The organism is Bradyrhizobium sp. DOA1, from assembly GCF_001593325.1.
Classification (GTDB): domain Bacteria; phylum Pseudomonadota; class Alphaproteobacteria; order Rhizobiales; family Xanthobacteraceae; genus Bradyrhizobium.
Genome location: NZ_JXJM01000001.1, coordinates 3,868,114 through 3,921,258 on the forward strand (window position 1 = coordinate 3,868,114; position 53,145 = coordinate 3,921,258).

The 53,145-nt window shown below is 63.0% G+C and carries 52 protein-coding genes and 2 pseudogenes; 22 read left to right on the forward strand and 32 right to left on the reverse strand.

Annotated elements, in window-relative coordinates; genetic code table 11:
* Together SE91_RS18465 and SE91_RS18470 are read right to left on the reverse strand one after the other, a co-directional pair.
* Positions 1–198, reverse strand: a pseudogene (locus SE91_RS18465) (phosphatidylserine decarboxylase); the annotation flags it as partial.
* A gap of 82 nt (positions 199–280) precedes the next feature.
* The gene (locus SE91_RS18470; RefSeq protein WP_061848596.1) at positions 281–2,239 is read right to left on the reverse strand and encodes an ABCB family ABC transporter ATP-binding protein/permease; all 1,959 of its coding nucleotides are present in this window, start codon (positions 2,237–2,239) and stop codon (positions 281–283) included.
* A gap of 202 nt (positions 2,240–2,441) precedes the next feature.
* Between SE91_RS18470 and SE91_RS18475 the strand changes: the two genes are divergently transcribed.
* Positions 2,442–3,047 (forward strand): LOG family protein, encoded by a 606-nt coding sequence (locus tag SE91_RS18475; RefSeq protein WP_060735747.1) that lies wholly within the window; start codon positions 2,442–2,444, stop codon positions 3,045–3,047.
* Between the two features lie 3 nt (positions 3,048–3,050).
* Here the strand turns inward: SE91_RS18475 and SE91_RS18480 are convergent, their stop codons facing one another.
* The 4 genes from SE91_RS18480 to cysS form a co-directional block, all read right to left on the reverse strand.
* Positions 3,051–3,428 carry a VOC family protein gene (locus tag SE91_RS18480; protein WP_061848597.1) on the reverse strand — a complete coding sequence of 126 codons (378 nt, stop codon included), beginning with the start codon at positions 3,426–3,428 and terminating at the stop codon, positions 3,051–3,053.
* Positions 3,429–3,566: 138 nt separating this feature from the next.
* Positions 3,567–5,165: a citramalate synthase gene (gene cimA, locus SE91_RS18485; RefSeq protein WP_061848598.1), complete on the reverse strand. Its 1,599-nt coding sequence runs from the start codon at positions 5,163–5,165 to the stop codon at positions 3,567–3,569.
* The gene (locus SE91_RS18490; protein ID WP_061851188.1) at positions 5,162–5,653 is read right to left on the reverse strand and encodes a GNAT family N-acetyltransferase; all 492 of its coding nucleotides are present in this window, start codon (positions 5,651–5,653) and stop codon (positions 5,162–5,164) included. Before SE91_RS18490 ends, cimA begins: the two co-directional genes overlap by 4 nt.
* Positions 5,654–5,768: 115 nt before the next feature.
* Positions 5,769–7,151 (reverse strand): cysteine--tRNA ligase, encoded by a 1,383-nt coding sequence (cysS, locus tag SE91_RS18495; protein WP_061848599.1) that lies wholly within the window; start codon positions 7,149–7,151, stop codon positions 5,769–5,771.
* Between the two features lie 287 nt (positions 7,152–7,438).
* On the opposite strand from cysS, the gene SE91_RS18500 reads away from it, so the two are divergent.
* Both SE91_RS18500 and SE91_RS18505 read left to right on the forward strand, forming a co-directional pair.
* Entirely contained in the window at positions 7,439–7,744 is a 306-nt protein-coding gene (locus SE91_RS18500) for a hypothetical protein (protein ID WP_060735744.1), read from the forward strand.
* A 130-nt stretch (positions 7,745–7,874) separates the two neighbouring features.
* Entirely contained in the window at positions 7,875–9,056 is a 1,182-nt protein-coding gene (locus tag SE91_RS18505) for a DUF2865 domain-containing protein (protein WP_061848600.1), read from the forward strand.
* A gap of 57 nt (positions 9,057–9,113) precedes the next feature.
* On the opposite strand, the gene SE91_RS18510 is transcribed toward SE91_RS18505, so the two are convergent.
* Complete coding sequence (locus SE91_RS18510; RefSeq protein ID WP_061848601.1) at positions 9,114–10,022, reverse strand: DUF2189 domain-containing protein; 909 nt, start codon at positions 10,020–10,022, stop codon at positions 9,114–9,116.
* Between the two features lie 550 nt (positions 10,023–10,572).
* On the opposite strand from SE91_RS18510, the gene SE91_RS18515 reads away from it, so the two are divergent.
* From SE91_RS18515 to SE91_RS18535, 5 genes are all read left to right on the forward strand, one after another.
* Positions 10,573–11,406: a cytochrome c oxidase subunit II gene (locus SE91_RS18515; RefSeq protein ID WP_061848602.1), complete on the forward strand. Its 834-nt coding sequence runs from the start codon at positions 10,573–10,575 to the stop codon at positions 11,404–11,406.
* A gap of 77 nt (positions 11,407–11,483) precedes the next feature.
* A complete protein-coding gene (locus tag SE91_RS18520; RefSeq protein WP_061848603.1) occupies positions 11,484–13,262 on the forward strand; it encodes a cbb3-type cytochrome c oxidase subunit I in 1,779 nt (592 codons plus the stop codon).
* The gene (locus SE91_RS18525; protein ID WP_061848604.1) at positions 13,259–13,963 is read left to right on the forward strand and encodes a cytochrome c oxidase subunit 3; all 705 of its coding nucleotides are present in this window, start codon (positions 13,259–13,261) and stop codon (positions 13,961–13,963) included. Before SE91_RS18520 ends, SE91_RS18525 begins: the two co-directional genes overlap by 4 nt.
* A 14-nt stretch (positions 13,964–13,977) precedes the next feature.
* Positions 13,978–14,700 (forward strand): heme-copper oxidase subunit III family protein, encoded by a 723-nt coding sequence (locus SE91_RS18530; protein ID WP_061848605.1) that lies wholly within the window; start codon positions 13,978–13,980, stop codon positions 14,698–14,700.
* Between the two features lie 9 nt (positions 14,701–14,709).
* Positions 14,710–15,102, forward strand: coding sequence for a cytochrome C oxidase subunit IV family protein (locus SE91_RS18535; protein ID WP_008552831.1), 393 nt, complete (start codon positions 14,710–14,712; stop codon positions 15,100–15,102).
* A 25-nt stretch (positions 15,103–15,127) separates the two neighbouring features.
* Here SE91_RS18535 and SE91_RS18540 read toward each other — a convergent pair whose 3' ends face one another.
* Genes SE91_RS18540 through SE91_RS18550 form a run of 3 tightly spaced genes read right to left on the reverse strand, consistent with a single transcriptional unit; the run spans position 15,128 to position 18,652 of the window.
* Positions 15,128–16,885 carry an NAD+ synthase gene (locus SE91_RS18540; RefSeq protein WP_061848606.1) on the reverse strand — a complete coding sequence of 586 codons (1,758 nt, stop codon included), beginning with the start codon at positions 16,883–16,885 and terminating at the stop codon, positions 15,128–15,130.
* 20 nt (positions 16,886–16,905) lie between these two features.
* The gene (locus SE91_RS18545; RefSeq protein WP_061848607.1) at positions 16,906–17,259 is read right to left on the reverse strand and encodes a diacylglycerol kinase; all 354 of its coding nucleotides are present in this window, start codon (positions 17,257–17,259) and stop codon (positions 16,906–16,908) included.
* Positions 17,260–17,263: 4 nt separating this feature from the next.
* On the reverse strand, positions 17,264–18,652 hold the full coding sequence (locus SE91_RS18550; RefSeq protein WP_061848608.1) for a class II 3-deoxy-7-phosphoheptulonate synthase: 1,389 nt from the start codon (positions 18,650–18,652) through the stop codon (positions 17,264–17,266).
* Positions 18,653–18,832: 180 nt separating this feature from the next.
* Between SE91_RS18550 and SE91_RS18555 the strand changes: the two genes are divergently transcribed.
* Positions 18,833–19,729, forward strand: coding sequence for an alpha/beta hydrolase family protein (locus SE91_RS18555; protein WP_061848609.1), 897 nt, complete (start codon positions 18,833–18,835; stop codon positions 19,727–19,729).
* 7 nt (positions 19,730–19,736) lie between these two features.
* On the opposite strand, the gene SE91_RS18560 is transcribed toward SE91_RS18555, so the two are convergent.
* On the reverse strand, positions 19,737–20,000 hold the full coding sequence (locus SE91_RS18560; RefSeq protein WP_061851189.1) for a hypothetical protein: 264 nt from the start codon (positions 19,998–20,000) through the stop codon (positions 19,737–19,739).
* A gap of 186 nt (positions 20,001–20,186) precedes the next feature.
* The gene (locus SE91_RS18565) at positions 20,187–21,671 is read right to left on the reverse strand and encodes an aldehyde dehydrogenase family protein (RefSeq protein WP_061851190.1); all 1,485 of its coding nucleotides are present in this window, start codon (positions 21,669–21,671) and stop codon (positions 20,187–20,189) included.
* Positions 21,672–21,785: 114 nt separating this feature from the next.
* On the opposite strand from SE91_RS18565, the gene SE91_RS18570 reads away from it, so the two are divergent.
* Entirely contained in the window at positions 21,786–22,868 is a 1,083-nt protein-coding gene (locus tag SE91_RS18570; RefSeq protein WP_061848610.1) for a substrate-binding domain-containing protein, read from the forward strand.
* A gap of 60 nt (positions 22,869–22,928) precedes the next feature.
* On the opposite strand, the gene SE91_RS18575 is transcribed toward SE91_RS18570, so the two are convergent.
* Genes SE91_RS18575 through SE91_RS18590 form a run of 4 tightly spaced genes read right to left on the reverse strand, consistent with a single transcriptional unit; the run spans position 22,929 to position 25,017 of the window.
* Complete coding sequence (locus tag SE91_RS18575; RefSeq protein ID WP_008552864.1) at positions 22,929–23,519, reverse strand: TIGR00645 family protein; 591 nt, start codon at positions 23,517–23,519, stop codon at positions 22,929–22,931.
* A 27-nt stretch (positions 23,520–23,546) separates the two neighbouring features.
* Positions 23,547–24,188 carry a TerC family protein gene (locus SE91_RS18580; protein ID WP_061848611.1) on the reverse strand — a complete coding sequence of 214 codons (642 nt, stop codon included), beginning with the start codon at positions 24,186–24,188 and terminating at the stop codon, positions 23,547–23,549.
* Positions 24,185–24,547 (reverse strand): hypothetical protein, encoded by a 363-nt coding sequence (locus SE91_RS18585; RefSeq protein WP_060735737.1) that lies wholly within the window; start codon positions 24,545–24,547, stop codon positions 24,185–24,187. The genes SE91_RS18580 and SE91_RS18585 overlap by 4 nt, the downstream gene beginning before the upstream one ends.
* 2 nt (positions 24,548–24,549) lie before the next feature.
* A complete protein-coding gene (locus SE91_RS18590; protein WP_061848612.1) occupies positions 24,550–25,017 on the reverse strand; it encodes a TerB family tellurite resistance protein in 468 nt (155 codons plus the stop codon).
* A 475-nt stretch (positions 25,018–25,492) separates the two neighbouring features.
* Between SE91_RS18590 and SE91_RS18595 the strand changes: the two genes are divergently transcribed.
* From SE91_RS18595 to SE91_RS18605, 3 genes are read left to right on the forward strand one after another with little or no spacing between them, the layout of a single operon-like run.
* A complete protein-coding gene (locus SE91_RS18595) occupies positions 25,493–26,320 on the forward strand; it encodes a class II glutamine amidotransferase (RefSeq protein WP_061848613.1) in 828 nt (275 codons plus the stop codon).
* A gap of 19 nt (positions 26,321–26,339) precedes the next feature.
* Positions 26,340–27,566, forward strand: coding sequence for a carboxylate-amine ligase (locus tag SE91_RS18600; RefSeq protein ID WP_061848614.1), 1,227 nt, complete (start codon positions 26,340–26,342; stop codon positions 27,564–27,566).
* Between the two features lie 60 nt (positions 27,567–27,626).
* The gene (locus SE91_RS18605) at positions 27,627–27,812 is read left to right on the forward strand and encodes a hypothetical protein (RefSeq protein ID WP_061848615.1); all 186 of its coding nucleotides are present in this window, start codon (positions 27,627–27,629) and stop codon (positions 27,810–27,812) included.
* 19 nt (positions 27,813–27,831) lie between these two features.
* Here SE91_RS18605 and SE91_RS18610 read toward each other — a convergent pair whose 3' ends face one another.
* Positions 27,832–28,140, reverse strand: coding sequence for a hypothetical protein (locus SE91_RS18610; RefSeq protein WP_061851191.1), 309 nt, complete (start codon positions 28,138–28,140; stop codon positions 27,832–27,834).
* Between the two features lie 375 nt (positions 28,141–28,515).
* Between SE91_RS18610 and SE91_RS18615 the strand changes: the two genes are divergently transcribed.
* Positions 28,516–29,655 (forward strand): hypothetical protein, encoded by a 1,140-nt coding sequence (locus SE91_RS18615; RefSeq protein WP_061848616.1) that lies wholly within the window; start codon positions 28,516–28,518, stop codon positions 29,653–29,655.
* Between the two features lie 9 nt (positions 29,656–29,664).
* Here SE91_RS18615 and gor read toward each other — a convergent pair whose 3' ends face one another.
* From gor to rpiA, 3 genes are read right to left on the reverse strand one after another with little or no spacing between them, the layout of a single operon-like run.
* A complete protein-coding gene (gene gor / locus SE91_RS18620) occupies positions 29,665–31,053 on the reverse strand; it encodes a glutathione-disulfide reductase (RefSeq protein ID WP_008552898.1) in 1,389 nt (462 codons plus the stop codon).
* A 46-nt stretch (positions 31,054–31,099) separates the two neighbouring features.
* Positions 31,100–31,642: a DUF2059 domain-containing protein gene (locus SE91_RS18625; protein WP_008552900.1), complete on the reverse strand. Its 543-nt coding sequence runs from the start codon at positions 31,640–31,642 to the stop codon at positions 31,100–31,102.
* Positions 31,639–32,370, reverse strand: coding sequence for a ribose-5-phosphate isomerase RpiA (gene rpiA / locus SE91_RS18630; protein ID WP_061848617.1), 732 nt, complete (start codon positions 32,368–32,370; stop codon positions 31,639–31,641). The genes SE91_RS18625 and rpiA overlap by 4 nt, the downstream gene beginning before the upstream one ends.
* A gap of 170 nt (positions 32,371–32,540) precedes the next feature.
* On the opposite strand from rpiA, the gene SE91_RS18635 reads away from it, so the two are divergent.
* The 6 genes from SE91_RS18635 (at position 32,541) to SE91_RS18660 (ending at position 39,422) form a co-directional block, all read left to right on the forward strand.
* Positions 32,541–33,233, forward strand: coding sequence for an HAD-IA family hydrolase (locus SE91_RS18635; protein ID WP_061848618.1), 693 nt, complete (start codon positions 32,541–32,543; stop codon positions 33,231–33,233).
* Positions 33,234–33,635: 402 nt separating this feature from the next.
* Entirely contained in the window at positions 33,636–34,670 is a 1,035-nt protein-coding gene (gene moaA / locus SE91_RS18640) for a GTP 3',8-cyclase MoaA (RefSeq protein ID WP_060735733.1), read from the forward strand.
* Between the two features lie 182 nt (positions 34,671–34,852).
* Complete coding sequence (locus SE91_RS18645; RefSeq protein ID WP_060735732.1) at positions 34,853–35,434, forward strand: TRAP transporter small permease subunit; 582 nt, start codon at positions 34,853–34,855, stop codon at positions 35,432–35,434.
* A gap of 27 nt (positions 35,435–35,461) precedes the next feature.
* Positions 35,462–37,117, forward strand: coding sequence for a TRAP transporter large permease (locus SE91_RS18650; RefSeq protein ID WP_060735731.1), 1,656 nt, complete (start codon positions 35,462–35,464; stop codon positions 37,115–37,117).
* Between the two features lie 167 nt (positions 37,118–37,284).
* Positions 37,285–37,824, forward strand: coding sequence for a TRAP transporter small permease subunit (locus tag SE91_RS18655; RefSeq protein WP_060735730.1), 540 nt, complete (start codon positions 37,285–37,287; stop codon positions 37,822–37,824).
* On the forward strand, positions 37,821–39,422 hold the full coding sequence (locus SE91_RS18660) for a TRAP transporter large permease (protein ID WP_061848619.1): 1,602 nt from the start codon (positions 37,821–37,823) through the stop codon (positions 39,420–39,422). Before SE91_RS18655 ends, SE91_RS18660 begins: the two co-directional genes overlap by 4 nt.
* Before the next feature lie 256 nt (positions 39,423–39,678).
* Here SE91_RS18660 and SE91_RS18665 read toward each other — a convergent pair whose 3' ends face one another.
* Positions 39,679–41,025 carry a sensor histidine kinase gene (locus SE91_RS18665; protein WP_061848620.1) on the reverse strand — a complete coding sequence of 449 codons (1,347 nt, stop codon included), beginning with the start codon at positions 41,023–41,025 and terminating at the stop codon, positions 39,679–39,681.
* A 1-nt stretch (position 41,026) separates the two neighbouring features.
* Entirely contained in the window at positions 41,027–41,701 is a 675-nt protein-coding gene (locus SE91_RS18670) for a response regulator transcription factor (RefSeq protein WP_061848621.1), read from the reverse strand.
* Positions 41,702–42,052: 351 nt separating this feature from the next.
* Here SE91_RS18670 and SE91_RS18675 point away from each other — a divergent pair, with 351 nt between their 5' ends.
* Entirely contained in the window at positions 42,053–42,289 is a 237-nt protein-coding gene (locus SE91_RS18675) for a hypothetical protein (protein WP_060735727.1), read from the forward strand.
* A 55-nt stretch (positions 42,290–42,344) separates the two neighbouring features.
* Here the strand turns inward: SE91_RS18675 and SE91_RS18680 are convergent, their stop codons facing one another.
* The 6 genes from SE91_RS18680 to SE91_RS38160 all read right to left on the reverse strand — a co-directional run bounded on the left by SE91_RS18680 (position 42,345) and on the right by SE91_RS38160 (position 47,996).
* Positions 42,345–42,779, reverse strand: coding sequence for a DUF2721 domain-containing protein (locus tag SE91_RS18680; protein ID WP_061848622.1), 435 nt, complete (start codon positions 42,777–42,779; stop codon positions 42,345–42,347).
* Positions 42,780–42,806: 27 nt separating this feature from the next.
* A complete protein-coding gene (locus SE91_RS18685) occupies positions 42,807–43,805 on the reverse strand; it encodes a SphA family protein (RefSeq protein WP_061851192.1) in 999 nt (332 codons plus the stop codon).
* A gap of 162 nt (positions 43,806–43,967) precedes the next feature.
* Positions 43,968–45,077 (reverse strand): HlyD family secretion protein, encoded by a 1,110-nt coding sequence (locus tag SE91_RS18690; protein WP_061848623.1) that lies wholly within the window; start codon positions 45,075–45,077, stop codon positions 43,968–43,970.
* Between the two features lie 80 nt (positions 45,078–45,157).
* Entirely contained in the window at positions 45,158–46,588 is a 1,431-nt protein-coding gene (locus tag SE91_RS18695) for a DUF1254 domain-containing protein (protein ID WP_061848624.1), read from the reverse strand.
* 114 nt (positions 46,589–46,702) lie between these two features.
* Complete coding sequence (locus tag SE91_RS18700) at positions 46,703–47,371, reverse strand: hypothetical protein (protein WP_245318476.1); 669 nt, start codon at positions 47,369–47,371, stop codon at positions 46,703–46,705.
* 238 nt (positions 47,372–47,609) lie between these two features.
* Positions 47,610–47,996, reverse strand: a complete 387-nt coding sequence (locus tag SE91_RS38160) for a helix-turn-helix transcriptional regulator (protein WP_082813750.1) — start codon at positions 47,994–47,996, stop codon at positions 47,610–47,612.
* Between the two features lie 269 nt (positions 47,997–48,265).
* Here SE91_RS38160 and SE91_RS18710 point away from each other — a divergent pair, with 269 nt between their 5' ends.
* Positions 48,266–49,267 (forward strand): helix-turn-helix transcriptional regulator, encoded by a 1,002-nt coding sequence (locus SE91_RS18710; protein WP_082813751.1) that lies wholly within the window; start codon positions 48,266–48,268, stop codon positions 49,265–49,267.
* 72 nt (positions 49,268–49,339) lie between these two features.
* Here the strand turns inward: SE91_RS18710 and SE91_RS35405 are convergent.
* The 4 genes and pseudogenes from SE91_RS35405 to SE91_RS18725 all read right to left on the reverse strand — a co-directional run.
* Positions 49,340–49,557 (reverse strand): annotated as a pseudogene (locus SE91_RS35405) (YunG family protein); the annotation flags it as partial.
* 254 nt (positions 49,558–49,811) lie between these two features.
* The gene (locus SE91_RS18715; protein ID WP_060735723.1) at positions 49,812–50,900 is read right to left on the reverse strand and encodes a TRAP transporter substrate-binding protein; all 1,089 of its coding nucleotides are present in this window, start codon (positions 50,898–50,900) and stop codon (positions 49,812–49,814) included.
* A 164-nt stretch (positions 50,901–51,064) separates the two neighbouring features.
* A complete protein-coding gene (locus SE91_RS18720) occupies positions 51,065–52,153 on the reverse strand; it encodes a TRAP transporter substrate-binding protein (protein WP_061848626.1) in 1,089 nt (362 codons plus the stop codon).
* A gap of 206 nt (positions 52,154–52,359) precedes the next feature.
* A partial coding sequence (locus tag SE91_RS18725; RefSeq protein ID WP_061848627.1) for an Mrp/NBP35 family ATP-binding protein occupies positions 52,360–53,145 on the reverse strand: 786 nt, incomplete at its 5' end.

Sequence of the window (53,145 nt, forward strand, 5' to 3'; positions counted from 1 at the left end):
CCCCTCGCGCACCGGCGTCACCCGGACGGGATCGCGGAAGAACAGCGCGCACCATACGGTCAGGATCGTGCCGATCCACCCCAGCGGCGACCACAGCCAGAACAGGACCAGGCTTGCCAGCGCAAAGCCGCCGATGAAGGGATAGCCCTCCTTGTGGATCGGCGGGATCTGACGCTGGATCGAATCGAGAATGGACATCGTTATCTGCCGGTCTGGGTTAATGGCACGCACGGGTCGTCGCGCGGGCTTGTTTAGGCCAGAGTTGGGACCGGAGACAAGGTCACTCCGCCGCCGCAGGTGTCGTCAGGGCGTCGCTGACCGGTGGCGGCTCCCGATTGGGGGCGTCGCCAGAGTCGGCCATCTTGGCCAGTTTCTCCCGGGCCGCCTCGGCCTCGCGCTGCCTGTTCCACATGCTGGCATAGAGGCCGCCTTGCGCGAGCAGTTTTGCGTGGGTGCCGCGCTCGGCGATGCGGCCCTGGTCCAGCACGATGATCTCGTCGGCACCGACGATGGTCGAGAGCCGGTGCGCGATCACCAGCGAGGTGCGGTTTTTCGCCACGCGATCGAGCGCGCCCTGGATCTCGTGCTCGGTGTGGGTGTCGAGCGCCGAGGTCGCCTCGTCCAGCACCAGGATCGGCGGCGCCTTCAGAACGGTGCGCGCGATCGCGACGCGCTGCTTCTCGCCGCCCGAGAGCTTCAGGCCGCGCTCGCCGACCTGGGTCTCGTAGCCCATCGGCGCCATGCGGATGAAATGGTCGATCTGCGCGAGCCGCGCCGCCTCTTCGACCTCGGCATCGCTGGCGTCCCAGCGGCCGTAGCGGATGTTGTAGCGGATGGTGTCGTTGAACAGCACGGTATCCTGCGGCACCATGCCGATGGATGCGCGCAGTGAATCCTGCGTGACCGCGCGAATGTCCTGACCGTCGATCATGATCTTCCCGCCGGAGACGTCGTAGAGGCGGAACAGCAGACGCGACATCGTCGACTTGCCGGCGCCGGACGGGCCGACGATCGCGACTGTCTTGCCGGCCGGCACCTCGAAGCTGATGCCTTTCAGGATCGGGCGCGTCGGCTCATAGGCAAAGCGCACGTCCTCGAAGCGCACGGTGCCGGCAGAAATGACCAGCGGCTGCGCATCGGGCGCGTCCTTGATCTCGGCCTCGCGACCCAGCACGTTGAACATCTTCTCGATGTCGATGATCGCCTGCTTGATCTCGCGATAGACCATGCCCATGAAATTCAGCGGCTGGTAGAGCTGGATCATCATGGCGTTGACCAGCACGAAATCACCGACCGTGTTGGTGCCGTTGCGCACGCCGATCGCGCACATCAGCATGGTCGCGGTCAGCCCGAGCGTGAAGATCACGGCCTGCCCGGTGTTGAGCACCGCGAGCGAGGTATAGGTGCGGACGCTCGCCTCTTCGTAACGCTCGACCGATTTGTCGTAGCGCTGCGCCTCGCGCGCCTCGGCGCCGAAATACTTCACCGTTTCGTAGTTGAGCAGCGAGTCGATCGCCTTGGTGTTCGCCTCGGTGTCGGAATCGTTCATCTTGCGGCGGATGCCGATCCGCCACTCGGTCGCGATGTAGGTGTAGTACATGTAGAGCGTGACCGTGATCAGGGTCGCGACCACGTAGCGCCAGTCGAACTGCCAGAGCAGCACGGCCATCAGCAGCGTGACCTCGACGATGGTCGGGATCAGCTGCAGGATCACCATGCGCACGATCACCTCGATGCCCTCGCGGCCGCGCTCGAGCACGCGCGTCAGGCCACCGGTCTTGCGTTCGAGATGAAAGCGCAGCGACAGCTCGTGCATGTGGATGAAAGTGAGGGTCGCCAGCTTGCGCACCGCGTGCATGGCGACGCGGGCAAAGATGCCGTCGCGCCATTGCGTCAGCACCGCCATCAGGATGCGCATCACGCCATAGCTCGCCGTCAGCAGCAGCGGCGAGGCGATCACCCAGAGGTGCCAATTGTCGGCCGCGAGCGGCGCGGTATTGGCACCGGTCAGCGCGTCGGTCGCCCATTTGAAGCTGAACGGCACGGTGAGCGTGATCAGCTTGGCCGCGAGCAGCAGCACCAGCGACCAGACCACCCGCATCTTCAGATCGAAGCGGTCGCCCGGCCAGATATAGGGCCACAGATGCGCCAGCGTGCCCATCAGCGTGGCCCGCTCCAGTGGTCCTTGTACGGGAGGATCAGGAACGTCGGCGCCGTCGAACGATTGAGGTTGGTCCATCAAGAAGCCTGAAAGCCCGCCGGATGCAGGCGAAACTGCAATTTACGATTTTCAGCCCGTCATATAGAGCCTTGCCGATGCCAGCGCACCCCGCCAAATGGCGAATCTTCGATTGTTTGTCGCCATTTACCGGTAGATTTCCGGGAGTATCGAATCACCTGAAGGGCTTGACGCCTCTTCGCTGCAATGCATCATGGCGCCAATGAGCACGATCAAAACCGTCTGTGTCTATTGCGGCTCCGGCCCTGGAACCAATCCCCGCTTCGTTGAAGGTGCCGAGGCATTCGGCAAGGCCCTCGCCGAGAACAACATCCGTCTGGTCTATGGCGGCGGCTCGCTCGGCCTGATGGGCGCGGTCGCCACCTCCGTGCTCGATCACGGCGGTACCGTCACCGGCATCATCCCCGACTTCCTGAGGGCGCGCGAGAACGCGCTGACGCGCGTGCAGGAAATGATCGTCACTCCCGACATGCACGAGCGCAAGCGGCTGATGTTCGAGCGCTCCGACGCCTTCGTGGCGCTGCCGGGCGGCGTCGGCACCCTGGAAGAGCTGGTCGAGCAGATGACCTGGAAGCAGCTCGGCCGCCACGCCAAGCCGGTGCTGCTCGCCAATATCGACAATTTCTGGGAGCCGCTGTTCTCGCTGCTGTCGCATATGCGACAAACGGAGTTCATCCGCGCCGGCCTTTCAATCGACATCCTCAAGGCCGATCGCGTCGAGGACATTCTGCCGAAGCTGAAGGCGGCCGCGGCGCAGGTCGCCGAGGCGGAAAAGCAGATGGCCCCGGACGTCGCGCGCAAGCTCTGACGGCTATTCGCTCGGAAACGTCACCGCCTCGATCCGGTTGCCGTCGGGATCGGTGACGAAGGCCGCGTAATAGCGCACGCGATCGTGCGGACGGATGCCGGGCGCGCCGTCCGAGGCACCACCGGCGGACAGCGCCGCGGCGTGAAACGCATCAATCTCATCGGCCGTCTTCGCGCGCAGGCAGATGTGCACGCCGCTTTCCGGCGGGACGCAGGGCATGCCCTCGCGCAGATTGATCCAGAATTCCGGATAGGCCTTGCCGAAGCCGACCGTCCGCGGCCGCGTCACGAGGCGCGTCAGGCCGAGCGCGGCAAGCGTCGCCTCGTAGAATTTCGCGGCGCGATCGAGATCGCTGACGCCGACCGAGATGTGGTCGATCATGGCCCGCCCTCTCCTCACCCCAACTGTCATCGCCCGGCTTGACCGGGCGATCCAGTACTCCAAGACATCGCGGCGTTACGGAAAGGCCGCAGCGTACTGGATACCCCGCTTTCGCGGGGTATGACAGTGGTCGTGGGCCTACGCCGGCGCGCCCGACTTCACGAGCTTGTAGATCACCGAATCCATCAGCGCCTGGAACGAAGCGTCGATGATGTTCGGGGACACGCCCACCGTGGTCCAGCGGTCGCCGTTCTCGTCCTCGCTCTCGATCAGCACGCGCGTCACCGCGCCGGTGCCGCCGTTGAGGATACGCACCCGGTAGTCGATTAGCCTCAAGCCCTCGATGTATTTCTGGTACTTGCCGAGATCCTTGCGCAAGGCGACGTCGAGCGCGTTGACGGGACCGTTGCCTTCGGCCGCCGAGATCAGGCGCTCGCCGGCGACATCGACCTTGACCACTGCCAGCGCTACGGTGACGCGCTCGCCGTGCGAATTGTACCGCTGCTCGACATTGACGTCGAACTGCTCGACCTCGAAATAATGCGGCACCTTGCCGAGGGTGCGGCGCGCCAGAAGCTCGAACGAGGCGTTGGCGGATTCATAGGCGTAGCCTTGCGCCTCGCGATCCTTCAGTTCCTCGACGAGGCGCGTCAGCTTCGGATCACTCTTCTCATAAGGGATGCCGGCGCGGTCGAGCTCGGCGATCACGTTTGAACGCCCGGCCTGGTCGGACACCAGCACCTTGCGGTGGTTGCCGACCAGCTCCGGCAACACATGCTCATAGGTCTGCGGGTCCTTGAGCACGGCGGAGGCATGAATGCCGGTCTTGGTGACGAAGGCACTTTCGCCGACATAGGCCGCATGCCGGTTTGGCACCCGGTTGAGCATGTCGTCGAGCGTGCGCGAGACTTTGACGAGCGTCGCCAGCTTGTCCGTGGTGACGCCGATCTCGAAGGCGTCGGCAAAACCCTTCTTCAATTTCAGCGTTGGGATCAGCGAGCACAGATTGGCGTTGCCGCAGCGCTCGCCGAGGCCATTCAAAGTGCCCTGGATCTGCCGTGCGCCGGCGCGCACAGCCGCGAGCGAGTTGGCGACCGCCTGCTCGGTGTCGTTATGGGCGTGGATGCCGACATGATCGCCGGGGATGTGCTTGGTCACCTCTCTGACGATGGCCTCGACCTCGTCAGGCATGGTGCCGCCATTGGTGTCGCACAGCACCACCCAGCGCGCGCCCGCCTCATAAGCGGCCTTGGCGCAGGCCAGCGCAAAACCCGCATCCTCCTTGTAGCCGTCGAAGAAATGCTCGCAATCCAGCATGACCTCGCGGCCGGCGGCCTTTGCCGCCGCGACGCTGTCGCGGATCGAGGCGAGGTTCTCCTCCTTCGTCGTCTCCAGCGCAACGCGCACCTGATAGGCCGAGGATTTTGCGACGAAGCAGATCGCATCCGCCTTCGCCTCCAGCAGCCCGGCTACACCGGGGTCGTTGGAGACCGAGCGCCCCGCCCGCCGCGTCATGCCGAAGGCGGTGAAGCGCGCATGAGCGAGCTTGGGCTTGGCCGCGAACAACTCGCTGTCGAGCGGATTGGCGCCGGGATAGCCGCCCTCGACATAGTCGATGCCGAGATCATCGAGCATCGCCGCGATGACCTGCTTGTCGGTCAGGGTGAAATCGACGCCATTGGTCTGCGCGCCGTCGCGCAGGGTGGTGTCGAACAGGTAAAGACGCTCCTTGCTCATTGCGCCGCTCCGAGCGTCTTCTTCATGGTGGTGTTGGCGAGCCACTCGTCATTCATGGTGACGCTGTTGCGCTGCTGGGCGGTGTAGCCGCGCTTGGCGAAGAAGCCCTGGGCGGTGTCGCTGGCGTCCACCGAAAGGCTGGCGGCGCCGCGGCCGCCGGCGAGCTTCTCCAGCGCGTCGACCAGCATGGTCGCGATCCCCTGCCCGGCGACCGCCGGATGCACATAGAGCATGCGGATGTGATCGTTGCCGCGCAGTGAGGCGAAGCCCACGGGTGAGCCCTCCAGCGTCGCGATCAGCGTCAGGTCGGCGGCGAGCCGCTTGCCGAACTCCTCGTCCTCGGCGGTGGCCATCCAGGCTTCCTGCTGCGCCTCGCTATAATCGTCGCCGGTCAGTTCCTCGATGCTGGCCGCGAAGATCGCCGCGAGGACCGGCACGTCCGCCGGCAGGAAGGGCCGCAAGCCGGGCTTCGGGTGAGCTTGTGCCATCGTCTTCACCACATCCCATAAAGCTTCGTCACGATCGCCACGGCCGCGCCGAGCAGCAGGATCTTCAGCGCGATGTAATAGAGCCAGTGCCGCGGAAAAGGCGTGTCGGGCCGCTTCATCGGGCGATCTCCCAGGTCGTGCCTTCCTTGGAGTCCTTGATGGCAACGCCCATCGCGGCGAGCAGATCGCGGATGCGGTCGGATTCCCCAAAATCCTTGCGGCTGCGGGCAGCCGTTCGCTCTGCGATCAGACGCTCGACCTCCTTCGCATCGACGCCGCTCGCCTGCTGCTTGCGACCCTCCCATTGCGCAGCGCTCTCCGAGAGGAAGCCGAGCAGCCGCAACGATCCCGCCAGGGCATTCACGTCGCTGCTGCGCAAGCCGTGCAGCGCCGCGATCGCCAGCGACGTGTTGAGATCGTCGAGCAGCGGCTCGACCACGGACGCGGCCGGCTTGCCGGGCTCGACGTCGGCCGCAACGCGATACCAATCGTCGAGCGTCTTGGCGCTCTCCTCCAGCGACTTCATGGTCCAGTCGATCGGCGAGCGGTAATGCGTCTTCAGCATGTTCAAACGCAGCACCTCGCCCGGCCAATCCTTCAAGAGTTCGTGGATCGTGATGAAGTTGCCGAGGCTCTTCGACATCTTCTCGCTCTCGACCTGCAGGAAGCCGTTGTGCATCCAATAATTCGCCATGCGCTGCTGGTGGAAGGCGCAGCAGGTCTGCGCGACCTCGTTCTCGTGGTGCGGAAACACGAGATCGATGCCGCCGCCGTGGATGTCGAAATGCTCGCCGAGATGCTTCCAGGCCATGGCCGAGCACTCGATGTGCCAGCCCGGACGTCCATCGGCCTTGATGCCGGCCGGAGAGGGCCATGACGGCTCGCCGGGCTTCGACGGCTTCCACAGCACGAAGTCGGTTGGATCCTTCTTGTAGGGCGCGACATCGACACGGGCGCCGGCAATCATCTCGTCCAGCGAACGCTTGGACAGCGCACCATAGCGCGGCAGCGCGGAATTAGCCGCGTTCATCGCCTGCGGCGAGAACAGCACATGGTCCTCGGCGACATAGGCAAAGCCGCCGGCGATGAGCTTCTCGATGATCTCGCGCATTTCGCCGATATGCTCGGTCGCGCGCGGCTCGACGCTCGGCCGAAGCGCGCCAAGCGCGTCGACGTCGGCGTGAAACTGCCTGCCCGTCTGCTCCGTGACCTTGCGAATGGCCTCGTTCAGCGGCAGGCCGGGGAAATCCCGCGCGGCGCGATCGTTGATCTTGTCGTCGACGTCGGTGATGTTGCGAACATATTTGACATGCGCCTCGCCATAGAGATGGCGCAGCAGCCGAAACAGCACGTCGAACACGATCACCGGCCGCGCATTGCCGATATGGGCGAAGTCATAGACGGTCGGTCCGCAGACATACATGCGGACGTTTTTCGCATCGAGCGGCGCGAAGGGGCGCTTTTCCCGGCTCAGCGTATCGTAGAGGCGCAATTCCATGACAACCCATCCCTTGCGGCCGGGCGTCCAGGGCTCTCAATATTTTTGAGAAAAGACGGCTCCAGCCAGCGAATCGCTAGCTCGTAATCTCGCGGCAAATGGCGCAAATGGCGAGGAGACCGTTCATGCGGCGACATATGGGCTATGAGGCGGCCTCGCGTCAAGAGAGCCGCGAAAACGGCGCTTTATCTCCGCAAAGGCGCGTTGCCTGCCCAGATGGTTCATCATCCTTAACCATTTGAGCCCATTCTGAAACCGGCAGTTCCCTTTTTGCCCCCGGTGATTTCATGCGATCCTTGTGCGCGCTCATTTTCGGCGCCTCCCTCCTTGCGGCCTCCGGCTCCCACGCCGAGACCCGCGTCTTCATCATCGCCAACCAGGCGGACGGCTACGGGGTCGACCAGTGCCTCGCCAAGGGCGACAGATGCGGTGCCTCCGCCGCGCGCACCTATTGCCAATCACGAGATTTTGCCCAGGCCTCAGCCTACCGCCGGGTCGATCCCGACGAAATTACCGGCTCTGTCCCCAAATCTGGCGCAAACTGCTCCCATGGCCGTTGCGACGAATATGTCGCAATCACCTGCCAGCGCTGAATTCGCTCGGAACTGGCGCACCTTAGGCCCAATCCTGGTCCCTGAAACGACGTGACGGTGCCGCAGGAAGCGGCTATGGGAGGGCGCGCTTCGGCCCACCAAAGTCATGCCGGGCCGTGACCTCGCTAGAATGGCGGATATGCCTGAATTTTTGTCCCTGCCCCGTGCCCGCTTCCTGTCCGCCTGCACCGCGCTCCTCGGCACCGTCGTGCTCGCCACTGGCGCTTTCGCGCAGGCCGGCCCGCCCGGACCGCCGCCTCAGCCCGGCCAGAACGGGCTCGGCCCCAATCCGATGTGCGTGCGGCTGGAAGGCCAGCTAGCCGCGCTCGATCGCGGCGGCGGCGATCCCGCGCGCGAAGAGCAGATCCGCCGCTACCAGGATTCCCAGGCGCGTCAGCAGGCCGAGCTTGACCGCGTCACCATGCAGGCCAAGCGGATGGGCTGCGAGTCCTCCGGCTTCTTCTCGCTGTTCAACGGCCAGTCGGCGCAATGCGGTCCGGTCAACACCCAGATCCAGCAGATGCGCGCCAATCTGGACCAGATCACCGGCAATCTCGAGCGGCTGCGCAGCGGCGGCCCCGGCGCCAGCCCGGAGCGCGACAGCCAGCGCCGCTCGGTGCTGATGGCGCTCGCGCAGAACAATTGCGGCCCGCAATATGCCGCCGCTACGCAGCCGCAAGGCGGCGGCAACTTCCTGAGCAATCTGTTCGGCGGCAACAATGCGGGTAATCCGCAAGCCATGCCGCCCTCCGATCTCGGGCCCCCGTCCGGCACCTTCCGCACCGTCTGCGTGCGCACCTGCGACGGCGCCTATTTCCCGATCTCGTTCGCCACCGTGCCGGCGCGCTTCCCTGACGACGAGAAGACCTGCAAGGCGCTGTGCCCGGCCGCGGAGGCCGTGCTCTACACCCATCGCAATCCCGGCGAGGACATGAACTCGGCGGTGTCCACCAACGGCCAGCCCTACACGGCGCTGCCGACCGCGTTCAAATTCCGCAGCGAGTTCAACCCGTCTTGCTCCTGCAAGGCCGCGGGCCAGACCTGGGCGGACGCGCTCAAATCCGCCGATGACAAGGCGGCCGCCGAACAGCAGGGCGACATCATCGTCACCGAGGAGAGCGCCAAGAGGATGCAGCAGCAGCGGCTCAACAAGGGCACGCCTGCGAATGCGAAGAAGGGCGCAGCGCCGGCGCCGACGACGGCCAATGCGCCGGCCGCAGCGCCGCCCGCGGAAACGGGTCCCGCTGCCAGCTCCGAGAACAAGCCGATCCGCTCGGTCGGCCCGACCTTCCTGCCGCAGCAGCAGAAATAGGTCGTCATTCCCTATCATGTCCCGCGAAGGCGGCCGCCACGCGCGGCCGTTTCGCTTTTACTGCTCGCCCTCGCGGCTCCACGGGAAGAGATTTGCCGGGAAGTCCGCTGCGTAGCGCCTTCCCTTCGGCCTCGGTGGAAGCTCGTCCGGTGGATTTGGATTCGGCTCGACCACCCGCCGATAGAGGTGCCAGCTGGCATGACCGAGCACCGGCAGAACGACGGCGAGACCCACGAAGAACGGCAGCGAGCCGATCGCGAGGAGCGCCGCCACGATGAGGCCCCACCCGGCCATCGCAACCGGATTCGCGGCCACCGCTCGGAGCGACGTACGGATCGCATCGATCGCAGTCGCATGTCGGTCGAGCATCAACGGAAACGACACCACGCTGATACACAGGGCTAAGACCGCAAACAGGAAGCCGACACCACAACCGATGATGATGAGAGACCAGCCTTCCCGGGTCGTCAGCACGCGCGTTGCGAAGTCGGGAATGCTTGCAGCCGGCGCGTGACCAAAGATGGTGACGTAGATTGCATTCGCGACACCGATCCAAGCCCCGAACAGAACGAGCAGGAGTACGCCGAGCTCGAGCATGGCGCCGAATGACGGTGCGCGCAGCACCTTGATCGCGTCCCATGCATCGACGTCCTCGCCGCGCTCGCGGCGGCGACTGAGTTCGTAGAGACCAATCGCGGCAAAGGGACCGATCAAGGCAAACCCGGCGGCCAGCGGAACCAACAGCGGCAGCACCGAATAGCCGAGCACCGCCCTGAACAGGACGAGGCCGAGGACAGGATAAATCACGCACACGACGAGCGCGTGACTTGGCATTGCCTGGAAATCCTCCCAGCCCAGGCGTAGCGCCTGGGTCAGGTCGGACAAGCTGACCTTACGAACGGGATAAGAGGCCGCTTCGCCGAAGACGTGCCGCCTTATCATGTCGTGGGAGTACAGAGTGGCCATGAACGCAACCTCCCGTGCTGAAAATCGCGGTGGTGACAACACGCGCTTTTCAGCCACGCGTGTCCGCTTCACGAGCGAGAACGCGATGGGCCGAGTGCGGCACTCAGGTTCAGCGAAAGAGCCTGGCCCGACGGAACCCGCCGCGACCTGCCTGATCAGCTTAGCGCGCACCGAGCGAGGTTGCACTCAAGCTTAGGTGAATTGTGCACCTGCACAAATCTTGATGCATTGCGTCACCTGAGACGCCGCCAGCCCGGCGCGCAGGCCGACGCTTCTTCCGAGCGGAGCAGCTCCGACAACGCATCCGCACGCCGATATGCACTATTGACGCCGGGTTCGGCTGGTATCATTTTAGAATTAGAAGCAGACGCCCTCAGCTCCGATGAGATTGGTGGTCGCGACCACTCTCTTGACTTCGCGATCGCAGGAATGGGCGAGGCAACAGGCCGGCGATGGCATAGACGCCAACAAAAAAAGCCAGCTATCGCGACAGACGTGAGCTCCGCCCTGGATTCGTATCCGCAGCCTTTGATGGCAAGGATGGATCAGGATGGTTGTCGCATTGATACTGCTGCTGGTCGCGATCGGCTCGGTGCTGTTTCACATCTACAGCCCTTGGTGGTGGACGCCGATCGCCACGAACTGGGCCTATATCGACCACACCATCAACATTACGTTCTGGATCACGGGCTTCGTGTTCGTCGCGGTCATCGCCTTCATGGCGTATTGCATCTTCCGCTTCCACCACCAGGAGGGAAGACGCGCCGACTACAATCCGGAAAACAAGAGGCTCGAATGGTGGCTGAGCGTCGCGACAGGCGTCGGCGTTGCAGCCATGCTGGCGCCCGGCCTTGTGGTCTGGCACCAGTTCGTCACGGTGCCCGCGGATGCGACCGAGGTCGAGGTCATGGGGCAACAATGGCAATGGAGCTTCCGCCTGCCAGGCAAGGATGGGCGATTGGGCACATCCGATGTCCGCAACATCGCTTCCGACAATCCGATGGGGCTAAATCGCGACGACTCACACGCGCAGGACGACGTCGTGATCGAGAGCGGCGACCTGCACCTTCAAATCGGAAAGCCGGTTAAGGTTCTCCTCCGCTCCGTTGACGTCCTGCACGATTTCTACGTGCCCGAATTCCGCGCCAAGATGGACATGGTTCCAGGCATGGTGACCTATTTCTGGATAACGCCGATCCGAACCGGAACGTTCGATGTTCTCTGCGCGGAGCTTTGTGGCGCTGCTCACTATCAGATGCGGGCCAAGGTCATCGTCGACGAAGAGCGTGAATATCACGCTTGGCTGGAGCAACAGAAAACATTTGCAGAACTGTCGCCGGCGAAAGCCGTCCTGAAGGCGACGTACCGATCCGGCGACAAGTAGCGAGCTGCCGCCGCAAGGATAGATCGGGTGCATGAGGCCAACGCCTCACTCCCGATGGAAATGACCAGGAGATTTCTATGGTCGATATTCCATATGAAGGGACCCCCGGCGTACCGCCTGCCGAAGTACCTGATGTCGAGCTCTACCATCCGCGGAGCTGGTGGACACGATACGTCTTCTCGCAGGACGCCAAGGTGATCGCCATTCAGTATTCGCTGACCGCCGCGGCCATCGGGCTGGTGGCCCTGGTGCTGTCGTGGCTGATGCGGCTGCAGCTGGGATTTCCTGGCACCTTCTCCTTCATCGATGCCAACCAGTACCTTCAGTTCATCACCATGCACGGCATGATCATGGTGATCTATCTGCTCACCGCGTTGTTCCTCGGCGGCTTCGGCAACTACCTGATCCCCCTGATGGTCGGCGCCCGGGACATGGTCTTTCCTTATGCGAACATGCTGAGCTACTGGATCTATCTGCTCGCGGTCCTTGTGCTGGCCTCGACATTCTTCGTGCCCGGCGGCCCCAGCGGCGCCGGCTGGACGCTCTACCCGCCGCAAGCAATCCTCACCGGAACGCCCGGGCAGGATTGGGGCATCATTCTGATGATGTCATCTCTGATCCTGTTCATCATCGGCTTCACCATGGGCGGGCTGAACTATGTGGTCACGGTGCTCCAGGCGCGCACCCGCGGCATGACATTGATGCGCCTGCCCCTCACGGTGTGGGGCATCTTCACGGCGACCGTCATGGCCTTGCTGGCATTCCCTGCACTGTTCGTTGCCTCGGTCATGCTGCTGTTCGACCGCCTCTTGGGAACCAGCTTCTTCATGCCCTCCCTCCTCGAGATGGGGCAACTGTCGAAATATGGCGGCGGCAGCCCGCTGCTGTTCCAGCACCTGTTCTGGTTCTTCGGCCATCCCGAAGTTTACATCGTCGCCCTGCCCGCCTTCGGCATCGTCTCCGATCTGATCAGCACGCATGCGCGCAAGAACATCTTTGGTTACCGCATGATGGTCTGGGCGATCGTGGCCATCGGCGCGCTCAGCTTCATCGTATGGGCGCACCACATGTATGTGAGCGGCATGTTCCCTCAATTCGGGTACTTCTTCGCCACAACGACGCTCATCATCGCAATCCCCACCGCGATCAAGGTCTACAACTGGGTGCTGACCCTGTGGCGCGGCGACATTCATCTCACGGTGCCGATGCTCTTCGCACTCGGCTTCATCGTCACCTTCGTGAACGGCGGGCTCACCGGCCTCTTCCTCGGCAACGTCGTCGTGGACGTGCCCCTCTCGGATACCATGTTCGTGGTGGCGCATTTCCACATGGTGATGGGCGTCGCGCCGATCATGGTCGTGCTCGGAGCGATCTACCATTGGTACCCCAAGGTTACGGGTCGGATGCTCAACGAGGCCCTGGGGAAGTTTCACTTCTGGGTCACCTTTCTCGGCGCCTATCTGATCTTCTTCCCCATGCACTATCTTGGACTGCTCGGGGTTCCGCGCCGGTATTTCGAAATCGGCGATGCGACGTTCATCCCGTCCTCGACCCACTCACTGAACGTCTTCATCTCCGTGGTGGCCTTGATCGTCGGCTTCAGCCAGCTGGTGTTCCTGTTCAATCTGGCCTGGAGCCTGTTCAAAGGTGAAGCCTCAGGAGGCAATCCCTGGCGCGCGACGACCCTGGAGTGGCAGACGCCGGAGACGCCCCCAAGACCCGGTAACTGGGGCAAGGATCTCCCCGTCGTATACCGCTGGGCCTATGACTACAGCGTGCCCGGCGCTGCCGAGGACTTCATTCCGCAGAACCAGCCGCCGCGCCCGACGCAGCTCGCCGAGGGAGCTGCTTCGTGAGCGCCATCATCCTGTTCCTGGCTGTGCTTGCGGTAATCGCCGGATGGTGGCTGTCGCAGCAGCGGTTGACCGCCAAGCCCTGGCTGGAGGAAGGCCCGGCCGGTGACTTCCCGGGCGGCGACGCCATGACCTGGCCGGCAGCGAAGATCGGGCTTGGCGTGTTTATCGCCGTCGCGAGCGCATTGTTCATCCTCTTCATCAGCGCCTACTCGATGCGCATGAGCGTGGTGGACTGGCGGCCGCTGCCGGTACCGCGGCTGCTGTGGGTCAACACGGGCGTACTGGTCCTGAGCAGTGTCGCGCTGCACTGGTCGTACGTGGCCGCGCGCCGACACGATGCCGAAGGCGTCATGATCGGTCTGCTCGCCGGCGGAGTGTCTGCCGTGATCTTCCTCGCCGGACAGCTCCTGGCCTGGCAACGGCTCGGAGCTGCCGGGTATTTCGTGGCGTCCAATCCGGCGAATTCCTTCTTCTACCTGTTGACCGCACTGCACGGGCTGCATCTGGCGGGCGGCCTGGTGGCCTTGGGCCGAACCTCAGCCAGGATGTGGCGCGGCGCCGAGATCGCCGACATGAGCTTGAGCGTGGAGCTGTGCGCCATCTACTGGCACTTCCTGCTGCTCGTCTGGCTTGTCTTGCTCGGGCTTCTCACCGGCTGGACCGACGATTTCGTCGACATCTGCCGCCAATTGCTGAGCTAGGGAGGCGAGACCAGATGGCTGAGACCGTGGTGACAGATCCGGGCCAATCGCCTGCGCGGCTTGAAGGCTGGCGCGGCATCGCCGCCGACTGGGCGTCCGATCAGCGCGCCTTCAAGGACGTGTCCTGGGGCAAGGCCATGATGTGGATCTTCCTCCTCAGCGACACTTTCATCTTCAGCTGCTTCCTGCTCTCCTACATGACGGCGCGCATGTCGACGACCGTACCCTGGCCCAACCCCAGCGAAGTCTTCGCTCTCGAAATCGCGGGCCAGCACATCCCGCTTATCCTGATCGCCATCATGACGTTTGTCCTGATCAGCAGCAGCGGCACGATGGCGATGGCCGTCAATTTCGGCTACCGCCGCGATCGATTCAGAACTGCGGCCTTGATGCTGGTCACGGCAGCCTTCGGCGCGGCATTCGTCGGAATGCAGGCCTTCGAATGGACCAAGCTGATCATGGAGGGCGTCCGGCCCTGGGGTAATCCGTGGGGAGCCCCCCAATTTGGCGCGAGCTTCTTCATGATCACCGGCTTCCACGGCACCCATGTGACGTTCGGTGTGATCTTCCTGATCGCCATTGCGCGGAAGGTGCTTCGCGGCGACTTCGACGTCGAGAGGCGCGGCTTCTTCACAAGCCGCAAGGGCCATTACGAGATCGTCGAAATTATGGGCCTGTACTGGCACTTCGTCGATCTCGTGTGGGTTTTCATCTTTGCATTCTTCTATCTTTGGTGAGGTCGGCGCATGACAAACGCGGCGGTACACATGGAAGGACAGCTCCACGGTTCGGCGCATGACGCAGTCGCAACGGGGGCCCGTGACGCCAAAGGTCAACAGCACCCGATCAAACTCTACCTCGTGGTCTGGGGCTGGTTGTTCGTCCTCAGCACGTTTTCCTACCTAGTCGACTACTTCGGCCTACATGGCTATCTGAGGTGGTCGCTGATCCTGCTCTTCATGATGTTGAAGGCCGGCTTGATCGTTGCCGTCTTCATGCACATGGCCTGGGAGCGGCTGGCCTTGACCTATGCCATCCTGCTGCCGCCGATCGCGGTACTTGTCTTTGTGGCGATCATGGCGCTCGAATCCGAGTACACGCACTTCCTTCGGGTGCTGTTCTTCGCAGCCCCGTCATAGGTCCCGCCGTTGCTCGAGTCTGGAGTCAGCCCTCGAACGCGTCGATCGATGCCGTGCTCCCGCGCGACACCAGCGTCTCGTCCGCCGGCGGCAGCCTCTCGCCCTTGTCGCGAAAACGGTTGGTGATGGGATAGCGGCGGTCGCGGCCGAAATTCCGTCGCGTCACTTTCACGCCGGGCGCAGCCTGGCGGCGCTTGTATTCGGCGACGTTGAGCAGATGGTCGATGCGGGTGACCGTCTCGCGATCGAAGCCGGCGGCGATGATCTGATCGAGCGGCTCCTCGCGTTCGACCAGCCGTTCGAGGATCGCATCGAGCACGTCATAGGGCGGCAGCGAGTCGTCATCGCGCTGGTTCTCGCGCAACTCCGCGCTCGGCGGCCGCGTGATGATATCAGGCGGAATGACCTCGCCGGCGGGGCCGAGCGCGCCGTCCGGCTTCCAGGAATTGCGCAGGGCCGCCAGCCGAAACACCTGCGTCTTGTAGATGTCCTTGATCGGGTTGAAGCCGCCGTTCATGTCGCCGTAGAGCGTGGCATAGCCGACCGACATTTCCGACTTGTTGCCTGTCGTCACCACCATCAGACCAGTTTTGTTGGAGATCGCCATCAACAGCGTTCCGCGGGTGCGGGCCTGCAGGTTCTCCTCGGTGATGTCAGGCGGCAGGTTCTTGAAGATGCCGGACAGGATGGTCTCGAATCCGGTCACGGCTTCCGCGATCGGCAAGACCTCGTAGCGGATGCCGAGATGGCCGGCGAGCTCACCGGCGTCCGCAATCGAGTGCGGGGCGGTGTAGCGATAAGGCAGCATCACGCCATGGACCTGGTCGGCGCCGAGCGCATCGACTGCGATCGCCGCGCACAGCGCGGAATCGATGCCGCCGGAAATGCCGAGCAGCACGCCCGGAAAGCCGTTCTTGGCGACGTAGTCGCGCAGGCCCAGCACGCAGGCGGCATAGTCGGCCTTGTCGCCCTCGACCTGTTCGGCGACCGGACCGGTGCAGCGCCAGTCGTCGCCATTCCTGGTGAAGCGCAGCGTGACGATGGCCTCCTCGAACGCCGGCAGTTGCGCGGCGAGCGAGAGGTCGCCATTCAGCGCGAAGGACGCACCGTCGAACACCAGCTCGTCCTGGCCGCAGACCTGGTTCAGATAGACCAGCGGCAAGCCGCTCTCGGTGACGCGCGCCACCGCCACCGACAGGCGCACGTCATTCTTGTCGCGGGCATAAGGCGAGCCGTTCGGCACCAGGATGATCTCGGCGCCGGTCTCGGCCAGCGTCTCGACCACGTTCTCGTAATCCTCGGACTCTTCCAGCCAGATGTCCTCGCAGATCGGCACGCCCACGCGCACGCCGCGCACCGTCACCGGGCCTGCGGCAGGCCCGCGCGAAAACAGCCGCTTCTCGTCGAACACGCCGTAGTTCGGCAGATTGCATTTGAAGCGAAGCGCGGCGATGCGGCCGCCGTCGAGCAGCGCACAGGCATTGTAGAGCCTGCCCTCCTCGACCCAGGGCGTGCCGACCAGCATGGCGGGCCCGCCGTCGGCGGTCTCGCGCGCAAGGCTTTCGATCGCGGCGCGGCAGGCGGCCTGGAACGCCGGCTTCTGCACGAGATCCTCCGGCGGGTAGCCGGCGATGAACAATTCCGGAAACAGCACGAGATCGGCGCCGTCGGCGATGGCGCGCGCGCGCGCCGCGCGCGCTTTGGCCGCGTTGCCCTCGATGTCGCCCATGGTTGGATTGAGCTGTGCGAGCGTGACCGCGAATGCGTTGTGACGTTCGGCCATGATGCGCTCTCGACCTTTGGCTAGACGAAACCCAATCGCTCGACGATGGCAAAGATCCAGAACACGCCGGCCATGAGCAACGCGACGCCGACGGCGGCCGAGCCCATGTCCTTGACGCGGCCGATCTGCTTGTCGTGGTCCATGGTCAGGCGGTCGGCGAGCTTCTCGATCGCGGTGTTGAGCAGCTCGACCGTCAGCACGAACGCAACCGAACACACCAGTTCGACCGCGCGCATTGCGGTCGCGCCGATGAACCAGGCCAGCGGCAGCGACAGGAGGAGCGCAAAAATTTCCTCGCGGACAGCCTGCTCCGACCGAAACGCAAAGGCCAGACCGTTACGGGAATTGATCGTGGCCTTCCAGATCCGCAGCAAGGTCTTAGAGCCCCGCGGCGGCCGGCATCGGCTTGGCCTTGCCGGCGCGTTCTTGCTTGAGCAGCTCGGCGATCAGGAAGGCCATGTCGATGGATTGCTCGGCATTGAGGCGGGGATCGCAGACCGTGTGGTAACGGTCGTTGAGATCCTCGTCCGTGATGGCGCGGGCGCCGCCGATGCATTCGGTGACGTCCTGGCCGGTCATCTCCAGATGCACGCCGCCGGCATGGGTGCCTTCGGCGGCATGGATGGCGAAGAACGATTTCACCTCGGACAGGACGCGGTCGAACGGCCGCGTCTTGTAGCCCGACGTCGAGGTGATGGTGTTGCCGTGCATGGGGTCGCAGGACCAGACCACCGCCCTGCCCTCGCGCTGCACGGCGCGGACCATGTTCGGCAGGTGCTCGCCGACCTTGTCCGAGCCGAAGCGGCCGATCAGCGTGAGCCGGCCGGGCTCGTTGTCGGGATCGAGCACGTCGATCAACTTCAAGAGCTCGTCGGCTTTCAGCGACGGGCCGCATTTGAGCCCGATCGGGTTCTTGATGCCGCGGAAATATTCGATGTGGCCGTGATCGAGCTGGCGGGTGCGGTCACCGATCCAGATCATATGGCCCGAGGTCGCGTACCAGTCGCCGGTGGTGGAATCGACGCGGGTCATGGCCTGCTCGTAGCCGAGCAGCAAAGCCTCGTGGCTTGTGTAGAAATCGGTGGCGCGCAACTCGGGATGGGCTTCGAGATCGAGGCCGCAGGCGCGCATGAAGTTGAGCGCATCCGAGATGCGGTCGGCCAACTCCTTGTAGCGGCGGGACTGCGGCGAGTCCTTCAGGAAGCCGAGCATCCATTGATGCACGCTGCCGAGATTGGCGTAACCGCCGGTGGCGAAGGCGCGCAGCAGGTTCAGCGTCGCGGCCGATTGGCGATAGGCCATCAGCTGGCGCTGCGGGTCCGGCATGCGCGCTTCCTTGGTGAAGGCGATGTCGTTGACGATGTCGCCGCGATAGCTCGGCAACTCGACGCCGTTCACCTTCTCGGTCGGCGACGACCGCGGCTTTGCGAACTGGCCGGCGATACGGCCGACCTTCACCACCGGGACGGCGCCGGCATAGGTCAGCACCACCGCCATCTGCAGCAGCACGCGGAAGAAGTCGCGGATGTTGTTGGCGCCGTGCTCGGCAAAGCTCTCGGCGCAGTCGCCGCCCTGGAGCAGGAAGGCATCGCCGGCTGCAACCCGCGCCAGCGACTTCTTCAGGTTGCGCGCTTCGCCGGCGAACACCAGCGGCGGAAAGGTCGCAAGCTGCGCCTCGACGTCGGCCAGGGCCTTGGCGTCGGGATAGTCGGGCACCTGTAGCACCGGCTTGCTGCGCCAGGACTCGGGCGTCCACCGCTCGGACATCGCAATCTCTCCGTGAAGCAAAAAAGTGCAACCTGATCTGTGGGTTGCGAGGGCCGCCTTATACACAGGCTGGCCGCGGCCCGCCAGTTGTAAATCCATTCGGCACTGCAAACCCTTGCGGCGAAAGCCAAATTCGCATTTGTTGGAAGGGCGAGGCAACTGGCAGGATCCCTTGCGCCCATGGACGCGGCACTGGACGACGTTTTCATCGACGAGATCACCTTCCCGGCGATCGACGGGTATGCGCTGACCGGCACCCTGTTCCTGCCGCGCGGCACCAAGCGTCATGCCGTGCTGATCAACTCGGCCACCGCCGTCCCGCGCAAGATCTACCGCGGCTTTGCCTCCTACCTCGCCCATCGCGGCTGCGCCGTGCTGACCTACGACTATCGCGGCATTGGCGATTCCCGGCTGCCGGCGATGGTCGGCTACAACAAGCCGAAATCGCTGGTCGGCTTCGAGGCTTCGATGTCGGATTGGGCCGCGCTCGACGTCACCGCCGCAGTGCGCTGGATGCGCGAGCGCTACCGCGGCCTGCCCCTGGCCTATGTCGGCCATTCCTTCGGCGGCCAGGCGCTGGGACTGATCGAGAACAACACCGACATCTCGCGTGCCGCCTTCGTGGCCTCGCAGGCCGCGACGTGGCGGCTGATGAGTTCGCCGGAAAAATATCGCGTCTTTGCCTTCATGAATTTTGTCGGCGTGCCGCTGGTCCACGCCCTCGGCTACGCGCCCGGCTGGGCCGGCATCGGCGAGGATCTGCCCAAGGGCGTCTTCCTGCAATGGGCGGAGTGGGTCTCGAGCCCGCGCTATCTGTTCGATTCGAAGCTGCCGGCGCTGCAAAATTTCGCGAACTTCAAGGGCGAGCTGCGCGCGCTGTGCTTCCAAGACGATCCCTGGGCGACGCTATCAGCGGTCGAGCTGCTCACGGGCGGCTTCACGGCGATCAAGCCGGAGGTGCTCACCGTCAAGCCGTCCGACGTCGGTGCCAAGGCAATCGGCCATTTCGGCTTCTTCCGCCCCGATCACCGCGACACGCTCTGGCGCAGCGTAGCGGAATGGATTCAGGGCGAGTGAGCCGTTGTCAGCGGATGATCGTCGTCAGCGACGAGTAGCGCTTGTTGGGCTTGGCTTCGCCCGCCGAGAACTGCGCGAAGGCATCGCTGACCCGTGCGGCCGGCGTGGTCCCGTCGGCAAACCGGAATTCCTTCGGTCGCGGCGCGTAGAAGCTGGCACGGTAATAGGAATCGTCGAAGCGCGTCTCGCCGACGCCGAACAACGCGTCGCAGACGAACAGGAGCGCATAGACTCCCGCGACTGCTGCGACGATCTCCTTAAGAATTGACATGATGATGCCCTGCCCTTTGCCGGCAGGATGCACATCGGTTCCAAAGCGGACGTTTAAGGCCGCAGCCTTCTTGTCCGCAGGGTTTGCCGCGCCTGAGTGGATTGCAGACAATTTTATCGATCTCAAAAAGAGAGCCCGCCTGACGGGACGATCAGGCGGGCTCCAGGATTGGCCGCTCGGGAGGTATCAGACGGCCAGGTTCATCCAGACGGTTTTGGGCTCGGTGAAATTGTCGATGGCGGCGGTACCGTGCTCGCGGCCGAGGCCGGAGTCGCGCTCGCCGCCCCAAGGCAGCCGCACGTCGGTATAGCCATAAGTGTTCATCCAGACCGTGCCCGCGCGCGCCCGCTTGGCAAAACGCTGCAGCTTGCCGATGTCGCGGCTCCAGACGCCGGCAGCGAGGCTGTAGGCCGTGCCGTTCGCGATCCCAAGCGCGTCGGCCTCGTCCTTGAACTTGATGACGCTGACGACAGGCCCGAAGATCTCCTCCTGCGAGATCCGCATCTCGTGCGCGATGCCGGCGAACACCGCGGGGCTGATGAAATAGCCGCGCTCCCCGACGCGCGTCCCGCCGGTGACGAGGCTCGCCCCCTCGTTCCGGCCGATGTCGACATAATCAAGGATCGACTTCATCTGCTTCTCGGAGATCACAGGGCCGAGCGCGGTCTTGCGGTCGAGCGGATCGCCGATCCGAAGCGATTTCGCACGTGCTGCGAGCCGCTCGACGACCTCGTCATAGGCCTTCTCCTGCACGAGCACGCGGGAGCCGGCCGAGCAGACCTGGCCGGCGTTGAAGAAGATGCCGGAAGCCGCCGCCTTGCTTGCGGCTTCAAGATCGGCATCGTCGAAAATGACATTGGCCGACTTGCCGCCGAGCTCGAGCGAGACGCGTTTGAAATTGCCGGCTGCGCCCTTCATGATTCCACGCCCCACCCCGGGCGAGCCGGTGAAGGTGACCTTGTCGACGTCGGGATGATTGACCAGCGCATCGCCGACGACGCGGCCCGGACCGGTGACGACGTTGAAGACGCCCGCCGGCAGGCCGGCCTCCAAGGCCAGCTCCGCGATGCGCAGTGCCGACAGCGAGGTCAGCTCGGCCGGCTTCATCACCACGGTGCAGCCGCAGGCCAGCGCCGGCGCCAGCTTCCACATGCCGATCATCAGCGGGAAATTCCACGGCACGATCGCCGCGACCACGCCGACGGGCTCGCGCACGGTATAGGTCAGGGCATCGTCGCGCACCGGCACGACGTCGCCGCTGATCTTGTCGGCCCAGCCGGCGTAGTAGATCAGCGTGTCCACCGCGGCGGGAAAGTCCTGGCGCATCGTCGCCGAGATCGGCTTGCCCGCATCGATCGATTCGAGCTCGATGATTTCGTCCGCATGTGCCTTCAGCAGCTCGGCCCAGCGCAGCAGGATCTGGCCGCGCTCGGAGGCACGCATCGTACGCCAGGGGCCTTCGAACGCCCGGCGCGCGGCGGCGACCGCATGCTCGACGTCGGCCTCGCCGCCCTCAGCAATGGTGGCGATGATCTGTCCGGTGGCGGGATTGAGGGATTTGAAGGTGCGGCCGGAGCTGGCAGGGATGCGACGGCCGTCGATGAGCAAATGCTGCGGCCGGGCCATGAACTCGGTCGCCGGCGACTGCGCGAAGTCATATGCAACAGACATCATATTTCTCCTGTTCTGGTATGCCAGACTAGGCGCTCAGTGACCGGAGTAAATATGATATGGTTTGCAAATGGACACCCCCACATATGAAGTGGAATTCATAAAGGCAGGCCAATGCTTCAGATCGAGATCGAAGCCGTCTGGCGGTTTCGCCGCGAGGGCAGCCCGCGCACCGCCGTCATCATGCTCGGCGTGCTCAACGAGATCCGGAAGACCGGGAAGATCACGAGCGCCGCGAGCGATGCCCATCTCTCCTATCGCCACGTCTGGAATCTGATCGAGCAATGGTCGGAGTTCTTTGGCGCGCCGCTGGTCGAGACCCAACGCGGCAGGGGCTCCAAGCTCACGCCATTCGGCGAACGGCTGGTGTGGGCCGGCGAGCGCATGCAGGCACGGCTCGGGCCGCAGCTCGAAAACCTCGCGCAGGAGCTGGCCAGCGAGATCAAGCCGTTCCTCGAACAACGTCCGTCCGTGATCCGCGTGCACGCGAGCCACGGCTTTGCGGTGGCCAAGCTGCGCGAATTCCTCGACCGTGAGTCCGGCATCGGCGTCGACCTGCGCTATGTCAGCAACCAGCATTCCCTGGTCTCGCTGGCGCAGGGCGCATGCGACCTCTCCGGCCTGCATCTGCCGCACGGCGCGCTGCGGGCCCAGGGCATCAAGGCCGCGCGCGAATGGCTCGATCCGCGCGAGGATCGCATCATCAGCTTTGTGACGCGCGAGATGGGCCTGATGGTCGCGCGCGGCAACCCGCTGCGGATCGCCTCGCTGAACGACCTTACAAATCCCAAGGTCCGCTTCGTCAACCGCGACCATGATTCCGGCACGCGGCTTCTGTTCGATCAATTGCTCGCCGCGCACGGCATCGACGAGAGCAGGATCAACGGCGCACAGCAGATCGAGTTCACCCACGCGGCGGTCGCCGCCTATGTCGCCAGCGGGATGGCGGATGCAAGCTTCGGCGTCGAGGCCGCGGCGCGGCATTTCGGCCTCGACTTCATCCGCATCCTGACCGAGGATTATTTCTTCGTCTGCAAGCGCGCGTTCCTGGATACCGAGCCGATGCAGCGCATCCTCGAGATCATCCGCAGCGCCGATTTCCGCGCGGCGATCGCGACACTCCCCGGTTATGTGCCCTCCGACACCGGCAGCGTGACCGGCGTGAAGGCGTTTCTGGAGATGCACGCCGTGCGGTGACGCCGCGTAATGCGCTCACCTTGGGCGCAATACCGTCAACCAACCGCCCTGGAGAAGAACTCAGCCGTGGGTGGCGCCCTTGCGATGGCCGCCGCCATCGCTGCTGAGACGGTCGACCCAGGCAATGCCGATCGCCGAGACGATGAAGGCGAGGTGGATCAGCACCTGCCACATCACGCCGCTCTCGGTGAAATTGCTGCGCGTCGTGCCGAGATTGCCCGCCTCGATGAAGGTCCTGAGCAGCGAGATCGAGGAGATGCCGATGATTGCCATCGCCAACTTGATCTTGAGCACGCTGGCATTGACGTGGCTCAGCCATTCCGGCTCGTCGGGATGGCCGGTCAGGTTCAGCCTGGAAACGAAGGTCTCATAGCCGCCGACGATCACCATCACCAAGAGGTTCGAGATCATGACGACGTCGATCAGCCCGAGCACGACCAGCATGATCTGCTGCTCGGTGGCATCGAACGAGTGCAGGACCAGGTGCCAGAGCTCCTTGAGGAACAGCAACACGTAAACGCCCTGCGCGATGATCAGGCCGACATAGAGCGGCACTTGCAGCCATCGCGAGCCGAAAATGAGCTGGGCGAACGGACCGATCTGCGGCCGAGGTGCGGCGTCCGCCGAAGGCGCTTTGGTTTCAGACCTCATCGATGACTCCGGATTGCGGTAGACGCCTCAGAGACTCGCAATGACCGGTGCAAGTTCCAGCGTGCCCCGATAGATCATCTCACACGCGACGTAAAGGATGATGGCGAGGCCGACATAGGCAACCCAGCGCTGCTTCTGCAGCAAGCGGCCAAGCAGGTCCGCGGCGACTCCCATCAGGCCAACCGACAAGAGCAGGCCGAAGGCCAGGATGTAAGGATGCTCCCGCGCGGCACCCGCGACCGCGAGCACGTTGTCGAGCGACATCGACACGTCGGCGGCGACGATCTGCACCGCGGCCTGAGCGAAGGTCTTTTGCTGCACCGGCGCGGCACCGGCGTTGCCAGTTTCGAGTGCAAGTTCGTTCGCATGAGCATGTGCGGACTGCTCGCGCAGCTCTCGCCACATCTTCCAGCACACCCAGAGCAGCAACACACCGCCGGCAAGCAGGAGGCCGATCACTTGCAAAAGCTGCGTTGCGACGCCGGCGAAGGCGATGCGGAGTACAGTGGCCGCAGCGATGCCGACGATGATGGCGCGGCGGCGCTGCTCGGGCGGTAGACCAGCAGCAGCAAGGCCGATGACGACGGCATTGTCGCCGGCGAGCACGAGATCGATAAGGATGACCTGAAGCAGCGCGCTCAGCGCCTCGGCAGTGATGAATTCAGTCATGATTGACCATCTTTAGATGTGGACGGATCGAGCCAATGCGGTTTCTTCCGCTCGACCCAGTCCAGGACCTTCGAGCGCGAGGAGCGCAGCGCTGGCACGTCCTCGGCAAGCAGCGCGAGTCCGAGCGGCAGCATCCAGACGCCGAGAATGGGCAGGAAGGAAAGCACACCGCCGGCAATGAGCAGCGTGCCCGAGGGAATCCGGACCCAGCGGTTCGAGGGTTTGAGCAGATAAGTGACGGTGTCGGCCACACGCGGCGGCAACCGGTCGACAAGCTTTTCGAGGCGCGGGTCGCCGCCGGCCATCTGACCGAGACCGCCCTCCGCTCCCGTCTTGCGCTCGTCCGAAGTTGTCACCATGCTCATTCCTTGACCCCGGTATAATGTGCCACGGGCTTTTCACTCGGCGCGACCGGCTTTGCGCGGGGCAGCGCAAGCGTCAGCAGCCGCAAAAGCTTGATGGCCTGGACCTCATGGGGATGCACGTCCTCGTCTGCCGCGGCGACGCGCTCCGACAATTCCATCAAATGGGCTGACAGGGGCATGTTCGAGACCGGCCGGAGCGTGTCGATCACGACGTTGGCAAAATCCGGCTCCTCGAGTCGTTCAGCGAGTGCATCGAACATCGCAAGCAGCCGATCGTCCTCGATATGAGGCGCCAAGTCGCGGTCCCGAATGAAGCGCATCACCTCGTCGCGCTCGACCGGTGAAACGCGTCGGTCGGCCACGGCGACCAGCGCGCCGGCAATGACCAGCGCCGCCGCAGCCTGCTCGTTCAGGGTGGACGGATCAGCGATTTCGATCGGACTGGGATGCTTGGTGTCGTGCATCGTTGCTCCCTAACTTTGCGAAATGACCGCACGGGGCAGCGATGGAGCGACTGGTCGGAGAGAACGAAGAGGGCCCGACGGTCGGCCGATCCATCGCATTCGCGCGGGACTGGTCATCCGACATCACGAGGTTTACCGAAATTGTCGGTGTCCTCGCCAGAGGGGCCCGGATTCTTGTTCCGCCCAGAAATAAAGATCACCCTGTCGGAATCAAGTCGATATGACTGCGACCAGCCGCCGCATCGGTTCCCCCTCGTTGCAGTAAGCAGCCGGATTCGCACGTCACGGTTCCAAACCTTACCTCGGTAACGGAACGCCCCATGCAGCCCGGCCGTTCCACCGCCGTCAGTTCGCGCGTGCGGTCGTCGCCCTGGCAGTTGACGCAGATGGCCGAAAGTGTCGAAGAGCTGCGGCCGGGAACCATCGAACAGGCCGATCAGTTACTGCACGTCAGGCATCTCCCACAGGATTCCTCATGTGCCGCTGGATCGCATATCGGGGCGAGACCACGTCCTTTGAGCCTTACGTCACCGAGCCCGAGCATTCGCTGATCGCGCAGAGCATCCGCTCGCTTCAGTCGACGGCCGGATCGAACGGCGACGGCTTCGGTCTCGGCTGGTACGGCGAGCATCCGGAACCTGGCCTGTATCGCGAGACGCGCCCGGCGTGGTCGGATGAGAATCTGCGCTACCTTTGCCGGCATCTGCGCTCGCATCTGTTCTTCGCGCATGTGCGCGCGGCCACCGGCACGGCGGTGACGCGGCAGAATTGCCATCCCTTCGCCTGCGGCCAGTGGATGTTCATGCACAATGGATTCGTCGGCAGCTGGAATCGGCTGCGTCGCAAGGTCGAGGCGCTGATTCCGGATGCCTATTACCCGTCGCGGCTGGGCACGACCGACTCGGAGGCGGTGTTTCTCGCCATGATGGGCGCCGGCCTGGACAAAGATCCGCTCGGCGCGACGCAGCGCGTGCTGCAGGCCCTTGTCGGTCTCGTCAACGAGGGCCAGCTCCGCGAACGGCTGCGCTTCACCAGCGCGATCGCCAACGGACATGATCTCTACGCCTTCCGGGTCGCGGTCAACGACGCCGCGAACACGCTGTATTTCCGCGAGGACGGCGACCAGGTCGTGGTGGTGTCCGAGCCGTTCGACAAGGAGGAAGACTGGGCAGAGGTGCCGCCCAACCACGCCTTGATCGCGCGCGCCTCCGAAAGCGTGAAGATTGTTCCGTTCGACGTGACAATTTGCAGTAGCGCCGAGACGGAACCCGCTCCGGCCAGACGGATTAGTGCCCGCAGGTAACCTTTTGCCGGGTGGGGCCATGACATTTGCTTCAGACGTTTTGAAATTGCTGCGGCTGGATTCGTCCGACGACAGGCAGCACCTCGTCATCCGCTCCGCCGGCGGCCGCGGCAAGGCCGCGGAATATTCCTTCGGCATCGAGGAGGAGTACTTCCTCGCCGATCGCCGCAGCCTGGAAGTCGCGATCAAGACTCCCGACGAGCTGTTCGAATCGGCGAACTGGTCGACTGGCGGCCAGGCGATGCGGGAGATGCTGCAATCCCAGCTCGAAGTCGCCACAAACATCCACGTCGACGTCAACGACGCACGCGAAGAGCTCCGTTTTCTTCGCCGCGAGGTCGCCAACGTCGCCGCGCAATACGGCTTCGTCATCATGGCCTGCGGCACGCATCCGACCGCGGTCTGGCGCATGTCGCAGCCGAGCCCGAAGCCGCGCTACGAGGAGATGATCGAGGATCTGCGCAGCATCGGCCACCGCAACATGATGTGCGGCATGCACGTGCACGTCCAGCTGCCGGATCCCGAGAAGCGCATGGCGGTGATGCGGGCGATGCTGCCGCATTTGCCGCTGTTCATCGCGCTCTCCGCCTCCTCCCCGTTCTGGAATTCGCACAAGACCGGGCTGAAAGGCTACCGGCTCGCCGCCTATTCCGAGCTGCCCCGCACCGGTCTGCCCGAACTGTTCGAAGGCAGGCAGGATTACGACGAATATGTCGGCGCGTTGCAGCGCTCCGGCGTGATACCGGACGAGAGCCACATCTGGTGGGCGATGCGGCCCTCGATGCGGCACCCGACCCTCGAGCTTCGTGCGCCCGATACCTGCACATTCGTCGATGACGCCGTGGCAATTGCCTCGCTCTACCGCTGCCTGACCCGGCATCTTTACCTCCGACCTCATCTGTCGAAGGAGGTCACCGCGGTCGAACGCGCGATTGCGGTGGAAAACAAATGGCGCGCGCAGCGCTACGGCACCGACTGCATCTTCGCCTCAAAGGACGGCCCGGTCACGATCTCGGAGCTGCTGTCCCGCGTGATCGGCGACATCGCCGAAGACGCAACCGCGCTGAATTGCACAAGAGAGGTCGAGCACTGCCGGACCATCGTGGAACGCGGCAGCTCCGCGGAATTCCAGCTTCGCGCCTATCGCGACAACGGCGACGACATCGCGGCCGTGTCACGCTGGATTGCGACGTCCACGACGTCAGGAACGAGCGCTCCGGTCGCAAGCGTCGCTGCCTCGTCATAACGCTCAGGCAACCTCTGGGAGCGACATGTCGTTCCGGATTCGGCTCTCGCGGAGAAACACATGAATCACGTCACGTCCTGCTCCGGCTGCGGCCACGGACTTGTCCCGATCCTCTCGGCCAAAGGCAACACGGAGCCAAGCTGCCTCTGGTGCGAAGGTATCGACGCGCGAACGACGGACATCGCGAAGTGGGCCGACAGTCCGGTCGGCAAGCCTGAACGGGCTGCTCGCCAATTGTTCGAATAAAGCGGTCGCCCTGCTCCGGTCAGGCCGTCGCCGCCACGCGTTGCGCCAAGACATTGCGGGACTGCAGGAGACGATCGACCGTTGGTTTTCGCGGCGGCCGGCGCCGGGGAATATAGAGACAGGTGACGAGGATCGGCTCGTCATCACCGAGCTCTATCCGTTCCCTGGCGAGCAGGCTCATGACCGAGCGCATCTTGAGGATTTCCTCGGCGACGAAAGTGCAATCCTCGCCCCGATTGACCTGCTCGCGCATGATGGTTTCGGCCTCGAGCATGCTGACTCGAAGCGCCCTGATGGTTCTGCGAATTTCGTTGATGCGGTTGTCCATAGCTGCCTCCATCTCGGTTGCAACATAAGAACAAAACATGAACAATCTGTCAATCGCCCTACCCGGGTCACGATATTATTGCCGAGCCCAAGAGGGGCCATCGCGCCGACCCCAGCAACACCGCTGCACGCGGCCTGATGAGACTTGCTGACAAATTGGACAGGTCTCGTCGCTGCCTTGAAAGGAGGAGCCCTCGCGCGGCGTCTCACGATCAGAACGAGACGTCGATCTAACGTCCCGTGCAACCACCGGATTTCTTCCCGCACCGGTGCGTCCGCATCACGATGCCGGGGCCACTTGCAGCTTCGCAAAGCAACTGGCCCAATATTCGCAATGACGTTGTCAGCGAAGCAACGGGGCAGAGCGGAGAACGTCATGAACGTGCATGCTGCGGGCGATCTCAAGACGACCGGCCTAACCCATCCGAACGGCGCACCGCTCCGCCTCAACACGCAGGACTTCGTCGCCATCGACCGCGATCGGAATGCGAAGTTCGAGGCGACCTATCGTCCGCAAGCGCTCTACAATCGCGCCAACGAAGGCTTTCACGCCAACAATGAGACCTTCCTCCTGCACGAAGTCGCGACCAATCTGCCGATCTACCGCCCCGACACCGGACCCACCGACTTCCATCTGCATCTTCCGCCCGGCGGCTTCCAGCTCGTGCTGGTCACCTCCGGCGCCTTCACCTTCGATTATGACGGGCGCTTCTACAATGTCGGCCCGGGCGCGGTGATGCTGCAGAGCGCGATCGTTCACCGCCAGCTGTTCTACACCTGGTCTGGCCTGTCGACTGAAGAGAATTTGAGGACGCCGCAGACCGTGGTGCCTGATCCGATCTCAATGGGCTATTCCGGCAAATTTCTCGAGGCCTTCATCACCGACCCCACCACCTTTCCGAATCCGACCATCGTCGGTCCCGACCAGATCAACGAAGCCGAAACGCCGCGTGTGGCCTGGAGTCACAAGCTGCACAACCGGCCGGCCGATGCCGGCTTCTGGCTGCAGGATCCACTGGCGCTGGATGCGCTATTCAGACCGCTCACAGACGGTTCAGTTAAGTCCGCCACGCCGGTGTACTTGCGCGATATCGGCATCGAGGTGCCAAGTGGTCATCTCGTCACCGGCCATATCATCGCGACCGATCCGCACGGCCAGTCGCTGCTGCCGAAGAGCATGTCGGTCGCCGCGGACGCGAGCTGCTTTGCCAAGGGCGAGGTCGTGATCTACCGCGTCATTCGCGGCACGGCCGAGTTCAGGAAAAAGGCCGGCGAGAGCTTTGAACTCTCCGCCGGCGATGTGGTGACTGCGGGCAAGGATGCGATCAGCCTCGTCGGCATCAGCGAAAACACCCAGGTTCTCCGGCTCGGCCTGCTCAAGGGGATGAACGAGCTTCGCAGCTGGACGCCGACGCAGCGTGACGAGATCGACGGCCTCGCCGGCCAGATCATAACGCAAAAGGATATCCGCCCGCTGCGCACCGAAGGCAGGCCGGTTGGATATCTCTATGGCTAGACGCTGAGCCTACTCCGCCGCCTGCCGCACGTGGCGGGCGGTCGGCGTGCGCATGGTGACCAGCTCTTCGGCCGCGGTCGGATGCAGCGCGATCGTGGCGTCGAAATCAGCCTTGGTCGCCTTCATCTTCACCGCGATCGCCACGGCTTGCGTGATCTCGGCGGCGGCATCGCCGACGATGTGGCAGCCGAGCACGCGATCGGTCGCCCCGTCGACGACGAGCTTCATCAGCACGCGGGTGTCGCGGCCGGACATCGTCGCCTTGATGGGGCGGAAGGTCGTCTTGTAGATGTCGACGTGGCTGAACTGCGCGCGCGCCTCGGTCTCGGTGAGACCAACGGTGCCGACCTCCGGCTGCGAGAACACCGCGGTCGGAATGTTGGCGTGATCGACCGTGACCTCGCGCTTGCCGAACACGGTGTCGGCGAAGGCATGGCCCTCGCGGATCGCAACCGGCGTCAGGTTGAAACGATGGGTGACGTCGCCGATCGCGTAGATGCTGTCGACCGAGCTCTTCGAGAAATGGTCGACCGCGATGCCGCCATTCTTCGGGTTGATGGCGACGCCGGCCTTCTCGAGGCCGAGATTGGCCACCGCCGGATGGCGGCCGATCGCGAACATCACCTGGTCGGAGGCGAGGCTCGATCCGTTCGACAGATGCGTGGTGAAGTCCTCGCCGTGGCGATCGACCTTCGTCACCGTGCAGCCGGTGAGGATGGTGATGCCCTGCTTCTCCATCTCGGCGCGGACGTGAGCGCGAACGTCCTCGTCGAAACCGCGCAGGATGTTGTCGCCGCGATAGATCACGGTGACGTCGGAGCCGAAGCCGGCAAAGATGCCGGCAAATTCCAGCGCGATATAGCCGCCGCCCTGAATCACGATCCGCCTCGGCAGCTTCTTGAGATGAAACGCCTCGTTGGAGGAGATCACGTGCTCGATGCCGGGAATCGAAGCGCCGTGGTTCGGCGCGCCGCCGGTGGCGATCAGGATGTATTTCGCGGTGATCTTCCGGTCGTTCTCGAGCAGGCGGACGGTGTGCTTGTCCTCGATCACCGCCCGACTCTTGACGATCTCTGCGCCCGACTTCTCGACATTGGCGGTGTAGGCCGCCTCCAGCCGCGCGATCTCCTTGTCCTTGTTGGCGATCAGTGTCGCCCAGTCGAAGCTCATGGAGGGGATGGTCCAGCCGAAGCCGGCGGCGTCCTCGATCTCGTGACGGACATGAGAGCCGATCACGAACAGCTTCTTCGGCACGCAGCCGCGGATCACGCAGGTGCCGCCCATGCGGTACTCTTCCGCGATCATCACGCGCGCGCCATGGCCGGCCGCGATGCGAGCGGCCCGCACGCCGCCCGAGCCGCCACCGATGACGAAGAGGTCGACGTCGAATTCAGCCATTGTCCACTCCGACCTCTTTCAAGAACGACCTTTCAGATAGGTGCGCTCAGATCTCCTTGCCACGCTTGCGCATCTCGGCGCGGAAGGCCCCCATCACGGTCTCGGAGAAGTTCTGGGCCCAGGAATTCATGAAAGCCATGCTGAGCCCGATGGCGCGGGGCTCGGCGTCGATCAGCTTCTTGCCGAGCGGCGACTTGTAGAAGGTGACGAGGTCCTTCAGCTCCTGCTCGGTGAACTCGCTGGCATAGATCTGCGCCATGCCCTCGCCGATCTCGTTCTGGCGGCCGTTGAGCTGCTGCGCCACGACCTGCGCGACCTCGTTGAGGTCCTTCTGGTAGTTGAGATTTTGCTGGATCAGCGCGATCTTGGTCTTCTCGACGAGGCCGGGCACGGCGCCGGTATACATCGCGGTCGCGTTCTTGATCTGCAAGATCTCCCTGGCCGCCGCAATCGCCGCGGGCGAGGCCTTCGGCTGGGCCGGTGCTGCAGGGGCCTTGGCGGCCGGCTGTTGCGCCATCGCCGTACCGGCCGAAAGCGCCAGCCCCACAGCGAGGGCCGTCACCGGCAAGAATCTCAACACGCTCTTCATTCCTGGTCTCCTTTCGGCTTGCGCCGTTCAATCACGCGAATTCCCTCGCCGCCCGCCAGAACGGCCGAGCTGGCCAAGCCGATGAACAAGCCATGCTCGACCACGCCGGGGATGGCGCTCAACGCCTTGGCGAGAGCGGGTGGATCGACAATACGACCGAGCTGGGCATCGACGATCCAGTGGCCGCCATCGGTGACGAAAACGTGGCCGTCCTTGTCCCCGCCCTTGGCCTTGCGGACCGCCATTTGCCCGGAAACGCCGCATGCGGCAAATGCCTTCTCGATCGCGCGGCGCGTCGCGCCCAGCCCGAACGGGATGACCTCGACCGGCAGCGGAAACTTGCCGAGCGTCGGCACCCATTTGCTGTCGTCGGCAATCACGATCATCCGATCCGAGGCCGCCGCCACGATCTTCTCGCGCAGCAGTGCGCCGCCGCCGCCCTTAATCAGATTGAGATCCGGATCGATCTCGTCGGCACCGTCCACGGTGATGTCGAGATGGTCGATCTCGTCCAGCGTGGTCAGCGGCACGCCGCAGCGCTCCGCATCCGCGCGCGTCGCTTCCGAGGTCGGCACGCCAATCACCTTGAGTCCGGCGGCGACGCGCTCGCCGAGCAGCTCGACGAAATGTTTCGCGGTCGAGCCGGTGCCGAGCCCGAGCTGCATGCCGTCACGCACCTCCTCGAGCGCGCGCGCCGCAGCCTGCCGCTTCAACTGGTCCATGTTCAAATCTGCGCCCGCCTCTGCCTCTGGATCGAGAGTGCCGCCGATATAGCCGCTTGCGGCGGCCTATGTAGCCTCGTTTTTCCCGCGGGAACAGGCCTTTGGGCCGATCTTATAAGGTGAACTTATGGCGTCGGCCCTTGCGCCGGTCCGGCCGGCCCGATAGCGCTTGGATCATGACCTCCCCCTACACCCTCGTCTTCGATCTCGACGGCACGCTTGTGGATACGGCGCCCGACCTGATCACCGCGCTCAACTATGTGCTCGACCGCGAAGGGCTGCCGCCCGTCCCCATGGCCTCGGCCCGCAACATGATCGGCGCCGGCGCCCGCAAGCTGATCGAGCGGGGATTGGAGGCCGAGGGCCGCTCGGTGACCCCCGCCGACATGGACCGGATGACGGCGGATTTCATCGCCTATTATGCCGACCACATCGCGGTCGAATCCCGCCCCTTCGAGGGTCTCGAGACCGCGCTCGACCAGTTTGCCGCCCAGGGCCATCGCCTTGCGGTCTGCACCAACAAGCTGGAATGGCTGTCCAAGCGGCTGCTGGACCAGCTCGGCCTCAGCCCCCGCTTCGCGGCGATCTGCGGCGCCGACACTTTTGGCGTCCAGAAGCCCGATCCCACCATCTTTCGCGAGACCGTGGCGCGCGCCGGCGGAGAGGTCAAAGCCAGCATCATGGTTGGCGATGCCGGAACCGATGTCGGCGTCGCGCGGCGCGCCGGGGTGCCCGTGATCGGGGTCAGCTTCGGCTACACGGACGTGCCTATCGCCGAGCTGAAGCCTGACCGGCTGATCCATCACATGCGCGACCTGCCGGCCGCGGCACATAGCCTGATGGCGAACAGACCCTCCGCAAACCATTGAAAAAGCGTAGCTATTCTTCGGAACCCTATGCTAACCATCTATTATCCATTCGCGGCGCGCCGGTTGCCTGCTCCAGGTGCCATCCCTGGGGATGTGGCGGTTCGTCGCAGTCATGCGTCGTGTCATCGCGATTGCGTTTGCGGGGGTGAGCCTGGCCGGCAGCCGGCCGCCCCGCCCTAGCCGATCCGCAGGCCGCACCAGCCGAAGACGCCGAACCCGCGGTCGCCGCAGCGCCGGCGGAGGCTGCTCCGACCGCGGCTTCGCCTTTTCCCGATCCGAACGCTGGCAAGCGGTGACTACGTATACCACCCAATTGTCCTAGCCGCGTCCGATGCTTAGATTGCTTCCAGAGCACTGCTGAACGGCAGCGCGCCCGTTGCCCGCAGGGACAAGGCATTTGGTATGAACGGATCTTCTGCAAATCCCCGCGCCGCGCTGTCGAGCGCGATGACCGATCCGTTCGGGCGGACCATCTCGTACCTGCGCGTGTCCGTCACCGACCGCTGCGATCTGCGCTGCTTCTACTGCATGTCGGAAGACATGACCTTCCTGCCCAAGGCGGATCTGCTGACGCTGGAGGAGCTGGACCGGCTCTGCTCGGCCTTCATCGCCAAGGGCGTGAAGAAGCTGCGGCTCACCGGCGGCGAGCCTCTGGTCCGTCGCAACGTGATGTCGCTGGTGCGCTCGCTGTCGCGGCATCTGTCGAGCGGCGCCTTGAACGAGCTGACGCTGACCACCAACGGCACCCAGCTTGCAAAGCATGCGCGCGAGCTCGCCGATTGCGGCGTGCGCCGCATCAACGTCTCGCTCGACACGCTCGATCCCAAGAAGTTTCGCGAGATCACCCGCTGGGGCGAGATCGACAAGGTGCTGGAAGGCATCGAGGCCGCGCGTGCCGCCGGCCTCGGCGTCAAGATCAACGCGGTGGCGCTGAAGAACCTCAACGAGGACGAGCTCCCCGAACTGATGCGCTGGGCCCACGGCAAGGGCATGGGCCTGACGCTGATCGAGGTCATGCCAATGGGCGAGATCGGATCGGGCAGGATCGACCAATATCTGCCGCTGTCGCTGGTGCGCGCCCGCCTGGCCCAGCAATTCACGCTGACGGACCTCGCCGAGACCACGGGCGGACCGGCGCGCTATGTCAGCGTCGCGGAGACCGGCGGCAAGCTCGGCTTCATCACGCCGATGACTCATAATTTCTGTGAATCCTGCAACCGGGTGCGCATCACCTGCACCGGAACGCTGCACACCTGCCTCGGTCACGAGGATGCCTCCGATTTGCGCAAACCTCTGCGTGCATCAGCCGAGGATATGCTGCTTGCGGATGCGATCGATCGTGCCATCGGGCTGAAGCCTAAGGGCCATGATTTCATCATCGACCGCCGCCACGACCGTCCCAGCGTCTCCAGGCATATGAGCGTCACCGGCGGCTGACGATCGTCCCGCGCCTCGCAAACCTAAGCTTTTGACGGCGCGTCAATTTGCCCATTTTCCGATTGACGGCACGCTAAGCCGCTGGTTTGGTGCGACCGCCTCATGCCTGCGCGGCGAGATAAGCCACGCGCCAGCTCGGCGCAGTCAAGACGGCCGGGGCACAATCGGGGGAGGACCTATCGTTGCACGCGCTCCTAAGGCTGAGCAGCAGGATCGACGCATTCACACGCTGGACGGGCAAACGTATTGCGTGGCTGATCGTCGTCGCGGTCGTCATCTCGTCGGTCAACGCAATCGTCCGCAAGGCGTTCGATACGTCGTCCAATTCGTGGCTTGAGCTGCAATGGGTGCTTTTCAGCATCGTCTTCCTGCTGTGCGCGCCCTGGACGTTGCTCGACAACGAGCACATCCGCATCGACATCGTGAACAACACGCTGCCGAAGAAGGTGCGCAACGTGATCGACGTGGTCGGTCATCTGTTCTTCCTCATCCCGCTGTGCGTCATCATGATCATTACCGGCGTGCCATTCTTCCTGCGCTCGTTCGAGATCAATGAGCAATCCGGCAATGCCGGCGGTCTGCCGCAATGGCCCGCCAAGGCCTTGATCATGGTCGGGTTCGCATTTCTGCTCGTCCAGGCCATCTCCGAGCTCATCAAGCGAATTGCGGTCATGCGCGGACTGATTCCGGACCCCCATGAATCGCAGGTGTCGGCACTGGAGGCCGAAGTCGAGCACCTCGTCGAAGTGATCGAGAAGAAGTAACCGTTGGCGACGGTTTAGGGGGGAATCATGACCGCATTCATCATCGCCAACATGGCGCCCATTATGTTCGCGTCGCTGGTCGTCATGCTGCTGCTTGGCTATCCGGCGGCATTCTCGCTGGGCGCCGTCGGCCTGTTCTACGCCATCATCGGCGTCGAGCTCGGCCAGTTTCATCCCGACTTCCTCCAGGCTCTTCCGGAGCGGGTCTACGGCGTGATGAACAACGACACGCTGCTCGCTATCCCGTTCTTCACCTTTATGGGATTGGTCCTGGAGCGGTCGGGCATGGCAGAGGACCTGCTCGACACCATTGGGCAATTGTTTGGCACCATTCGCGGCGGTCTTGCCTATGCCGTGATCTTCGTCGGCGCGCTGCTCGCCGCGACGACGGGCGTCGTCGCCGCCTCCGTGATCTCGATGGGCCTGATCTCGCTGCCGATCATGTTGCGCTATGGCTATGACCGCCGCGTGGCATCCGGCGTCATCGCAGCATCCGGCACGCTCGCGCAGATCATTCCACCCTCGCTCGTCCTGATCGTGATGGCCGACCAGCTCGGCAAGTCCGTCGGCGATATGTATGAGGGCGCCTTCATCCCAGGCCTCGTGCTCGCGGGGCTCTATGCCGGCTATGCCTTCCTCGTCAGTATGATCTTCCCCAAGGCCACGCCCGGCTTGCCGCCGGAGGCCATCGGCTTCAGAGAGGACAATGGTGATCGCGGCCTCGTGTCGCTCGGTGTGCTCTTCCTCGCGAGCTGCGTGTTCGGTTGGTTCATGATGCGCAATTCGAGCGTGCACGGCGCCGATTACGTCGTGCTCAGCATGTTCTACGGCATCATCTTCGCCTTCGCCGTTGCGGTGCTGAACTGGGTCATCGATAAGCTGACCGGCTTCCGCTTCCTCTCGAAGATGGCGCAGCAGACCACCTTCGTCATGGTCCCGCCACTGTTTCTGATCTTCCTGGTGCTGGGCACGATCTTCATCGGCATCGCGACCCCGACCGAAGGCGGCGCGATGGGTGCCGCCGGTGCCCTCCTCCTCGGTGCCGCGAAGCGGCGGTTGAGCTGGGACCTGATCCGGCAGGCCACGGAATCGACTGCGAAGCTGTCGGCTTTCGTCGTGTTCATCCTGGTCGGCGCCCGCGTATTCTCGCTGACGTTCTACGGCGTCAACGGCCACGTCTGGGTTGAGCATCTCCTGACCTCCCTGCCCGGCGGCCAGGTCGGCTTCCTGATCTTCGTCAACGTGTTCGTGTTCATACTGGCCTTCTTCCTCGACTTCTTCGAGCTGGCATTCATCGTGATTCCGCTGCTGGGCCCGGCCGCGGAGAAACTCGGCATCGACCTGATCTGGTTCGGCGTCATTCTCGGCGTCAACATGCAAACATCGTTCATGCATCCGCCGTTCGGCTTTGCGTTGTTCTATCTCCGGTCGGTCGCCCCCAAGGAGCGATACACCGATCGCGTCACCGGCAAGAGGATGGACCCTGTCACCACGGGCCAGATCTATTGGGGCGCAGTGCCGTTCGTCGTCATCCAGATCATCATGGTAGCCCTGGTGATCGCATTCCCTTCAATGGTCATGCACTATAAAGGTAGCCTGCCGAACATTGATCCAAGCACCATCAAGATTGAGGTGCCGCAGATCGAGCTGCCGCCGCTCGATTTCGGTCAACCCAAGCAATAGCGACTGAACCCGCGCTCCGCCACGGGTCCTTCGCGATCACAGGACTTAGACGCATGAGGAGAGAGATCGACGGCGCTCTTCATGCGAAGAATGACTCGTGCAGTCCCGTCCATTTCGCATGCGTGCTGATGCTATTGCCATGAAGACCGCGACGGAGACAAAGTAAGATGCGTCCATTGCTGGCGCTGAGCAACGCCATCGACACTCTCAATGAAAAGATCGGGTACGTCTGTAACGTGCTCGTGCTGCTGGCGTGCCTCGTCAGTGCCGTCAACGCCATGATCCGCTACGCCTTCAACGACTCCTCGAACGGCTGGCTGGAGCTGCAATGGTACATGTTCGCCATTCTCGTGATGTTCGGCTCCGCCTACACCTTCAAGCGCAATGAGCATGTGCGGGTCGAGATCTTCTACCTGACCCTGTCCGAGCGCGGCCAGCTCTGGCTCGACATGCTCGGCACCCTGCTCTTCCTGATCCCCTCCTGTCTCCTGCTCGCCTACCTGTCCTGGCCGTTCTTCATGCAGGCCTACAGCGTCGGCGAGATGTCGGCCAATGCCGGCGGCCTGATCCGCTGGCCGATCAAGTTCGTGATTCCCGCCGGCTTCGTGATGCTGGCTGTTCAGGGTGTTTCCGAAGTCATCAAGCGTATCGCGGCTCTCCAGGGCTATGTGACGATCGACGCAAAGTACGAGAGGCCGACCCAATGATCACGCTGGAGATGATGCCGCCGTTGATGTTCGGCGGCCTGGTCCTGGCGATGCTGATCGGCTTCCCCGTGGCGTTCACGCTTGCCGCCGTCGGCCTCTCCTTCGGCTTCCTTGCCATCCATCTCGGTTTCTTCGATCTGAACTTCCTCCAGGCGATCCCCGGCCGCGTGTTCGGCAGCGTGCTCTCCAACGAGCTCCTGCTCGCGATCCCGTTCTTCACCTTCATGGGCGCCATATTGGAGAGATGCGGCCTCGCCGAGGACATGCTGGATTCGATGGGCCAGCTGTTCGGCCCGGTCCGCGGCGGCCTCGGCTATTCCGTCATCATCGTCGGCTTCATCCTCGGCGCCATCACCGGCACGGTGGCGGCGCAGGTCATCGCCATGGCGCTGATCTCGATGCCGGTGATGATCCGCTACGGCTACAACATGCGCTACATCACCGGCGTGCTCGCGGCCTCCGGCACCATCACGCAGCTGGTGCCGCCCTCGCTGGTGCTGATCGTGCTTGCCGACCAGCTCGGCAAGTCGGTCGGCGACATGTATCTCGGCGCCTGGGGCCCCTCGGTGTTCCAGATCATCCTGTTCGCCGGCTACACCTTCCTCCTCGGCCTGATCAAGCCGGACCATGTGCCGCCGGTGCCGCTGGAGGCGCGGACGCTGACCGGCTGGGCGCTGTGGAAGAAGTGCCTGATGGGCATCATCCCCTCGGCCGTGCTGATCTTCGTCGTGCTCGGCACCATGATGATGGGTCTGGCCACACCGACCGAGGCCGGCGCGATGGGCGCCGTCGGCGCCATCGTGCTCGCCGCGATCCACCACAAGGACTTCTCCTCGACCGACAACAAGATCTTGATCCTCGGCGTGATCGCGGCCGGCATCGGCACCATTGTGGCGATCCTGTTCAGCGAGAATTTGATCTTCAAGATCGCCTTCGCGGTGACCTATCTGGCGATCGCGTGGATCTGCATTCGGGCCGCGCGCATCCCGGACCTGCGCGACCTGATCACGCAGGGCTACCAGTCCACCATGCGCCTCACCTGCATGGTCACCTTCATCCTGATCGGATCGACCTGCTTCTCCGTCGTGTTCCTCGGCGTCAACGGGGGCGTCTGGCTCGAGCATCTCCTGACCTCGCTGCCCGGCGGCGTCTGGGGCTTCCTCATCTTCATCAATCTCTTCATCTTCTTCCTGGCCTTCTTCCTCGACTTCTTCGAAATCGCCTTCATCATCCTGCCGATGATCGCGCCGATCGCCCAGAAGCTCCTCACCCCCGTGGTGGGCGCGGACGCCGCCCTGATCTGGTTCGGCGTGATGCTCTGCGTGAACATGCAGACCTCGTTCCTGCATCCGCCGTTCGGCTTCGCGCTGTTCTATCTGCGCGGCGTCGCGCCGAGGGAGGTCAAGAGCTCCGACATCTATTGGGGCGCGGTGCCCTGGATCGGCCTGCAACTCATCATGGTGTTGCTGGTGATCATCTTCCCGGTCTTTGTCACGGGCCTGCTCGACAAGCCGCTCAATGTCGATCTCGACAAGGTCAAGATCGAGGTGCCGCAGATCGAGCTGCCGCCGCTGGATTTGGGGCCACCGCAGAAGTAGCGGGAAGCGAGCGCGGCCGGATGCAGCGGCATTCGGCATGGGCTCCCTCTTTGGCGCGACCTGAGCGCCCGCCTCGTCCTTCGAGACGACCGCTTCGCGGTCTCCTCAGGATGAGGCTAAGCAGCATCGGTGCGCGTCTAACCTGCAGCCACGTACTCAATCCTCATCCTGAGGGCCCGCCAACGGCGGGCGTCTCGAAGGATGGCTACAGGCGAAATTCGCCCCCATGCGATAGCCGTACCTCCAGATAGGGCCATCAGGCCCCCTTCTCCGCCAGCCTGAACCGCAGCGTGAACTCGGCGCCGCCGCCGGGAAGGTTCTCGACCGCCACCGTTGCCGCATGATCGTCGGCGACGCCGCGCACGATCGAGAGCCCCAGCCCGGCGCCGTCGCTGCGATGGCGGTCGCGGCGCCAGAAGCGCTGGAAGATCAGCTCGCGCTCGGCCTCGGCGATTCCAGGACCGCAATCGCGCACCCGCACCGATCCGTCCCCGCCCACATCGACCTCGACGGCGGTGTCCCTGGCCGTGAACTTGATGGCGTTTTCGGCAAGGTTGAAGATCGCGCGCTGGAGCATCTCCGAATTGCCGTGGATCATCACCGGCGCGTCGCTGCCTTTCAATGCGATGTCCTTGTGCTGCGCGATCGCGAGCGGCGCGATCGCACCGACCACCTCGGCACAGACCGCGCGCAAGTCAGCAGTCTCGCCGGGATCGAGCACCAGCGTGTCGAGCTCGGCGATCTCCAGCAACTGGGCGACGATGCGGCTCATGGCTTCGATGTCGGCCAGCAGCGCCTGCCGGGCGGCGCCGTCGCCGAGCGTCTCGATCCGGGTGCGCAGGATCGTGAGCGGCGTGCGCAGCTGATGCGCTGCGTCGGCCGTGAACTGCCGCTGCACCCGAAAGCCGTCCTCGAGCCGGTCGAGCGCCTCGTTCACCGCGGTGACGAGCGGCATGATCTCGCGCGGGATCTGCTTCGTCGGCAGGCGGATGTGGGTGCGCGCCGGGCCGATATTGCTGGCCTCCTCGGAGGCCTTCCACAGCGGCGCGATCGCGCGGCGGAAGATGATGATGTCGGTGGCGAGCAGGACCAGCAGGATCGGGATGGTGATCCACCCGACCCGCCTGAAGAAGTTCGAGACGATATCGTCGATGATGACGTCGCGATGCGCGAGATCCTCCGCCACCTGGACGCGGACCGGCTTGCCGTCGATGATCCGGGTGACGCTGGCGCCGGAGATCGTCTCGGACGGCCGACGCACAGCGGCGCCGGCCCTTCGGTGCGAGGAAAACAGCAGCCGGCCTTCGTCATCGCGGATGTCGTATTGATAGCGGCCGTAAGCGTCCGAATAGAGTCCGCGCAGGCTGTCGGGCAGATTGAACGTCAGCGAGCCGTCAGGCTGGGCGACGATGCGCTCCGCCAGCACCTCGGCCTGGGCGCGCATGCCGTCGCGGTGCAATTGGTCGATCTCGGAATTGAGCAGCCAGAACAGCACCAGGGGCAGGACGATCGCGACCATCGCAACCGCCAGGATGTGCAGGAAGACGATGCGCCAGATCAGCGATTTGAACGCGAACGATCCGGCGCGGCCGCTGGCAGCCACGCTATTTTTCCTCGGCCATGAGATAGCCGACGCCACGGATGGTATGGATCACCACTCGGGCGCGGTGCTCGGCGAGCTGCTTGCGCAGGCGCGAGACGTAGACCTCGACCGCATTGGAGGCGACCTCTCCTTCGAGTCCGAAGATGTGGTCCTCGACGTTCTTCTTCGGCACCACCCGCCCCTGCCGGCGCAACAGGATCTCGAGCACCGAGGTCTCACGTGCAGACATCGCCCGCGGCTGGTCGTCGACGAAGACCTGGCGGCTCTCGGTGTCGTAGACGAGGTTGGCGAGACTGAGCGAGCGTCCGAGCAGCTGACCCGGCCGGCGCAGGATGGCCTCCAGCCTTGCCACCAGCTCCTCCATGGCGAACGGCTTTGCCAGATAGTCGTCGGCGCCGCTGCGCAGGCCGGTGACACGGTCCTGCAGGCCGCCGCGGGCCGTGAGCACCAGCACCGGCAGCGGCTCCATCTGGTGGCGCAACTCGCGCAGCACCGACAGGCCGTCGGCATCAGGCAGGCCGAGGTCGAGGATCATCGCGGCATAGCTGACGCTGTTCACCGCCTCGCGCGCCTCGGCCGCACTGCCCACGATGTCGCTCTCATAGCCGGCCGCGGCCAGCCCGCCGGCCACGAGCCGTGACAGCTCCGCATTGTCCTCGACGATCAGAAGGCGCATCCTAGTCCCGCCGGATGTTCCGGTTCACTCCACGGCTCGCGCCGCATCTGGCTGTTCTCCAGCATTCCGAGCGCCGGGGCCAGCGAAAAAAGCTTGGCAGTCCGGCGCACTGCCGTTGTCAGATTCGCGTAAGGCAGGCCTGCCGGCGCACAGCCGCGACTTGGAATGCGACCATAAGGCCTTACCGATTCCGCAACAAAGCGGATATATCTGGCTCAATTGGGATGGCCTCCCCCAGGCTACCACCATCACTGCCTCGTCGAGATGACATGCCCCAGATACCGTCGCGAGGATCTGTTCGTTGGTTCTAGATGTAGATGAATCTCCAGCCGGGACGAAAGGACGAAGTGAATGAGCAAACCTGTCAAATCCGAAAGCGAACTGATCGCGATGGCGCGGGCGGAGTTGAAGGTTCATGCTGATTGCCCTGGTGGAATGTCGATCTCCATCGTCCGGGACGGCAATTCCTGGGAGTTTCGGGCCAGTGCAGATCAGGCCACTTCAGACCGGCCGGGTTACCCCGAATGTGTCGCGATGCTGGTCCAGATCGGCGATCACCTCAGCAAACAATACGACGTCGAGGGCTAAGGTTACTAACGGATCACACGCTTAATCTGGGCTCGATATGTCTGAGGCAAGTCTATCAGCCATGGTGATCGAATTCGCTGAGCGCAATACGGACCTCACGCGCGAAATCCACCAACGACACGATGAAGGCGGCGATGGAAATGATGAAAAGGATGGCGACGCCTCGCTCGTGCTGAATCTGAAAAAACGCACTCACAAAACCGACGATGATCATGACGCCTATCGAGATACTTCCCATGATGGACCAGAAGATCGCGCGATTGATCATCGCGGCGCGTCGGACGAGACGTGGAAGGTCCGCCTTGAGCCGGCATCTCGCCTGATCGTCATCGGGAATATGGTTCAGGTAGATTGACCGGTCGATGGTCCTGTTCAGGCGGGATATCAACACCGCAATGAAGGCCGCCAGAGCGCCAAGAAGAAACGCGGGTGCGGCCGCCTGGGAAATGACGTGGGAGAGCTGACTGACCGACGGCGTGTCTGGCAACATTCTGCATCGCTTCCAAGTGCTGCGCGGCTATTTCGTCATGCGCCGGGTTGACGCTACAGTGCCGGCGGGCGCCATCGGGGAGATCGAGAACGTCAGCCACGTGTTCCAGCCGGCCGGGCGATTCTCGGCGGCGAACTCGCCGTATCCCTTGAGATTCAGGTAGCCCTGCATGTCGCCGACGGGAAACAGAAAGCCGATCTGCGGACCGACCCCTAACACCCGGGAGCGGAAGCCACCGAGGGCAGGATGCTGGCCGAAGTCGTCGGTAATCTGCTGATAGGCGTATCCCACAAGGCCGACGAAGAGCTGCTTGGATAGAAACTGGGAGGCACCCCAATCCACGTGGAAGTCGATGCCGTTCTGGTACTGCGTGTCCGGATTCTTGAAATTGTAAGTGAAGCCCGCGACCGCCGAAAACTCATGGCCGGCCTTCGGGTTGAAATAGGTGTAGCCTCCGCCGGCATCGATGGCGGCGTGACCGATGCCGAGATTGGCGAGGCGGGTCGGACTGTAGGCCCCGACGGGAATGTCTCCCGTCACGTAGGTCATGAAATTGTGCACGCCGGCATTCCACTTGAGCGTCGCCTGCGGGTAGAGGTCGCCGACCGAGGTGATGGAATCGCCGAAAGCGCCCATGCGCGTCACCGCCAGCGGGCCGACGGCCGCTGTCAGCGTTCCGGCGAGATCGGCGGTCGATCGCCCAAACAGTCCGGTTACACCGATGGCGAGTTGTCCGCCCAGCACTGGTGTTGCGAAGGTGTAGGTGGGATTGAGCAGCATGAGATCGGCCTGCGCATTCAGGCGCAGGTTCAGGTCGACGTTTACGTTGGCGGGGATGCGGCCAACATGGATCTCCCTGGCGGCAGCTGCCGTGCCAAAGGCGCTGACACTGGTGTGATAGTAAACCGCAGCCATCGACCAGCCGGGGACTTGAGGGGTCGCCGCAAGGCTGCTGAAGCGGCCGGGAAGCCAATAGGAAACGCCACCTTCGTCGGCGTAGGCGGCGCCAGGGAGGCATCCACACATCGCCAACGCGAGGGTGGCCGTCGGCTTGATGAGCCGACGAGCGAATCTTCCTTCGAAGGTGTGCTTCATCTGATCGCCCTCCACGCGTTGGTCGCGAGCTGCAAGCTTGCCCGCCTTGTTACTCTTGAACTGCCCTATTCTGGACGCTGAAGATCAATCGGTTCAGAGATATGCAATGTACGAACTGACCCAGACCAGAATCGACTTAATCAGGCCGATGACGCCGGCGTTCTCAGCAAATATCGTGGCCGTCCCGGGCATCCCGAGTCTCAACTGACTGCGGTCGATGTCCTTCGGTACGGAAATAGCCGCCGGATAGGCTTTGACACCGCCGATCGAGCCGACCTTCGCCAGCGTGCCTGAAACCGCAATCTCTCCTTGTCCGACACCCTGCGGGATGCCGGTGACCGTCGCATGGTGAATGCGGCCAGGATCGTTGTCGAACACGAGCTTGACTGCGGCACCGGGCTTGATCGTCTGGAATCCGTTCGGCGAGAACATGCCCACTATGGTGATGTCGTTGCTGATGATGAAGGACATCACAGCCTTGTGCTGTCCTGCACGGTCACCGACGGACAGTGCCATGACGGTGACATAGCCATCGCCCGGGGCGCGAATGGTCGTCTGGTCGAGCTCCCACCTGGCCTGGTCGAGCTGGGCCTGGATTTGTGCCACCGTGGTATTGACGCCGCCGATTTCGGCATCCATCGCGAGTTTGGCGCTCTGCTGCGCTGCCTTGGATGCCAGTAGTTGCGCGCTGACGGTCTCCTGCTGCACCTGCGTGTCTTGCAGCCGAAATTCACTCTGAGCGCCATCACCTGCCATCTGCACGTAATCGGCGAGCCGCTTGTCGTGATAGGCGAGCTGCTTGGTCAGCCCCTCGACGTTGGCGCTCGCTTGGGCGTAGCTGGCCTTGAGTTGCAGCACCTGCTGCTTGGCTCCGGCGAGCGACGCCTCCAGCTGGTTGACCTTGAACCGGAATGGTGCCGGATCAATCCGAAACAACGTGGTCCCGGCCTTCACCGGCACGTTCGGCTTGACCGCTATCTCTGACACCTCACCTGAAACATTGGGCGTAACCTCGACGACGCGCGAGATCACCACGAAGCTGCCTGACGGAGTCAGGTAGTTGAACATCCCCAGGAACGTCGCAAGAATGAATCCGCCGAAGAGCGCAGCGACAGTGCCGGACCCCCACCCCCATTTTACCAGCTTCAGCTTGGAGAAGATGAGCCACACCAAGACGAGATAAAGGGTCAGGATGATAAACATGAAAGAACCCCCAGCACCCAAGGTCCCTTGCCGGCGGTTTGGTCAATCGAGGATCGGACCGCCGGCAAGGACTCTTATTCTCAGGCCCCGGCTTTCTTGACCGGTGGAATCGTCCATGTGCCGTTAATAATGGAGGGGTCCGTTTCCTGCGGCCAATACATGCGCAGCATGAGAATGAACTCTCCCTCGGGCGCGGGAAGCCAGTTCGACTCTTTGTCTTTACCTGGAGAATCCTTCTGAATGTACAGATCGGTCGAGCCGTCCGCATTTTCCTTCAGATCTTCGCGGGCGCTGATCGAGTAGCGGTCGATCGGGTTCTTCACGAAGAAGTAGCCGCTGTCGTACATGGTCAGCGACCAGAATCCATCGGCAGGAGGCAGATGGCCTTTCGGGAACCGCATAACGTATTTGTTTGCACCATTGTACTTGTGGCCTTCTCCATCCTTTTGCGAGACCGGATAAATTGCATCTTGCGGCCGGTTGCAGCCAAGTCCGATAGCGGTAATCAAAGCCCGCATCAGATAGTCGGTGCCATAGATGCCGCCTTTGGTCGTGTAGGCAAAACCATTCTCGTCCTTCATGGCCTTATTGATTTTGAACTGAAGCATGATCCTGTCGAAAGACAGCTCCGGCACGCGCTTCAGGAAGTCCGCTTTGAGTTTACTCTCGTCAAAATCCTGCCCTGGGACGATGCCGATCCGGGCAAATTTGGCAAGCTGATGCTTGTCTGCTTCATATGGCGGATTGGCCTTCATCAGCTCACACAACAGCTTGAAATACGACACCGCGTCCATGCGATTGACCTGCTCGCGGACCGCCGTTTTCATGTCGACCGACGGATCGACTTTTCCTGGTGCCGGCGTGTACGCCTTGCCATAGGCGCTAAGCGGGACGAGCTTGCACTCATCCTGCAGCTTGTGCACGGCGGCGTAATCCTCAGGCGTGCCCGTGCAATAGATGCGGCCGAGCAGCCAGACGATGTTAGTTTGCGATTTATATTCCTTCACGCCGGCCGGCAGCGTGCCTTTCCATCCGGGGCCGGTGATCGCGTAGGTCTGCGCACCAGTGCCGGTGGTGCGCTTTCCCGGTACCTGAAACACGGTCGTCCAGCCGTCCAGCATTGGCATTAGGAAGTAGCGACCTTTCATATCCGGAATGCTGAGCACCCAAGGCTCCTTGCCGACGTCGAAGAAGGAACTCGTGTACAGCGTGTCGGCGTTCGGGGCCGTGACATCTCGGTACGAAGCGTCCGGGTATTGGCGCATCTTGATCATCTGACCCATTGGCGCTCGCGTCCCGACGGGGTCGGCAACGTTGGAAATGACGCGGCGCGTCATCTCCATTGTCACGAGTGGATAGCCGAAGATGTAGGCGTCGCTCGCGAGCCAGAAGTCCTCCAGGCCTTCTCCCACTCCGAGAAAGGAATCTTGCGCAAGTGCCGACCTTGTGGCAGCGGCTCCGGCGAGCAGCCCCATTCCAGCAACTGCGAGGGATCGACGGGTGATGTTCATCGTTATCTCCTTCCTGATACAAGACGAATGACGGTTCAATTTGCGGCTCACGTCTTTAGGAGGAGCCGTTCAGAGCATTGCGGCAGTAGGTGGCTGCGGCGCCGCCGATGGTCGTCAATAGCAAGGCGGATATGGGTAATATCCGCATCGCGGAGCGTAATAAGGATACGCCGCAGCGCCGGCCACAGCTGCCGCTCCTGCGAAGGCTGCGCCGCGATAGAACGCTCCGCGCCACGCTGTCCGGCGGGCGACGCCGGCAAACGACATTGGCGTGAATGGCCGACCAATGATGTCAATAAACACCGATGCTGGTCCATCCGCTCCTGCGAGGTCGCCTTCGAGTACGTCTACGTCGAAGGTCAACTTGTCGCCCTCAAGCTTGGGCGATTTCAGCACAACGACGGCGTCGACTACCGATGATCCATCCTTCTTGAATCCGGACACCGTGGCATTGGGAGGATCCTTTGCGAAGTTGTCGCTGCCATTGCCCCAATCCTCGATAATTCGTGACGTCAAATCGTGCCCGGCGGCGCGAACCGGCCGATCGGCAAACACGATCGCATTCGGTGAAATTCCCGTCAGCACCAACTTACCTTCCTTCAGGCTGGCGCCACGCGAGTTGAGGACAAAAAGCGACGGAACGACTTCAGGCTTCGCTTGGCCTATGGATTTCTCGAGCGGAATATGCGGCTTATTCTCTGCCACGGACTGAGCAGAAAGCTGCTGCGAGAAAGCCACTACAGCAGCTGCGCAAAACGCGATTCGGGAGAGACGAACGATCATAAAATCTTCTCCTTCAGGTATGGCTATCGGAATTGGATTTGCTTAATGCTCGCTTAGATAGAAGAGCGCCCTGGCGAATACCGGCCACACTTTTCAACTCTCGCAACGTCGCCATTGATTTGGATCAACGGTAAGCGCCTCTTCCGCTTCCATGCGCCTTCACCGCCGCAGCGCTCTCCGCATTTCGCGCCAATTCAAGTCGCGCGTCTTGCCATTTCGCGCCAATCGTCTGGGCTGCTCAGATCTCAATCGGGTGAGAACGTCGGCGAGGGTGCAACCGATCATGCTCGCGGCCCCGTTGCTGCCGCCGATAAGCGACAGGTTGAATTTTCATCAAACGCGCAAAGGCGCGGCTGAAGCTGCTCGCGTTGGCGTAACCGAGGAATTTCGCGATTTCTGCCAAGCGCTTATTCGAATCGGCGAGCAAGCGGCAGGCGATCTCCAACCGGACTGCGGCCAGCATTTTGCTGTGGCTTGTGCCCATACGTTCGAGGTGACGCTGCAGTGTGCGGCGACTGATTTTCAGCGCATCGGCGGCGCTATCAAGGGTTGCGTCACCCTGCCGCAGTGACGCAAAAATGGCGGCGTGGACCGCCCTGGATGAAGGCAAGCGGACGGCTCTCATCGGTTGACGTGAGGCGCGAAGCCCATGCTCCCTCAAAGGAATTCGGTCAGGACACTACGAACACCGGGAAGGTGCATCTGGCCATCAGACGCCAAAATTCTCGTCAAATGGAATTGATGAGACCTGCAATCTCTGCGGGACGATCATCCGCGGCAAAAAAATACAGCAAGGAATCTCCCTGAACTGGTAGTCTGGGCCCGAGCAGGGAGCAGCATCCTGCACCTAGCGAACTCGTGTTAGTACGCTTTCAGGCTTGTCGCGGTGCTTCAATGCCGAAGATTCATTTGACGCGTTGTCAGCATCTTAGTCCTTTCGCGAACATTTTGAACGATGTCGGCGCGCCGACTGCTTCGCTGCTGGAAAAGTTTCGGCTACCCGCTTCGTTGGAGGAAAAATCCGATCACTACATCCCGATTTTACCTGCGATAGAATTTGCAGAGTTCGCCAGCAACTCGCAGGGCATCGAGGATTTCGGATTCCACGCTGCCCGAACGCTGCATTTCGGGCACCTCAGTGAAAAGACCCGAAATCTAATCAGTCATTCTCCGACGTTGCTTGTCGCGCTGGAACAGGCATGCAAATGGGCATCGCTCGAAGACTCAAACCTGAGCAATTGGCTCGAGCACCACGGCGATCATGTTCGCTATTGCAGCAGGCTTGCGGGCACCAAGGGACTTCAGCATCTCGAGCATTCACAGTGGCTTCAGAACGTTTTTCCGATCTATATCGTTCGCCAGTTCGCTGGATCGGGTTGGGCTCCGGCGACTATCGCCTTTGAAGCTCGGTACACGCCAGGTCCAGCATGTCAGTCTTCCTGGCCCACGTCTCAATTCCTGTCCGGTCAGGAAGCATCGTGGATCGATGTACCTGTTGCGCTCCTGAGCCTCCCTAACCGGGCGAGCGAAAGTCCTCCTAATCTCTATGGCGACCACCTCGAACATTCGAACGTTGACTTCATACAAACACTGAAGCTGATGCTTCCATCATATCTCGACGAGCGGCTTCCGGTGCTCGCCGAAATCGCGGAAATGGCGGGCGTGAGTGCGCGCAGTCTTCAACGCAAGCTCTCTCGCGCTGGCGTTACGTATTCGGGGCTGCTGGATGCCGTAAGGTTCGAGAACGCCAGGAAGCTCTTACGAGACACGGATTCCAAGATCATCGAGGTTGCGTTCGCTTCGGGCTACGCAGACCCTGCCCATTTTACCCGTGCCTTCCGCAGGGTTGCCGGCATCACACCAGGGCAGTTTCGCGAGCAGTGGAGGCCTCGATAGCAGACTATGAACCCCTGCGTCGGCCTGGTTGGCGGGCAAATCCATATAAGCTACCGGCTGGTCGAACTGGCTCGCCGTGAAGTCGTACCTCACGCCTGCGATCCGATTATAGAAATGGTCTCCGGCCGGCAGTGGGGTCTTCAGCAAATCGCACCGAAGAGCTCGTGAATGAGCAGCGAGGTGACGTTGCATTGCCCTGCCGCCGGGTTGCTCGCCGTCCATTGGCTGGCCGTCGACGCCGACCATGCCTTGCGAAGTGCTGTTTGAACTTCATCGGGATCGAAGTGCATCGGGGCCCTTATGGCTTGTGGCACGATTTCGGATTATGCGATGATCCATGTCTACCCCTGTTTTGCCCGACGGGTCAATAAACTCGGGATTTCAGCGGGCACTGATAGTGACAGTGGCAAGTCCTTGATAATGCTGACGCCGTCTACTGTGCATGGGGTTGTTTTCGAGGTTTGTTTCGACACCCTCGCGAATGCTGCAACGACAACGCCCCGGAGCCTTCGCTCCGGGGCGGTGCATGCGAGAGGTGGCGTGATCAGCTTTGCGAGCGCCGCGCCATGAAGATGTCGTAGCCGACCTCGGCGACCTGGAACCAGGCGTAACCGTCGCTCGTGAACTTGGCGAGGGAGTCGTGGACCTTCTTGAAGTTGGCGTTGCTCGCGCCGACTTCGGCATGCAGCTCCTTGGCGGCCTTGTAGCAGGCATCCATGATTGCCGGCGAGAAGGCGTGCAGCTTGGCACCGCCCGCGAGCAGCTTCTTCAGCGCCAGCGGATTGGCGGCGTCGTAGCGCGCCATCATGTAGTTGTTGGCGTAATGGCCGGCCTGCTCGAGCACGCTCTGGTAATATTTCGGCAGCGCGTTCCACTTGTCGAGGTTGACGAAGGCCATCAGCATCGGCCCGCCCTCCCACCAGCCGGGATAGTAGTAATGCGGCGCGATCTTGTAGAAGCCGAGCTTCTCGTCGTCATAGGGGCCGACCCATTCGGCGGCGTCGATGGTGCCCTTCTCCAGCGCCGGATAGATGTCGCCGCCTGCAAGCTGCTGCGGCACCACGCCGACCTTCTGGAGCACGCGGCCGGCGAAGCCGCCGACGCGGATCTTCATCCCCTTGAGATCGTCGGGCGTGTTGACCTCTTTCCTGAACCAGCCGCCCATCTGGCAGCCTGTGTTGCCGGCGAGCAGTGAGATGACGTTGTAGCTCTTGTAGAACTCGTTGAGCACCTCTCGCCCGCCGCCCTGCATGTACCAGGCCTGGTTGATGCGCATGTTGGGACCGAACGGCACCGCCGAGCCGAAGGTGAAGGTCGGGTCCTTGCCGAAATAATAGTAGGACGCGGTGTGGCCGATCTCGCAGGTGCCGTTCTGCACGGCGTCGAGCACCTGTAGGCCCGGCACGATCTCGCCGGCCGCGAAGATCTGGATCTGGAATTTGTTGTCGGTCGCTTCCGCGACCATCTTGCACATCGTCTCCGCGCCGCCAAACAGCGTATCGAGCGATTTCGGCCAGCTCGTCGGCATGCGCCATTTGATTTCCGGCATCGACTGCGCGATCGCGGGCGCCGCGAGCGTGGCGGCACCGGCCGCACCAAGTCCTGTGACCTTGATGAAGTCTCTTCTCTTCATGATTTCCTGCCCTGATGGATCTGATCGTGGAGCCTTCTTGCCGAGGCTTGAGGGCAGCATGGAACATCACGGGACAGAACGCCATCCCGATCGCACCGCAGTCAAAGAAAAAGCCCGGCCTCCCTGGGGAGGCCGGGCTAATGGTCTTACGACCTGAGCCTCAATCAGCCGCGGGTGCGCGAGCGGATCATGAAGCTGTCGTAGGTATATTCGGCGACCTGCCACCACAGATACTCATCCGAGCGATAGGCCTGCATGGCGTCGATTGACTTCTTGAAGTCGGCGTTCTTGCCGGAGATCTCGGCCCACAGCTCGTTCGTCGACTTGAGGCAGGCTTCCAGTACTTCGTTGGTGAACGGACGAAGCTGGGTGCCGCCCGCGACCAGACGCTTCAACGCCGCCGGGTTCTGCATGTCGTAGCGCGCGGCCATCCAGGTGTTGGCGTTGGCCGTCGCGTTGGTGAGGATTGCCTGATAATTCTTCGGCAGCGCATTCCACTTGTCCAGGTTTGTGAAAGCATGGACGGTCGGACCGCCTTCCCAGAAACCGGGATAGTAGTAGTACTTGGCGACCTTCGCGAAGCCCAGCTTCTCGTCGTCATAGGGCCCGACCCACTCGGCGGCATCGATGGTGCCCTTCTCCAGCGCCGGATAGATGTCGCCGCCGGCGAGCTGCTGCGGCACCACGCCGACCTTCTGGAGCACCTGGCCGGCGATGCCGCCGATGCGCATCTTCAGGCCGGAGAGATCGGCAACGGTCTTGATCTCCTTGCGGAACCAACCGCCCATCTGGGTGCCGGTGTTGCCGCAGGGGAAGCCGACCACGTTCGACTTCTTGAAGAACTCGTTGGCGAGCTCGTTGCCGCCACCCTGGTAGAGCCACGAATTCTGCTGGCGCGCATTAAGGCCGAACGGCACCGAGGCGAAGATCGCGAAGGTCGGGTCCTTGCCGACATAGTAGTACGAGACGGTGTGGCACATCTCGACCGTACCGTTCGAGGTCGCGTCGAGCGCCTGCAGGCCGGGGACGATTTCACCGGCCGCGAACACCTGGATCTGGAACTTGTTGTCGGTCATCTCGGCGACGTACTTCGCCACCTGCTCGGCGCCGCCATAGATGGTGTCGAGCGACTTCGGGAAGCTCGAAGTCAGGCGCCACTTGATCTCGGGCGAGGACTGCGCGATCGCCGGCGAGGCCACCGCGGTTGCCGCCGCGCCTGCGGCCGACACTTTAAGAAAGTCACGACGCTTCATCTTCAGGTCTCTCCTTGCTGGGGCGTTTTCCCCTTAACTTCTCTTCTTGCCGCCGCACATTCCGGCGACGCGTTAGGCGCGCCGAACCGAAGGGGGCTTGACTGCCGTGGGCGTTTAACACGGAAGCCCCGCTTGCGGAACGCGACAATGGCATGACGGGGCTCTACGAAAGTCGCATGTCCCGAGCGCTTGCCGCGCCGACCGCTTCAAGCCGTGGCGAGGGCACCCCTGAGCTGGTCCCGGACCTGGCCTGCAATGGCGCGGTAGATCGCCGCATGAGGGCCGTCCGGCTCGCTGTCGACGACGGGATTGCCGGCATCCGAGGTGGCGCGAATCGCCATGTGCAGGGGGATCTCGCCTAGGAACGGTACCCCGAGCTTCTCGGCCTCGTGCCGCGCCCCGCCATGGCCGAAAATATCCGACTTGGTGCCGCAATGCGGGCACTGAAAGTAGCTCATGTTCTCGACGATGCCGAGCACGGGCACGTTGACCTTCTTGAACATGGCAAGCCCCCGCCTGGCGTCGATCAGGGACAGGTCCTGCGGCGTCGAGACGATCACCGCGCCCTTCAGCGGCACGTTCTGGGCCAGCGTGAGTTGGGCATCGCCGGTGCCCGGCGGCATGTCGACGACGAGCACGTCGAGCTTGCCCCATTCGACGTCGCGCAGCATCTGCGTCACCGCCGACATCACCATGGGACCGCGCCAGATCATCGCGGTCTCCTCCTCGACCAAGAAGCCGATCGACATGATGGCGAGGCCGAAGCGCCGAAGCGGAATCATCTTGCGCTCGTCGTTCAGCTCCGGCTTGTCGTGCAGACCGGTCAATCGCGGCACCGAGGGGCCGTAGATGTCGGCATCGAGCAGCCCGACCTTGAGGCCGAGATCGCGCAGGCCGAGCGCCAGGTTGAGCGCGGTGGTCGACTTGCCCACCCCGCCCTTGCCCGAAGCAACCGCGATCACCGCGGCAACGCCTGGGATTTCCGACTGCCG

Excerpts from the sequence above, each read along its gene's own strand:
- SE91_RS18470 (WP_061848596.1), bottom strand. The coding sequence starts at position 2,239 with ATGGACCAACCTCAATCGTTCGACGGCGCCGACGTTCCTGATCCTCCC.
- SE91_RS18475 (WP_060735747.1), top strand. The coding sequence starts at position 2,442 with ATGAGCACGATCAAAACCGTCTGTGTCTATTGCGGCTCCGGCCCTGGA.
- SE91_RS18480 (WP_061848597.1), bottom strand. The coding sequence starts at position 3,428 with ATGATCGACCACATCTCGGTCGGCGTCAGCGATCTCGATCGCGCCGCG.
- cimA (WP_061848598.1), bottom strand. The coding sequence starts at position 5,165 with ATGAGCAAGGAGCGTCTTTACCTGTTCGACACCACCCTGCGCGACGGC.
- SE91_RS18490 (WP_061851188.1), bottom strand. The coding sequence starts at position 5,653 with ATGGCACAAGCTCACCCGAAGCCCGGCTTGCGGCCCTTCCTGCCGGCG.
- cysS (WP_061848599.1), bottom strand. The coding sequence starts at position 7,151 with ATGGAATTGCGCCTCTACGATACGCTGAGCCGGGAAAAGCGCCCCTTC.
- SE91_RS18500 (WP_060735744.1), top strand. The coding sequence starts at position 7,439 with ATGCGATCCTTGTGCGCGCTCATTTTCGGCGCCTCCCTCCTTGCGGCC.
- SE91_RS18505 (WP_061848600.1), top strand. The coding sequence starts at position 7,875 with ATGGCGGATATGCCTGAATTTTTGTCCCTGCCCCGTGCCCGCTTCCTG.
- SE91_RS18510 (WP_061848601.1), bottom strand. The coding sequence starts at position 10,022 with ATGGCCACTCTGTACTCCCACGACATGATAAGGCGGCACGTCTTCGGC.
- SE91_RS18515 (WP_061848602.1), top strand. The coding sequence starts at position 10,573 with ATGGTTGTCGCATTGATACTGCTGCTGGTCGCGATCGGCTCGGTGCTG.
- SE91_RS18520 (WP_061848603.1), top strand. The coding sequence starts at position 11,484 with ATGGTCGATATTCCATATGAAGGGACCCCCGGCGTACCGCCTGCCGAA.
- SE91_RS18530 (WP_061848605.1), top strand. The coding sequence starts at position 13,978 with ATGGCTGAGACCGTGGTGACAGATCCGGGCCAATCGCCTGCGCGGCTT.
- SE91_RS18535 (WP_008552831.1), top strand. The coding sequence starts at position 14,710 with ATGACAAACGCGGCGGTACACATGGAAGGACAGCTCCACGGTTCGGCG.
- SE91_RS18540 (WP_061848606.1), bottom strand. The coding sequence starts at position 16,885 with ATGGCCGAACGTCACAACGCATTCGCGGTCACGCTCGCACAGCTCAAT.
- SE91_RS18550 (WP_061848608.1), bottom strand. The coding sequence starts at position 18,652 with ATGTCCGAGCGGTGGACGCCCGAGTCCTGGCGCAGCAAGCCGGTGCTA.
- SE91_RS18555 (WP_061848609.1), top strand. The coding sequence starts at position 18,833 with ATGGACGCGGCACTGGACGACGTTTTCATCGACGAGATCACCTTCCCG.
- SE91_RS18560 (WP_061851189.1), bottom strand. The coding sequence starts at position 20,000 with ATGTCAATTCTTAAGGAGATCGTCGCAGCAGTCGCGGGAGTCTATGCG.
- SE91_RS18565 (WP_061851190.1), bottom strand. The coding sequence starts at position 21,671 with ATGTCTGTTGCATATGACTTCGCGCAGTCGCCGGCGACCGAGTTCATG.
- SE91_RS18570 (WP_061848610.1), top strand. The coding sequence starts at position 21,786 with ATGCTTCAGATCGAGATCGAAGCCGTCTGGCGGTTTCGCCGCGAGGGC.
- SE91_RS18575 (WP_008552864.1), bottom strand. The coding sequence starts at position 23,519 with ATGAGGTCTGAAACCAAAGCGCCTTCGGCGGACGCCGCACCTCGGCCG.
- SE91_RS18580 (WP_061848611.1), bottom strand. The coding sequence starts at position 24,188 with ATGACTGAATTCATCACTGCCGAGGCGCTGAGCGCGCTGCTTCAGGTC.
- SE91_RS18585 (WP_060735737.1), bottom strand. The coding sequence starts at position 24,547 with ATGGTGACAACTTCGGACGAGCGCAAGACGGGAGCGGAGGGCGGTCTC.
- SE91_RS18590 (WP_061848612.1), bottom strand. The coding sequence starts at position 25,017 with ATGCACGACACCAAGCATCCCAGTCCGATCGAAATCGCTGATCCGTCC.
- SE91_RS18595 (WP_061848613.1), top strand. The coding sequence starts at position 25,493 with ATGTGCCGCTGGATCGCATATCGGGGCGAGACCACGTCCTTTGAGCCT.
- SE91_RS18600 (WP_061848614.1), top strand. The coding sequence starts at position 26,340 with ATGACATTTGCTTCAGACGTTTTGAAATTGCTGCGGCTGGATTCGTCC.
- SE91_RS18605 (WP_061848615.1), top strand. The coding sequence starts at position 27,627 with ATGAATCACGTCACGTCCTGCTCCGGCTGCGGCCACGGACTTGTCCCG.
- SE91_RS18610 (WP_061851191.1), bottom strand. The coding sequence starts at position 28,140 with ATGGACAACCGCATCAACGAAATTCGCAGAACCATCAGGGCGCTTCGA.
- SE91_RS18615 (WP_061848616.1), top strand. The coding sequence starts at position 28,516 with ATGAACGTGCATGCTGCGGGCGATCTCAAGACGACCGGCCTAACCCAT.
- gor (WP_008552898.1), bottom strand. The coding sequence starts at position 31,053 with ATGGCTGAATTCGACGTCGACCTCTTCGTCATCGGTGGCGGCTCGGGC.
- SE91_RS18625 (WP_008552900.1), bottom strand. The coding sequence starts at position 31,642 with ATGAAGAGCGTGTTGAGATTCTTGCCGGTGACGGCCCTCGCTGTGGGG.
- SE91_RS18635 (WP_061848618.1), top strand. The coding sequence starts at position 32,541 with ATGACCTCCCCCTACACCCTCGTCTTCGATCTCGACGGCACGCTTGTG.
- moaA (WP_060735733.1), top strand. The coding sequence starts at position 33,636 with ATGAACGGATCTTCTGCAAATCCCCGCGCCGCGCTGTCGAGCGCGATG.
- SE91_RS18650 (WP_060735731.1), top strand. The coding sequence starts at position 35,462 with ATGACCGCATTCATCATCGCCAACATGGCGCCCATTATGTTCGCGTCG.
- SE91_RS18655 (WP_060735730.1), top strand. The coding sequence starts at position 37,285 with ATGCGTCCATTGCTGGCGCTGAGCAACGCCATCGACACTCTCAATGAA.
- SE91_RS18660 (WP_061848619.1), top strand. The coding sequence starts at position 37,821 with ATGATCACGCTGGAGATGATGCCGCCGTTGATGTTCGGCGGCCTGGTC.
- SE91_RS18670 (WP_061848621.1), bottom strand. The coding sequence starts at position 41,701 with ATGCGCCTTCTGATCGTCGAGGACAATGCGGAGCTGTCACGGCTCGTG.
- SE91_RS18675 (WP_060735727.1), top strand. The coding sequence starts at position 42,053 with ATGAGCAAACCTGTCAAATCCGAAAGCGAACTGATCGCGATGGCGCGG.
- SE91_RS18680 (WP_061848622.1), bottom strand. The coding sequence starts at position 42,779 with ATGTTGCCAGACACGCCGTCGGTCAGTCAGCTCTCCCACGTCATTTCC.
- SE91_RS18685 (WP_061851192.1), bottom strand. The coding sequence starts at position 43,805 with ATGTGTGGATGCCTCCCTGGCGCCGCCTACGCCGACGAAGGTGGCGTT.
- SE91_RS18690 (WP_061848623.1), bottom strand. The coding sequence starts at position 45,077 with ATGTTTATCATCCTGACCCTTTATCTCGTCTTGGTGTGGCTCATCTTC.
- SE91_RS18695 (WP_061848624.1), bottom strand. The coding sequence starts at position 46,588 with ATGAACATCACCCGTCGATCCCTCGCAGTTGCTGGAATGGGGCTGCTC.
- SE91_RS18700 (WP_245318476.1), bottom strand. The coding sequence starts at position 47,371 with ATGATCGTTCGTCTCTCCCGAATCGCGTTTTGCGCAGCTGCTGTAGTG.
- SE91_RS38160 (WP_082813750.1), bottom strand. The coding sequence starts at position 47,996 with ATGAGAGCCGTCCGCTTGCCTTCATCCAGGGCGGTCCACGCCGCCATT.
- SE91_RS18710 (WP_082813751.1), top strand. The coding sequence starts at position 48,266 with ATGCCGAAGATTCATTTGACGCGTTGTCAGCATCTTAGTCCTTTCGCG.
- SE91_RS18715 (WP_060735723.1), bottom strand. The coding sequence starts at position 50,900 with ATGAAGAGAAGAGACTTCATCAAGGTCACAGGACTTGGTGCGGCCGGT.
- SE91_RS18720 (WP_061848626.1), bottom strand. The coding sequence starts at position 52,153 with ATGAAGCGTCGTGACTTTCTTAAAGTGTCGGCCGCAGGCGCGGCGGCA.